The 54,667-nt window shown below is 66.8% G+C and carries 47 protein-coding genes, 2 tRNA genes and 1 pseudogene; 27 read left to right on the top strand and 23 right to left on the bottom strand.

Annotation, left to right across the window (positions count from 1 at the left end):
* On the bottom strand, window positions 1-2,566 hold a 2,566-nt coding region (locus D0D37_RS24260), incomplete at its 3' end, for a PQQ-dependent sugar dehydrogenase (RefSeq protein WP_116202863.1).
* A 106-nt stretch (window positions 2,567-2,672) separates the two neighbouring features.
* Window positions 2,673-2,945, bottom strand: coding sequence for a L,D-transpeptidase family protein (locus D0D37_RS48110; RefSeq protein ID WP_244223649.1), 273 nt, complete (start codon window positions 2,943-2,945; stop codon window positions 2,673-2,675).
* Window positions 2,946-2,982: 37 nt separating this feature from the next.
* Between D0D37_RS48110 and D0D37_RS48105 the strand changes: the two genes are divergently transcribed.
* A complete protein-coding gene (locus D0D37_RS48105) occupies window positions 2,983-3,348 on the top strand; it encodes a hypothetical protein (protein ID WP_244223648.1) in 366 nt (121 codons plus the stop codon).
* 222 nt (window positions 3,349-3,570) lie between these two features.
* Window positions 3,571-4,089: a hypothetical protein gene (locus D0D37_RS24250; protein ID WP_116202861.1), complete on the top strand. Its 519-nt coding sequence runs from the start codon at window positions 3,571-3,573 to the stop codon at window positions 4,087-4,089.
* Here D0D37_RS24250 and D0D37_RS24245 read toward each other — a convergent pair.
* Together D0D37_RS24245 and D0D37_RS24240 are read right to left on the bottom strand one after the other, a co-directional pair.
* Window positions 4,073-4,966, bottom strand: a complete 894-nt coding sequence (locus D0D37_RS24245) for a serine/threonine-protein kinase (protein WP_116202860.1) — start codon at window positions 4,964-4,966, stop codon at window positions 4,073-4,075. The genes D0D37_RS24250 and D0D37_RS24245 overlap by 17 nt on opposite strands.
* 17 nt (window positions 4,967-4,983) lie before the next feature.
* Window positions 4,984-6,726: an HsdM family class I SAM-dependent methyltransferase gene (locus D0D37_RS24240; protein WP_116202859.1), complete on the bottom strand. Its 1,743-nt coding sequence runs from the start codon at window positions 6,724-6,726 to the stop codon at window positions 4,984-4,986.
* A 77-nt stretch (window positions 6,727-6,803) separates the two neighbouring features.
* On the opposite strand from D0D37_RS24240, the gene D0D37_RS24235 reads away from it, so the two are divergent.
* A complete protein-coding gene (locus tag D0D37_RS24235; protein ID WP_116202858.1) occupies window positions 6,804-7,553 on the top strand; it encodes a PP2C family protein-serine/threonine phosphatase in 750 nt (249 codons plus the stop codon).
* Window positions 7,554-7,616: 63 nt separating this feature from the next.
* Window positions 7,617-7,701, top strand: a tRNA-Ser gene (locus D0D37_RS24230).
* A 51-nt stretch (window positions 7,702-7,752) separates the two neighbouring features.
* Here the strand turns inward: D0D37_RS24230 and D0D37_RS24225 are convergent.
* The gene (locus D0D37_RS24225; protein WP_116202857.1) at window positions 7,753-9,195 is read right to left on the bottom strand and encodes an MFS transporter; all 1,443 of its coding nucleotides are present in this window, start codon (window positions 9,193-9,195) and stop codon (window positions 7,753-7,755) included.
* A 128-nt stretch (window positions 9,196-9,323) separates the two neighbouring features.
* Here D0D37_RS24225 and D0D37_RS24220 point away from each other — a divergent pair, with 128 nt between their 5' ends.
* The 7 genes from D0D37_RS24220 (at window position 9,324) to D0D37_RS46815 (ending at window position 15,064) form a co-directional block, all read left to right on the top strand.
* Window positions 9,324-10,082 (top strand): TetR/AcrR family transcriptional regulator, encoded by a 759-nt coding sequence (locus tag D0D37_RS24220; RefSeq protein WP_208720117.1) that lies wholly within the window; start codon window positions 9,324-9,326, stop codon window positions 10,080-10,082.
* Window positions 10,083-10,124: 42 nt separating this feature from the next.
* The gene (locus D0D37_RS24215) at window positions 10,125-10,502 is read left to right on the top strand and encodes a YybH family protein (protein ID WP_116202855.1); all 378 of its coding nucleotides are present in this window, start codon (window positions 10,125-10,127) and stop codon (window positions 10,500-10,502) included.
* A 371-nt stretch (window positions 10,503-10,873) separates the two neighbouring features.
* A complete protein-coding gene (locus D0D37_RS24210; protein ID WP_009084635.1) occupies window positions 10,874-11,134 on the top strand; it encodes a hypothetical protein in 261 nt (86 codons plus the stop codon).
* 5 nt (window positions 11,135-11,139) lie between these two features.
* Window positions 11,140-11,388 (top strand): hypothetical protein, encoded by a 249-nt coding sequence (locus tag D0D37_RS24205; RefSeq protein WP_116202854.1) that lies wholly within the window; start codon window positions 11,140-11,142, stop codon window positions 11,386-11,388.
* A gap of 7 nt (window positions 11,389-11,395) precedes the next feature.
* Window positions 11,396-14,146: an FtsK/SpoIIIE domain-containing protein gene (locus D0D37_RS24200; RefSeq protein WP_116202853.1), complete on the top strand. Its 2,751-nt coding sequence runs from the start codon at window positions 11,396-11,398 to the stop codon at window positions 14,144-14,146.
* Window positions 14,143-14,514 (top strand): hypothetical protein, encoded by a 372-nt coding sequence (locus D0D37_RS24195; protein ID WP_116202852.1) that lies wholly within the window; start codon window positions 14,143-14,145, stop codon window positions 14,512-14,514. The genes D0D37_RS24200 and D0D37_RS24195 overlap by 4 nt, the downstream gene beginning before the upstream one ends.
* A 343-nt stretch (window positions 14,515-14,857) precedes the next feature.
* Entirely contained in the window at window positions 14,858-15,064 is a 207-nt protein-coding gene (locus tag D0D37_RS46815; protein ID WP_162834447.1) for a hypothetical protein, read from the top strand.
* 53 nt (window positions 15,065-15,117) lie between these two features.
* Here the strand turns inward: D0D37_RS46815 and D0D37_RS24190 are convergent, their stop codons facing one another.
* A complete protein-coding gene (locus tag D0D37_RS24190) occupies window positions 15,118-17,529 on the bottom strand; it encodes an endonuclease/exonuclease/phosphatase family protein (protein WP_341867994.1) in 2,412 nt (803 codons plus the stop codon).
* A gap of 215 nt (window positions 17,530-17,744) precedes the next feature.
* On the opposite strand from D0D37_RS24190, the gene D0D37_RS24185 reads away from it, so the two are divergent.
* Window positions 17,745-18,761, top strand: coding sequence for a CapA family protein (locus D0D37_RS24185; RefSeq protein ID WP_116202851.1), 1,017 nt, complete (start codon window positions 17,745-17,747; stop codon window positions 18,759-18,761).
* Between the two features lie 376 nt (window positions 18,762-19,137).
* On the opposite strand, the gene D0D37_RS24180 is transcribed toward D0D37_RS24185, so the two are convergent.
* The gene (locus D0D37_RS24180) at window positions 19,138-19,878 is read right to left on the bottom strand and encodes an alpha/beta fold hydrolase (protein ID WP_208720115.1); all 741 of its coding nucleotides are present in this window, start codon (window positions 19,876-19,878) and stop codon (window positions 19,138-19,140) included.
* A gap of 107 nt (window positions 19,879-19,985) precedes the next feature.
* Between D0D37_RS24180 and D0D37_RS24175 the strand changes: the two genes are divergently transcribed.
* Window positions 19,986-20,549: a TetR/AcrR family transcriptional regulator gene (locus tag D0D37_RS24175; RefSeq protein WP_116202850.1), complete on the top strand. Its 564-nt coding sequence runs from the start codon at window positions 19,986-19,988 to the stop codon at window positions 20,547-20,549.
* A gap of 40 nt (window positions 20,550-20,589) precedes the next feature.
* Here D0D37_RS24175 and D0D37_RS24170 read toward each other — a convergent pair whose 3' ends face one another.
* Window positions 20,590-21,516, bottom strand: coding sequence for a TauD/TfdA dioxygenase family protein (locus D0D37_RS24170; protein ID WP_116202849.1), 927 nt, complete (start codon window positions 21,514-21,516; stop codon window positions 20,590-20,592).
* 326 nt (window positions 21,517-21,842) lie between these two features.
* Here D0D37_RS24170 and D0D37_RS24165 point away from each other — a divergent pair, with 326 nt between their 5' ends.
* Together D0D37_RS24165 and D0D37_RS24160 are read left to right on the top strand one after the other, a co-directional pair.
* Complete coding sequence (locus D0D37_RS24165) at window positions 21,843-22,136, top strand: hypothetical protein (protein WP_208720114.1); 294 nt, start codon at window positions 21,843-21,845, stop codon at window positions 22,134-22,136.
* A complete protein-coding gene (locus D0D37_RS24160) occupies window positions 22,136-22,705 on the top strand; it encodes a hypothetical protein (RefSeq protein ID WP_116202847.1) in 570 nt (189 codons plus the stop codon). The genes D0D37_RS24165 and D0D37_RS24160 overlap by 1 nt, the downstream gene beginning before the upstream one ends.
* On the opposite strand, the gene D0D37_RS24155 is transcribed toward D0D37_RS24160, so the two are convergent.
* Together D0D37_RS24155 and D0D37_RS24150 are read right to left on the bottom strand one after the other, a co-directional pair.
* Window positions 22,702-23,496 (bottom strand): SAM-dependent methyltransferase, encoded by a 795-nt coding sequence (locus D0D37_RS24155; RefSeq protein ID WP_116202846.1) that lies wholly within the window; start codon window positions 23,494-23,496, stop codon window positions 22,702-22,704. The genes D0D37_RS24160 and D0D37_RS24155 overlap by 4 nt on opposite strands.
* Window positions 23,497-23,517: 21 nt before the next feature.
* The gene (locus tag D0D37_RS24150) at window positions 23,518-23,841 is read right to left on the bottom strand and encodes a hypothetical protein (protein WP_116202845.1); all 324 of its coding nucleotides are present in this window, start codon (window positions 23,839-23,841) and stop codon (window positions 23,518-23,520) included.
* A 217-nt stretch (window positions 23,842-24,058) separates the two neighbouring features.
* On the opposite strand from D0D37_RS24150, the gene D0D37_RS24145 reads away from it, so the two are divergent.
* Window positions 24,059-24,565, top strand: coding sequence for a recombinase family protein (locus D0D37_RS24145; RefSeq protein ID WP_116202844.1), 507 nt, complete (start codon window positions 24,059-24,061; stop codon window positions 24,563-24,565).
* A gap of 463 nt (window positions 24,566-25,028) precedes the next feature.
* On the opposite strand, the gene D0D37_RS24140 is transcribed toward D0D37_RS24145, so the two are convergent.
* The 5 genes from D0D37_RS24140 to D0D37_RS24110 form a co-directional block, all read right to left on the bottom strand.
* Complete coding sequence (locus D0D37_RS24140) at window positions 25,029-28,706, bottom strand: S1 family peptidase (RefSeq protein WP_162834445.1); 3,678 nt, start codon at window positions 28,704-28,706, stop codon at window positions 25,029-25,031.
* Window positions 28,703-29,050 carry a CU044_2847 family protein gene (locus D0D37_RS46810; protein ID WP_162834444.1) on the bottom strand — a complete coding sequence of 116 codons (348 nt, stop codon included), beginning with the start codon at window positions 29,048-29,050 and terminating at the stop codon, window positions 28,703-28,705. The genes D0D37_RS24140 and D0D37_RS46810 overlap by 4 nt, the downstream gene beginning before the upstream one ends.
* Window positions 29,051-29,708: 658 nt before the next feature.
* A tRNA-Ser gene (locus tag D0D37_RS24120) sits at window positions 29,709-29,795 on the bottom strand.
* A gap of 43 nt (window positions 29,796-29,838) precedes the next feature.
* Window positions 29,839-30,279: a nucleoside deaminase gene (locus D0D37_RS24115; RefSeq protein ID WP_116202842.1), complete on the bottom strand. Its 441-nt coding sequence runs from the start codon at window positions 30,277-30,279 to the stop codon at window positions 29,839-29,841.
* Window positions 30,280-30,302: 23 nt separating this feature from the next.
* The gene (locus D0D37_RS24110) at window positions 30,303-30,785 is read right to left on the bottom strand and encodes a tRNA adenosine deaminase-associated protein (RefSeq protein ID WP_116202841.1); all 483 of its coding nucleotides are present in this window, start codon (window positions 30,783-30,785) and stop codon (window positions 30,303-30,305) included.
* A gap of 76 nt (window positions 30,786-30,861) precedes the next feature.
* On the opposite strand from D0D37_RS24110, the gene D0D37_RS24105 reads away from it, so the two are divergent.
* The gene (locus tag D0D37_RS24105) at window positions 30,862-32,091 is read left to right on the top strand and encodes a M20 metallopeptidase family protein (RefSeq protein ID WP_116202840.1); all 1,230 of its coding nucleotides are present in this window, start codon (window positions 30,862-30,864) and stop codon (window positions 32,089-32,091) included.
* A gap of 51 nt (window positions 32,092-32,142) precedes the next feature.
* Here the strand turns inward: D0D37_RS24105 and D0D37_RS24100 are convergent, their stop codons facing one another.
* On the bottom strand, window positions 32,143-32,856 hold the full coding sequence (locus D0D37_RS24100) for a class I SAM-dependent DNA methyltransferase (RefSeq protein ID WP_116202839.1): 714 nt from the start codon (window positions 32,854-32,856) through the stop codon (window positions 32,143-32,145).
* A gap of 169 nt (window positions 32,857-33,025) precedes the next feature.
* On the opposite strand from D0D37_RS24100, the gene D0D37_RS24095 reads away from it, so the two are divergent.
* Window positions 33,026-33,928: a dihydrodipicolinate synthase family protein gene (locus tag D0D37_RS24095; RefSeq protein ID WP_116202838.1), complete on the top strand. Its 903-nt coding sequence runs from the start codon at window positions 33,026-33,028 to the stop codon at window positions 33,926-33,928.
* Window positions 33,929-33,932: 4 nt separating this feature from the next.
* Here the strand turns inward: D0D37_RS24095 and D0D37_RS24090 are convergent, their stop codons facing one another.
* A complete protein-coding gene (locus tag D0D37_RS24090) occupies window positions 33,933-34,898 on the bottom strand; it encodes an RNA polymerase subunit sigma-70 (RefSeq protein ID WP_244223647.1) in 966 nt (321 codons plus the stop codon).
* A 210-nt stretch (window positions 34,899-35,108) separates the two neighbouring features.
* Here D0D37_RS24090 and lysA point away from each other — a divergent pair, with 210 nt between their 5' ends.
* Window positions 35,109-36,443 carry a diaminopimelate decarboxylase gene (lysA, locus tag D0D37_RS24085; RefSeq protein WP_116202836.1) on the top strand — a complete coding sequence of 445 codons (1,335 nt, stop codon included), beginning with the start codon at window positions 35,109-35,111 and terminating at the stop codon, window positions 36,441-36,443.
* On the opposite strand, the gene D0D37_RS24080 is transcribed toward lysA, so the two are convergent.
* Window positions 36,440-37,966 (bottom strand): APC family permease, encoded by a 1,527-nt coding sequence (locus D0D37_RS24080; protein WP_116202835.1) that lies wholly within the window; start codon window positions 37,964-37,966, stop codon window positions 36,440-36,442. The two genes, lysA and D0D37_RS24080, sit on opposite strands and share 4 nt — an antisense overlap.
* Before the next feature lie 191 nt (window positions 37,967-38,157).
* On the opposite strand from D0D37_RS24080, the gene D0D37_RS24075 reads away from it, so the two are divergent.
* Window positions 38,158-38,655, top strand: a complete 498-nt coding sequence (locus D0D37_RS24075) for an Lrp/AsnC family transcriptional regulator (protein WP_116202834.1) — start codon at window positions 38,158-38,160, stop codon at window positions 38,653-38,655.
* 1,846 nt (window positions 38,656-40,501) lie between these two features.
* Here D0D37_RS24075 and D0D37_RS24070 read toward each other — a convergent pair.
* Complete coding sequence (locus D0D37_RS24070) at window positions 40,502-42,331, bottom strand: LamG-like jellyroll fold domain-containing protein (protein WP_116202833.1); 1,830 nt, start codon at window positions 42,329-42,331, stop codon at window positions 40,502-40,504.
* A 124-nt stretch (window positions 42,332-42,455) separates the two neighbouring features.
* Window positions 42,456-42,989 carry a DUF6328 family protein gene (locus D0D37_RS24065; protein ID WP_279630334.1) on the bottom strand — a complete coding sequence of 178 codons (534 nt, stop codon included), beginning with the start codon at window positions 42,987-42,989 and terminating at the stop codon, window positions 42,456-42,458.
* 1,118 nt (window positions 42,990-44,107) lie between these two features.
* On the opposite strand from D0D37_RS24065, the gene D0D37_RS24060 reads away from it, so the two are divergent.
* Window positions 44,108-44,695 carry a superoxide dismutase family protein gene (locus D0D37_RS24060; RefSeq protein WP_116202832.1) on the top strand — a complete coding sequence of 196 codons (588 nt, stop codon included), beginning with the start codon at window positions 44,108-44,110 and terminating at the stop codon, window positions 44,693-44,695.
* 42 nt (window positions 44,696-44,737) lie between these two features.
* On the opposite strand, the pseudogene D0D37_RS24055 reads toward D0D37_RS24060, so the two are convergent.
* Both D0D37_RS24055 and D0D37_RS24050 read right to left on the bottom strand, forming a co-directional pair.
* A pseudogene (locus D0D37_RS24055) lies at window positions 44,738-45,112 on the bottom strand (TIGR03667 family PPOX class F420-dependent oxidoreductase); the annotation flags it as partial.
* Window positions 45,113-45,305: 193 nt separating this feature from the next.
* Window positions 45,306-47,621: a DUF2339 domain-containing protein gene (locus tag D0D37_RS24050; protein WP_167493563.1), complete on the bottom strand. Its 2,316-nt coding sequence runs from the start codon at window positions 47,619-47,621 to the stop codon at window positions 45,306-45,308.
* Between the two features lie 95 nt (window positions 47,622-47,716).
* Here D0D37_RS24050 and dusB point away from each other — a divergent pair, with 95 nt between their 5' ends.
* Together dusB and D0D37_RS24040 are read left to right on the top strand one after the other, a co-directional pair.
* Window positions 47,717-48,889, top strand: coding sequence for a tRNA dihydrouridine synthase DusB (dusB, locus tag D0D37_RS24045; protein WP_116202831.1), 1,173 nt, complete (start codon window positions 47,717-47,719; stop codon window positions 48,887-48,889).
* 47 nt (window positions 48,890-48,936) lie between these two features.
* Window positions 48,937-49,794 carry a DUF2306 domain-containing protein gene (locus D0D37_RS24040; RefSeq protein ID WP_162834442.1) on the top strand — a complete coding sequence of 286 codons (858 nt, stop codon included), beginning with the start codon at window positions 48,937-48,939 and terminating at the stop codon, window positions 49,792-49,794.
* Between the two features lie 77 nt (window positions 49,795-49,871).
* Here D0D37_RS24040 and D0D37_RS24035 read toward each other — a convergent pair whose 3' ends face one another.
* On the bottom strand, window positions 49,872-50,291 hold the full coding sequence (locus tag D0D37_RS24035) for an Hsp20/alpha crystallin family protein (RefSeq protein WP_116202830.1): 420 nt from the start codon (window positions 50,289-50,291) through the stop codon (window positions 49,872-49,874).
* 165 nt (window positions 50,292-50,456) lie between these two features.
* On the opposite strand from D0D37_RS24035, the gene D0D37_RS24030 reads away from it, so the two are divergent.
* The 4 genes from D0D37_RS24030 to D0D37_RS47485 all read left to right on the top strand — a co-directional run.
* Entirely contained in the window at window positions 50,457-51,290 is an 834-nt protein-coding gene (locus D0D37_RS24030; RefSeq protein WP_116202864.1) for an alpha/beta fold hydrolase, read from the top strand.
* Between the two features lie 148 nt (window positions 51,291-51,438).
* A complete protein-coding gene (gene idi / locus D0D37_RS24025; RefSeq protein ID WP_116202829.1) occupies window positions 51,439-52,002 on the top strand; it encodes an isopentenyl-diphosphate Delta-isomerase in 564 nt (187 codons plus the stop codon).
* 115 nt (window positions 52,003-52,117) lie between these two features.
* On the top strand, window positions 52,118-52,777 hold the full coding sequence (locus tag D0D37_RS24020) for a GGDEF domain-containing protein (RefSeq protein ID WP_162834441.1): 660 nt from the start codon (window positions 52,118-52,120) through the stop codon (window positions 52,775-52,777).
* Window positions 52,778-54,446: 1,669 nt separating this feature from the next.
* A partial coding sequence (locus tag D0D37_RS47485) for a hypothetical protein (RefSeq protein WP_208720113.1) occupies window positions 54,447-54,667 on the top strand: 221 nt, incomplete at its 3' end.

Genomic DNA, 54,667 nt, shown 5'->3' with positions numbered 1-54,667 from the left:
CATCCGTAGTCGGATACCCAAGCCCCCGCTCCCACCCCAACGCAGCCCACTTATCCCGAATAGCCCCACCAATCTGATGCGCCCCAAGGGAAGGAGTCCAATAAACCGACCCACCAGTAAAGTGATTGAACCGCCCAACCCCATCAGGAGTCCCGGACTCGTCAGTAGTCGGATACCCAACCCCACGCTCCCACCCGAGCGCAGCCCACTTGACCCGAATCTGCCCCTGCACCGAATGCGCCCCGGTAGCCGCAGTCCAGTAGATCGAAGCAGCCTGACTCCCCGGCGTGCCAATCAAATGGTTGTACCGCCCCACCCCATCCGGAGTCGAAGTCTCATCGGTAACCGGCGGCCCGTAAACCTGATGCCCGCCAATAGCGAGATACCGGTCCAGAATCCGGCCCCCGATCTCATGCACCCCGGTAGCCGCGGACCAGTACAAGCGCCCATTCGCATAAGCCCGATACCGCACCGGCCCGTCGACAACCTCAGGCCCCGCAGCCGCACCAAGCAAACTCCGCAACCCAGGCTCAGCCGCATACCGCTGATCGATCGCCGTCACATAGTTGGCGGTAAGCGTCGTATCACCAGCGCCAACAGTGATCGACCACGAAGACGTAGCCGGACCCCCTTGCCAGCCAGCGAACTTCGACACCCCATCGGTGCCGACCGACGCCGCAGTCACGTCAAATGTCGCACCCTCAGTGACCATCGCGCTGCTGACGCCGCCCTCGCTAGGGATGCTCAACGCGGCAGGCTGCGTCCCCACCAACGTCAACCGATGCTGGCGCGGGTAAGCCACATACGTCTTACTGGCCTGCACCCCCGCGCTATCGGTAACAGTCGCGGTGAACTCCATCCGAGAGTCAGTGTGATCAGTAAACGGAACCGTCAACGTCGGCCCAGTCGCCCCATCCCCAGGGTGCACATGGCACGCCCCAAGATCCGGACAGTGCCGAATCAACGACGTCCACGTAACCGGAAGCGACCCGTCCTCAACGTCAGTAGCCGTGGCAGACAACGAAACCGGCTCACCGACCGCAAAGTCCTTGTTCGGCGCGGACAACGTCAACACCGGCGAGTGGTTTCCCGGCGCGACAGCAATCTTCGCGGTCCCGACACCGCCAAGCGGATCCTTGACAGTCAACGTCGCAGTGAACGAAGCATCGTCCCCATACTGATGGCTGGCCTGAACCCCGGCTCCGGTAGTGCCATCGCCGAAGTCCCATGAATAGGTGAGCGGATCACCATCAGCGTCAGTAGAACCGCTGGCATCAAAGGAAACCGTACGAGTATCCGGATCCGTCGACGACGTCGCCTTAGCCACCGGCGGAGCGTTGTTCGTCGAGTAGCTCAACCGCCGCAGGACCCCGGAGTTGAGGTCAGTGAAGACGATGTCCCCGTTGGGCGCAGCGGAAATCCGAGTAACCCCACCGACATTCTGGAACGGCGCGGGACTCGAAGGCGCCTGCGTGAGCTTGCCCTGCGTGTCGTAGCGCAGCGTCCAGATCTTCTGCCCCGCATAGTCCCCGAAGAAGTACGCGCCCTGGTAAGCAGCGGGATAAGTGCTTCCCCCGTACACAATCCCGCCAGTGACACTGTTGCCCTGCGAGGGGCCAGTCCCGTGCTGGTAGTCCCACAACGGCGGAGTATTCACCGCCGTTGCGCACCGCGCGTCGGTCGAATAGCCCGGCGTCAGGTGGTTCCCCTCGTAGCAAGGCCAAGCGAGATTCGCGCCCGGCTGCACGACATCCAGCTCTTCCCAGGTGTACCAGCCGACGTCGCCGACCACCGGCAGGCCGCTCTTCGGGTCCAGACTGAACCGGAAGGGGTTGCGGAACCCGCTCGCGAACACCTTGCTGCGGGCGGAATCCGGCGCGGCGGCGTTGTAGTACGGATTGCTCGGGACGCCCTTGCCGTCTGCAGTGAGGTGCAGGATCTTGCCGAACGGTGAATCGAGGTCCTGCGCGACGAAGGCGACCGGGTTGGTCTTGCCCGCGTCGCCGTTGTCGCCGACGGAGTACCAGAGCGTGCCGTCCGGCGCGGGGTAAACCGTGTCGAGGCCGTGGATGTAATACGGGCTGCCGGGCAGGTCGAAAATCACCTGCTCGCCGGTCAGTCCGGACGGATGTCCCGCTCCGTCGAGCCGCACGGTGAACTTGGCGGCGCGCAGCGTGTACTGGCCGTTGCCCAGCGACACCGAGCGGTTCAGGTAGATCTGGTGCGAGGTGGCGTAGTCCGGCGCGAGCGCGATGCTCGTAAGGCCCATGTCGCCCTGCGTCTCGACCGGGAAGGTCGCGATCCGCTGCGGCGCGCCGCCGCCCGCGGCCGGGACCCAGTTGACGACGCCGGACTTGCCGAGCGCCAGCACGCTGTCGTCGGGCAGCCAGGCGAAGTCGGTGAACTCGTACTGTCCGAGTCCGGTCGGCAGGTCCCGCAAGACGAACCCCGGCGGCAGCGCCGGAGTATCGGCTGCTGCCGCCGGGGCGACCGCGGTGACCGCGACAGGGACGGCGACGACCGCGAGTGCGGCCACGAGAAGGGAACGGAGCTTGCGCCAGGCCATCCAGGCCCCCTTTCTGAGCCTTCGGTAATCGCTCAGAAAGGGGAGGAAGTTGCCTCTAACGGGTGATTTTTACTCGACCGTGACACTCTGGGTCTGACGCTCTGGGTCAGGGCACGACCTGAACCACATCACCGACGTGCAAGGTGTTGAAGAACCGCAGCGACGAGGTCGCCGACAGGTGGACGCAGCCGTGCGAGTACACCTTCAGGCTGCCGGTGTGGAACGCGTCGCCCGGGTAGAAGAAGACCGAGTTCGGCATCGGCGCGTTGTCGAACTCCTTGCTCAGGTGCATCTTTTCCTTGGACGTCACGTGGAACGTGCCGGTCGGGGTCGCGTGCCCCTTGCGCCCGGGCAGCATCGAGACGGGGCCGTAAATCACCTTGCCGTCCTGCAGCAGCCAGGCGTGATGCCCGGAGATGTCGACGCAGGCGCTGGTGCCCGAAGCCGCGGCAGCCGCCGCGCATGGGACGTCGGCGGTGCTCGCATCCGAATCGGCCTTCGGCTGCGGCTTGGGCGCGGGCTTCGGAGTGGGCTTCGGCGTCGGAGTCGCGCTGGTGCTTGCCGGGCTGCTGCTGCTCGCCGGGGCAGAACTGCTGGTCGGCGCACTGGAAGACGAGCTGGGCACGCTCACCGCGGCAGGGACCGCCCCACTGCCGGAAGCCGACCCGGCCGCGCCGCCGGAGCACGCCACGAGCCCGAAAGCCGCGGCCAGCGCCGCCATCCCCACCAGAACCCTTTTCACGATCCGGTACCCCCGTATTCGGTCGGGTCACCATCAGTAGGACCCGTATCACCCGAATAGACGACCATCACCCCCACAGGGTTGCTCGGCAATGGTCACGATCCGGCGTATCCACCCTCGGGTTGAACCGCGGATCCACCCGGCACCAGCCCGCACGCCGACGAAAACCGCACTGATTCCGGCGAGGCTGGAAGCACGCCGGGCAGCCTCCCGGCACCCGCCGCCGGCCGGGCGAAGCCGACCACCTCCGCGAAGGAGCACCGTGAACCTCGGCCCGCTCACCATCGTTCTCTACGTCGCGATCGCGGCGCTCGTCCTCTACCGGGTCGTCTACCGGCAGTGGCGCGGCACGCTGCTCAGCCGCAAGCGGTTGCTGACGCTGCCGTTCATCCTGACCGCGATCGGCGCGTTCTCCTCCGCCACCGCGTTGCAAAGCGCGACCGTGACGGAATACACGCTGCTGGCTGGCGATGTCATAGTCCTTGGCCTGCTGGGCGTCCTGCGCAGCTCCACTTCGGTCCTCAGCGCTCGCGAAGGCACGACGTTCGTGAAGGGCACTCCGCTCACGCTGGTGCTGTGGTTCGCGACCATTGGCGTACGCGTCGGCTTCTCCTTCATCGGAGCCGCGCTCGGCGTCAGCAACACCGTGACGTCTTCGACGATCATGCTCACGATCGGCGTCAGTATCGGCGTGCAGAACCTCTTCACCTACTACCGCATCCAGAAGCTTGGGCTGCCGCTGTCGGAGCAGACGCCGACGAGCATCAACGCTCGCCGCTAAGCCCCACCATGCGCGCGTACATCCGCGAAGGGCTCAGCACCGTTGCCGGGTGCAGGAATCCCGGCAACGGCGGCAAGTCCCGCGCGAAAGGCACGAGATGCGCGTACAGCACTTCCGCCCCAGAAGGTCGCACCGAAGGATCCTTCGCGAGCGTCGCGGCGAGAAGCGCGTTCAACTCCCGCGGTACGCCGGGAACGACCGGCGCTGTTTCCTTCACCTGCTTGTCGAAGACCGCGTACGCCGTAGGCCCGGTGAAGACCGGACGGCCAGTCAGCATCTCGTGCAGTACGCAACCAAGCGCGTACAGATCGCTTCGCGGCTCCGCGTGCCCCCGTTGGATCTGCTCCGGAGCCATGTACGACGGCGTACCCAGCAGCTGTCCCGCGCGCGTGAAGCGAGCGGTGTCGGCTTCGCGTAACACAGCGAGCCCGAAGTCCATTACCTTCACACTGCCGTCCGGGCAGAGCATCAGGTTGCCTGGCTTGAGGTCACGGTGACAGACCGCGCGAGCGTGCGCCGCCGACAGCACCGCGGCCGCCTGCGCCGCGATCGCCGCCGCCCACGGCACCGGCAGCGGACCGTGCTCGGCGAGCAGATCGTCCAGCGTCACGCCTTCGACGAACTGCATGACCTGGAACAACCGGTCGTCATGAGCGCCGAAGTCGTACAGCGTGGGCGCGCCGGGATGGTCGAGCGTCGCGAGGATGCGCGCTTCGCGGGCGAAGCGTTCCTCCAGCTCTTCGTCACCGCCAGGCAATCGCAGCAGCTTGATCGCGACGCGCCGGCCGAGCCGCTGGTCGAGTCCGCGGTGCACCGAACCCATGCCGCCCCGCCCGAGCGGCAGATCGTCGACCTCGTAGCGGTCCGCGATCAGCATGGGCCCCCTCACAGCGCTCACCCGCCACCGGGCTTCAGCCGTCCTTCGGCGAGTGCGGCAAAGCCTAGCCGCACCAGGTCGCGGCCGATTTCCGCGGTTTGCCGCAGTGCCCGGTCGAAGTCGGCGAGCGCGCGGAACGCGACGCCGTACGCACGCTGCGTTTCGAGCGGATGCCGCAGCACCTTCAGCCGGCGCGCGTCGATCCGAGTCGACGCGCTGTGCACCGGGAAGTCGGCGGCGCGCAGGCACCCGGCGAGGAACTGCGCGTCAAGCAGCTCCGGATCCACGCGATAACGGGAAAGCGCTGGCCCGAGCCGCACCGGCGCTCCACTGTGGACGATCACCGCGCCGGTGACCGACGCGACCACATCGCCTTCCTGCGCGAACACCGCCGCCGGGTCCGGCGCGGCATGGCCGGTCGGCGGGCCGCCGAGGAGGACGTCGTCAGTGGTCAGCACGGGTTCGTCGCCGCCAGCGGTACGCGGCGACGCGTGCGTGATCCGCAGCGCGCCCGCCTTCACCAGCTCGCCGACGGTGGTGTGCGCCGTTTCGCCGGAAGCCGGCTCCAGCTTGGGCAGCTCGATCCCGATCTGCCCGAAGAGCCGTTGTGCGGCAAGGAAAGCCTCGCCCGAGTCGCTTTCTCCAGGGCGTCCCGACGGCGTGAGGTCGACGTCGTCGTCGAGCACGTCGATGATGCGTTCGCCGGTATCCGGATCGGCCAGAAAGTCCTGCCACACCTGCTCGACGTCATCCGCAGTGGTGTCGGCGATCAACACGGTCGCCGGCGCGCGCTGCTCCGGCTCCGGTCGTGTGAGCAGCCAGAGATCGGTGCCGGCCGCGAGCGTGCACACCGCGCGCAACGCGCCGGCGCGAAGCAAGTTCGCCCGGATGCGTTTTCCGCTCCGCCGTCCGGCCGCCGCTCCCGGCATCAACACCGCCACCGCGCCGCCAGGCTTCACGTGCGCCAGGCAGTGCTGCACCCACGCCAGCTCCGACTCGCCGCGCGGCGGCAAACCGTACTCCCACCGCGCGTCGCCGACGAGTTCCTCGTGCCCCCAGCCGCGCTCGTTGAACGGCGGATCGCACAGCACGACGTCCGCCAGCCGATCGGCAAAAGCGTCCGCGCGCAACGCATCCGCCGCGTGCACCTCGGTGTCCGCGCCGTGCAGCCGCAACCGGATGCCAGCGATCCGCGCGGTATCCGGGTCGACGTCCTGGCCCCGTGCCCGCGTGGCCGCCGCAGCCAGCAGCAGCGACCCGAACCCGCATGCCGGGTCAAGCACCGTGGCCCCCTTCGCGCCGGTCAGCCGCACCATCAGGTCGGCGTACGCGGTCGGCGTCGTGGAGAGCCGACGGGCGTGCGCTTCGAAGAAGCGGTCGCAGAGCTGCTCGAACGTCTCCGCCGCACCTTCGCTCGCGGCAAGCTGGGAGATCAGCACCAGCAACTCCGGATCGTCCGGGCCCTCGGCATCGTCCGCGAGATACTCGCCGACCGCCGCCAGCCGCGCCCCGAGGTCGAGGTCGTCGCCGAGCGCGCGCAGCCGTTGCCACGCCTCGTCAATCGGAGCGAGTTCGAACGGACGACCGCGCCCGCGCAGCCACTCCTGGACCTCCGGCAACGAAAACAGCGGGCTGGACGCCGTGCCGCCTACCGGTTTGGGAAAATCATCGTGGCGCCGCCGCCAGTTGCTCACCGCCGCCCGGCGCACGCCCGCCAGGCGCGCGATGTCGGCCGCACTCACCGCCGCGTCGTCTGCCATGACGAGCACGATAGCCGACGACAGCGGTTTCCATCGTTTTGCTTGTTAACTCAGTCAACCAATGGTTTTATGGGGACATGGCCACCGAGCAGACCCGGTTCGCCCTGCGCTACTCCGCAGGCTCAGACCAAGGGCGACGACGCACCAACAACGAGGACTCCGTGTACGCCAGCGGGCGGATGCTCGTGGTGGCCGACGGCATCGGCGGCCAGCCGCACGGCGAAGTCGCCAGCTCGACCGCGGTCAGCGTGCTCGCCTCGCTCGACGCGGAGCTGCGCACGCTGGACCTCACCGCGCACAACCTGTCGAACCTGCTCTCCGACGGCGTCCGCCGGATCGCCGGACAGCTCGCCCAGGTGGCCGAGGAAACCCCCGCCACCCAAGGCATGGGCACCACCCTCACCACGCTGCTATTCGACGGCACCCACTTCGCCGCGGCCCACGTCGGCGATTCCCGCGGCTACCTCCTGCGCGACGGCGAACTGCAGCGCATCACGCGCGACCACACGCTGGCCCAGGCCCTGGTCGAAGACGGCACCATCAGCGCCGCCGACGCCGACCACCACCCGCGCGGCTCGATGCTGATGAAGGCGCTCCTGAGCACCGGCTCGGCCGAACCGGACGTCTGGGAGTTCGTCCCGCAGGCCGGCGACCGCTACCTGCTCTGCTCCGACGGCCTCACCGCGGGCGCCAGCGAACCGGCCATCCTGGACGTCCTCGCCTACGGCGCCCCGGAGGAAATCGTCCCGCGGCTCATCGCACTGGCCAACGAGGGCGGCGGCCCGGACAACATCACCATCGTGGTCGCCGACGTCGTCCCGGCCTGAACCGGTTCGCGCAGGTCGGACCACCTGCGGAAGCCCGGAGGGCCATCCGGTATTCTTCCCCACGGAGGATTGGCCGAGCGGCCTAAGGCGCACGCTTGGAAAGCGTGTTGGGTTCACGCCCTCGCAGGTTCGAATCCTGTATCCTCCGCTGCAACACGACGAAGGTCCCGATCGCAGTGCGGTCGGGACCTTCGTCGTTTCAGCGAGTGCGAGCGATCACCACCGCCGCGCCAAGAGTCAGCACCGCGCACACCGCCGCCGCCACTCGGGTTTCCATTCCGAAGGCCGCGAAAGCCGCCTCGCGCAACGCATCCCCGGGCGGAAGCTTCGCTGCGGACTCCAAGGTTTTCCCGGCATCCGACGGCATCGCCGAGCGGTATACAGCCGCGCCGATGCTTCCCAGCAGCGCGATACCCATCGCGCCGCCGAACTCCGCTGACGTCTCCGCCATCGCCGACGCCATTCCGGCTCGCTCCGGGGGCGCGGCGGAAAGGATCACGTCCGTCACCACCGCCGCGACTCCGGCGATGCCGAGCGACACGACCGTGAGCGCGGCGATGAAGTACGTGACTCCGGGCGGCTGCAGCGTCAGCAGTCCGAACCCCGCCGCGGCCACGAGCAGGCCGATCGCCATCACCCGCGGTTTGCCGATCCGGGCGGCCAGTGTGGCGGCGATCGCGATTCCGACCGGCATCACGACGAACGTCGGCAACGACCACACTGCCGACTCCAGCGGGCTCATTCCCAGCACGACCTGCAGGTATTGCCAGGTGAACAGGTTGAATCCGACCAGCGCGAACGTCGCCAGCAGGTCGATCAGCAACGGCACCGCGAAGGCGCGCGACCGCACCAGCGCGAGGTCGATCAGCGGGTGCGCGGCGCTGCGCTGGCGGCGCACGAAAGCCACACCGACCGCGAGACCCGCGACGCAGCTCACGACCGCCAACCAGTCGAACCCGTGCGCGGCGATCTGCTTGATGCCGTAGACGATTCCCAGCACGGACACGATCGACAGCACCGCGCCGAGCAGGTCGAACCGCCCTGTCGCGGGGGTCCGGTGTTCCGGCAGCACCAGCGGGCCGAGCGCCAGCAGGAGAACCATCACCGGAACGTTGATCAGGAACACCGAGCCCCAGCTGAAGTGCTGGAGCAGCAGGCCGCCGATGATCGGGCCCAGGACGGCACCGCCCGCGAAGCCCGCCGTCCACAGGCCGACCGCGGTCGCGCGCTGCCGGGCGTCGTGGAACATGTTGCGGATCAACGCGAGCGTGGACGGCGCGAGCGTCGCACCGGCGATGCCGAGCAGCATCCGGGCGGCGATGAGCATCGTCGGCGTGGCGGCGAAAGCGGCGACGATCGACGCTCCGCCGAACGCCGCCGCCCCGGCGAGCAGCAATCGGCGGCGGCCGATCCGATCGCCGAGCGTGCCCATGGTGATGAGCAGCCCGGCGAGCAGGAAGCCGTACGAGTCCATGATCCACAGCAGCTGCGAATTGCTCGGCTCCAGATCGGCGGTCAGCGACGGCATGGCCACGAACATCACCGACATGTCCATCGACGCCAGCACGCACGGCAGCAGCAGGACCGCCAGTCCGATCCATTCCCGTGGACCGGCTTTCGCGGAGGTAGTTTCTTCGAACATGCGTACAAAGTACGCACACCCGCCATCGATACTCAAAACCTTTTAAACACCACAATCATCCAGCTTCTTCCGGGCGAGTTAGACTTTTCGCACGGTCTTTCGATGTGTGACGAAAAGAGGTGCCTCGAGTGAAGTGCGGGTCCTGCGGAAAGCCGCTCGCCGCTCCGGATCGAGGGCGGCCGCGGCAGTACTGCTCAAGGGCTTGCCAGGCGAAGGCGTACCGGGCGCGCAAGGCGGAGTCCGAGGAGGACCGCAGTCACCTGACCGTCGACCGAGTCGTGCAGGCGGGAATCGCGGTCGCGGACGCAGAGGGGCTCGAAGCGCTGTCGATGCGCCGGGTGGCGGCCGAACTAGGCGCGGGGACTATGGCGCTTTACCGACATGTCGCGTCCAAAGACGACCTGGTGGCACTGATGGTCGAAGCGGCGCTCACCGAGGTCCCGCCGCCGGAAACCCCGCCGCGCGACTGGCGCGACGGACTGGAGCGCGCCGCCTACCGCGACTGGGACCTCTACCACCGCCACCCGTGGATCCTGGCGAAAGTGCTGGTGACGACCCGAACCCACGACAGCCCCGCGCTTTCCGCGGACAGCGAGCACGCCTTCGCTTCCTTCGACGGTCTCGATCTCGACCCGGCGGACGCGTTCCGGTACATGTTCCTGTTCGCCTCGTACGTGCAAGGCGTGGCGCTCACCTACGTCAGCGACGTGGAGGCCGAACGCCGCGGCGCACCGGCGCACAATCCGAGCTTCGACGCGTACCCACGACTCGGCAGCGCGATGCGGGCGATGGCCGATCCGTGGAATCTCGACGAGCTGTTCGCGTCCGGGCTTTCCGGTGTCCTGGACGGGATCGCGGCCGATCTGGCGCGCCAGGGAGTGCTCTGACGACGCACAATCCCACCCCTCGGACGCTGGCAGAATTGGTTCATGGACCACAGCGCAGCTCAAGAGTTCGCCGACCGCTGGGCAAAGGCTTGGAACGCCCACGATCTCGACGCACTGATGACCCACTTCGCCGACGACGTGACGTTCCGGTCCCCGGTCGCCATCCAGGTGATCGGCGGCGACGGAGTGCTCCGCGGCAAAGCGGCGCTGCGCGCGTACTGGGCCGAGGGGCTGCGCCGGATTCCCGATCTGCGCTTCGAGGTCGTCGGCGTCTACGTCGGACTCGACGCGCTCGTCATCAACTACCGCAACCAGAAGGGCGGACTGGTCAACGAGGTCCTGGTCTTCGACGGTCCGCTCGTCGTCGAGGGTTACGGCACCTACCTCGGAGACGACCCGAATCCGGCCGGGGCTCGCTGAGCCGGGGCACGGGCCGTCGCTGTCCGCAACCGCGGCAGGGGCTGGGATCGGCCGAACGGTCCTACCCGCTAGGCTTCGCCGCAGACTTCATCGCAGCCGTCCGGAGAGGTTCGCCGGTGTCACGAATACCGTTTTGACCTGGGCGTTGGCCGTCGCGCACGCCGTGAAATCCCGCAGGTCAGAAGGCTGAAACGCGGGTTTCGGGCTCCCCGTGCGCACCCTCGGAGCCGACGCCCGACAGGCCCCGGACTGCCGACCGCGTCCGGGGCTTTGTCGATTCTCCCGTTCTCACTTACTTACCGAAGACACCTGATCACGCTAAGTTTGTATGTGGTCGTTTCAGCCCACGACGCACCGAGGAGCCCGCCCCCATGGCCGGAGTGGAAGAGATCCGCGCTGGTATCGCGCTCGCGAACGAGAAGGCGTCCGCGAGCATCGCCGCGCTGCAGCAGGCAGCGCAGGCACTCGAAGAAGCACAGCTGTCGCTGTCCCAAGCCACCCAGGGCAGCAGCCAGCACGAGGTGAACCAGGCGCACGGCCTGCTCGCCGAAGCGCTGCAAGGGATCACCGGCATGCAGAGCACCATCCAGGCCGGCATCTCGTCGGCCGATTCCTACTCGGCGCGGCTTTAACGCCGATGTCGGGGCTCGCCGAAATCCACCAGTTGCTCACCGCCGCGCGAGCGGGGGTCGGCGACGGACGGGCGCACGCCGAGCGGGCGAGGACTCTGCTCGGCGACGCCCGGCGCGCACTCGTCGACGCGCAGGCCAAGGCAGATCCGTGGCTGCCGGGCCAATGGGCGCAGGCCGACGAGGCGCTCGAGCACCTCCTCACCCGTTTAGCCGCCGCCGACGATTTGGTGGGCGGATACCAGTCACGCCTGTAGGGATGAGATGGCCAGCAAGGCAGCCGAGCAACGCAACCGTGTGCAAACCGCTCTCGACCGGGTCCGGCACCAGATCGGGCTCGTGCTCGGGGCCGCGGCCGGCGCGCGCGAAATGGCCGAGGCCGAGGTGGCCCGGCTGACGCTGGAACAGGAGATCGTCCGGGTCGGCATGGACCACGCCGATCCGGCGCGGCAGACGGAATGGGCGCGGCATCCGGCGGCGCACGAGGTGTTCGCCTCGCTCAGCGGCACCCGCACCGCCTTCTACCAAGACTGGAGCGCCGGTCCCGGCGAGTTGCGCGACCTCGTCGCCGCGCACGCGCCGGGACCGGCCGGACGGCCGCCGAGCGAATGGCTCGGCCGCGTCGGCACGAACCCCGGCGTCACCGCGCCCGGGTTGTGGCGAGTCGGTTCGGCCACCACGGCCGGACGCGACATCTCGCGCACGTTCGACGTCGCCGTGCCGTTGCTGGACGAATCGCACCTGGCCATCACGTCCGCGCCGAAAACCCGGCCGGTGGTGGACGGAATCGTGCAGGGCCTGCTGATGCGCGTGCTGTCGGCGTTCGAGCCCGGCGCGGTGAAAATCCACCTGTGGGACGTCGGCCAGCTCACCGCGATCCTGCCGGACCTGTACCCGCTCAGCCGCACGAGCGCGCTGTCGCTGTACGACCCGACGCGGCTGGAGGATCTGCTCGACGAACTCGCCGGGCACATCCGCCGGATCCACGCCACCGGCATGCAAGCGGGCCACACTTCGTTGCGGGAAGTGCGAAAAGCCACCAACCAGCGCTTGGAGCCGTACCGGATCGCGGTGCTGTACGGCAACGGCGAAACCCTCGACGCGGAACGCGCGCGCGACCTCAAACGCGTGGCCAGCGGTGCGCTCGCGGCCGGGATCTGCCTGATCCTGGTGGACGTGCCCACCGCGGTGAGCGCGTCGATCGAAACGCTGAGCCTGCTGGACGAACGCCGCGCGGTCAGCAGCATGACCGGCAGCGACCTGGTCGTGGACCTGGATCCGCCGATGCCGTCCGGGCAGGTCATCCGGGCGGCGAACCGCATCGCCGAAGCGCTGATCTCTCGCCAAGGCGGGCCTAGGTCGTTCGCCGACCTGATGCCAACCGAGATCGGCCAGGAAAGTTCCGCACGAGAACTGCGTGCGCCGATCGGATTCCACGAGGGCGAAGCCGTCGAAGTGGTGATCGGCGACGCGAGCCCGCACGCGCTCATCGGCGGCCCTAGCGGTTCCGGGAAAACGAACTTCCTGTACGCGTTGCTGGGAAGTCTCGCCGCGCGCTACACGCCGGACGAGCTGGCGTTGTACCTGCTGGACTTCAAGGAAGGCGTCTCGTTCGCCGGTCTCGCGCCCGGTCGCAAGGACTCCAGCTGGCTGCCGCACGCGAAACTGGTCGGGGTCAATGTCAACACCGACCGCGAATTCGGGTTGGCACTGCTGCGTTTTCTCGCCGACGAACTACGTCGCCGCTCTGCCGCCGCCAAGGAGCACGAGGTCACCAACCTGGCTGACCTGCGCGAACAGGATCCGGGCGGACACTGGCCGCGGATCGTCGCGGTGATCGACGAATTCCAGTACCTCTTCGCCGGTCGTGATCAGGTGACCGCGCAAGCGACGCAGTTACTCGAAGACATCGCGCGACGCGGTCGTTCGCAAGGCATTCACCTGGTCCTTGCCAGCCAAGACGTCGCAGGCATCGAAGCCTTTTGGGGCAAGCCCGCAGTATTCGAGCAGTGCACGCTGCGGATCGCGATGCCGAAGGCGCGCCGGGTACTCGCCGAGACGAACAACGCGGCTGTCTCCGCACCTAAGTGGCATGCGGTGATCAACCACGATTCCGGTGTCGCACACGGGAATCAGCTCGCGCACGTACCGGATGCCAGCACCCGCAACGTTTTCGTGAACCTGCAGCAAAAGCTGTGGGAACTCTATGCTGGCCGATTCTCGCGGCCACGCCTGTTCGACGGTGCGCATTCACCGGTGCTCGAACAGTTCCCTGCGTTCGTGGAACTCAAGCCGAGCCCCCAGCCGCGCGCGATTCTGGGTCAGTCGATCGACGTCACCGAAGCCGCTTGTGGTGTCGAACTGCCTCGGGTACCCGGCCGGAACATCGCAGTACTCGGCGGCGCGACCGCAGAGGCTTTGTCCATTATGGACTCTGCCGCCCGATCGCTCTCCCGACAACTGGAACTCGGGCAGGTCGAATTCCTGCTCCACTGCCCGATCGTGGCCAGCTCGCCAGCGGTCTTGGACTTGAAGAGCCGCCTGGAAGCCGAGGGCCATATTGCGACGCTCACCGAAGACCTTTCCACCGAGCTGGAATCGATCGTCGAGTCGCTATCCACGACGACGCCGCGCATCCTGCTGCTGTACGGAGTGGACGCTGCGCTGCCTTCGTTGGAGGCAAAAGCCGTCGGGCAGTTGAAGAGCGGCCTCGATCACCTGCGTACGTTGCTGAAAAACGGTCCCGCGCACGGCGTGCACACCATCGGCTGGTGGCGCAGCATCGCGCGACTCAAGGACACGCTCGGGTTCGGCGGCACAGACGACATCGGCACTTGGGCTGCCCTAGACGTCCAGGGCAACGAACTGTCGCCGTTCGCCGCAGGGCAGGTCGTGCATTGGTCGCCGCGACCAGGCCGGGCATTGTTCTTTGACCGCACCACGCACGGGGCTCCGGAAGTCATCATCCCGTTCCAGCGCCCAGAAACCGAGCCGACCGCGGGAGGCACGCCGTGACCGAGGGAACCACCAGCCCCGCCATGCGGTACAAGGAAATCGTCGGCCTGGCCCGCGGTTCGGCGGACAGCCTGCGCGCTTGGGAACTGGCGCGGGCGGACGAGATCGAACGCCAGCTGGCGGACGCGCACGCTGCAGTTGCTGCTGCGCAGGATCGGGAAGAGAAGACCCGCGAACGCGCGAGCCGATGGTGGAAAATGGCGCTGCACAACGTTTCGCGACTGAACTTCGTGGAGGCGCTGGACGACCCGCAGCCGGTTACTACGGCGCGGCCGCAGTATTTGGATCGGTATCTGGAAGAGGTCAAGCCGAGCTATCAGGAGCTGGTCCAGGCGGTGCTGGGGCTTGGCTGGCGCGCGAAACGTTAGCTACGAATGGAATCTCGCCGGAACTTGGTGCACTTGGCTGGCGAAAACGCTTCAGAAAGTGGCTCAACCTGCCCGAACGACGTGAGAGTCGCGCAAATCGCGGGACCATATCACCAGGTCAGCAACCCCTTGGCGAGTCTGCTCTTAAAGTCACGGCACCCGCCTGGGAGCCACGCGCCAGCCCCAGCGTGGATCTGCCCACGTCGTCATGATTCACCCGTTCGTGTGGTTATGCATGCAAATGCATACAGGTTTATTCGATGTAGGTACCGCCCGGTTCTCGCCGGTGACATCACACCTGGCCCGCAGCTCGGGGCGATCTACGTAGGGAAAGGCGTACGTCGTGACGGCAACGGTGGCGGAAGTCGCGGCAATTGTTGCCGCGTCCGGCACGCTGATAGGAAGTATTGCTCGGCCGCTCTTTAAGTGGCTGACGGCGAGGACCTTCGCGGCGAAGGCTCTGCCTCAAGATCTTCCCAAGATCGCCGAAGCCCTCCACGATCCAGACAATCGCGGACAGGTGGATCGGCCAAGACAGCAGCATCCGTGAGGGGAACCCTGACGGAATCAGAGTCCCTCAGGGTTCCCCTCACGGACAACTAGCTACGCCGTACGGTGCAGAAAGCGGTCCAGCTGGTCGAGCACATCGTTGGCGAAGTCCGCGAACGGATTCCCCGCCGAAGGACGGAATCGCACCACCTGCGGGTCATGGTCACTCGCCTGGTCTGCGAACTCAGCGTTGACATGCACCACGTCGTAGTCCACCCCACGCGGAGCGGCAGAAGCCAGAATGTGGTCCAGCACCTGCGACTGCCCCTCGAACACATAGCTGTACCGCTCAGCAGGCGGCAGCGTCGAGATCAGATCCTTCAACAACCCACCCGACGTAAGCTTCGCCAGCGCGGGCGAGAACTGGTAATCGTTCAGGTCACCAGCCACCACAACGTTCGCCCGCGGGTCCGCTCCGAGCAGTTGCGACACAAACCCCTGCAGCACCGTCGCCTGCTTCTGCCGCTGGATCTCGGAACTGCGCGTCGGCGGCTGGTAGCGGCCGTGCGTCGGCTGGTCGCCGCCCTTTGAGTTGAAGTGGTTGGCCAGCACGAAAACCGTGCGCCCGCGGAACACGAACTCTCCCGCCAACGGCTTCCGGCTGTCCTCCCACGCCTCGTTACCCGGGTCGACCCGACCGGGCGACTGCGTCAGGTGTGCCTTGCCATGGTCGGAAGTCACTCCCACTGACGAAGTCGGGCTGCCACCCGGCCGATCCACAAAGGACACCCGTGATGGGTTGAACAGGAAGCCGACGCGGATGTTCCCACCAGGCTGTCCGCCGTCCTGGTCGTTCACCGGGTCGATCTGCCGCCACTGGTATTGCGGGCCACCGGCGGCGACGATCGCGTCGGTGAACTTCTTCAGCGTCGCGTCCGCGTCGACAGTACCGTCGTCGGTCGCGCCGCTGTTGTCCTGGATTTCCTCCAGGGTAACGATGTCCGGGGTCGCGAGGTTGTCGACGATGCCGTGCGCGAGCTGCGCGTACTTGGTGTCCGAATCGGACGGTGCGAGGTTCTCGACGTTGTACGTCGCCACCGCAAGCTCGCCCGGACGCTGCTTGCGCGTGGTTTCCCGCTGCAGCTTGTTGTCCTTCGCCGCACCCAGCTTCGACGCGAACAGCGTGTACCCGCCGAAGTTGCTGTACTCCACCGGGCCGGAGGTGACGCCGGTGAGCACGTCACCGGTGTTGACCTTCGGAGCCGCCTGCTGTGAGGACGGAATGATCGACTGGACCTTCAGCACACCAGTGTTGATCTTGTCGTAGCCAAGGTAAACCGTCCCGCCGCGCGGCGTCGGGTTCTGCTGCGGCTTCGTGGTCACATACAGCTCGCCGTACTTGTTGCTCGGGCCGACCACCCGCGCATCAGAAACCTGGACGATCTCGCTTTCGTGCGATTCCCAGAAGTCCAGCGCGTACTTCGACGGCTCAAGCGGCAGCGATTCGATGTTGCCGCCCGCGTTCGGAGCCAGCATGTCCGGCACCTGGTCGGCCGTCAGCACAGTGGGAGCAGGCAACGGGTTGCCCGAAGAGCCGACCGTCCACTGTGCACTGGTCAGCTCGGTCAGCGACTGGTAGTTCGAGGTCGCGGGCGCATCCGGGTAGTACTCCTTGACCTTGCCCTGCGCAGTGATCGCGTCGCCGACCGCCACGTCCGGCGTGGTCGATCCGGTGAAGACGAACAGGCCCTCACTGGTGCGCGGGTCGCTGTCCGGATGCGGGTCGGTCATCCAGAACCCGCGCGCCGAGCCGAAGCCGCGCACCGCGGTGACGACGCCGGTGACGTCGTCGACCTGCTTGTCCTTGAACGGCGAAATCCGCGTGGTGCCCTGGATGTCGTGGATCTTCGCCGGGACACCGGGTTCGCCGGGCTGGGTGCCGGTGGTCTCGCCCTTGGTGTTGGTGGGCGTCGGGTCGCCGACGGCGAAGTCCGAGCTGTTGTTGTCGGTATCGGCGAGCGTCGCCGCGCGTGCGACCGAGGTCGTGTTGGACGGCGCGGCGGCCGGATCTCCTTCGCGGACAACGGCATCGCCGAAGCCGACGAGATCCTTGACCCGGCTGTCAGCCGCGCAATCAGCGGCGGTCTTGCAGGTCAGGGGCGCGCTGTCGGACACGAGCGCGACGGTTCCGGAGGTCGCGGACATCGCGATGCCCCCGGTCGCGTCGGGCGTCGGCAGCGCGACAGTGCCGCCGTTCCCCTTTCCCTCCGCGACGAGGTAGCGGCCCTTCGGCGCGACGGACCCGGCCAGCGGCGTGACCTGCCACTTGCTCGACGCGCTCGCCGAACCAGGCAGGTACTGGACGCTGTAACCATCAAGTGCGACGGGCGCGCCGCCGTGGTTGGCCAATTCGATGAAGTCGTTGGTCAGCGTGGCGCCGGAATTGCCGCCACCGCCGTAGACCTCGGCGATCAGGGCGTCCGCGCTCGGCGCCGCCGAAGCGGGCGCGGCCAGTCCGCCAAGCACGAGAGCAGCGGCGGAGACGGCAACCGCGCCTCTGGTCAGTCTTGCCCCACCGGCGCTGCGGCCCCCGGCGGGACGACGGGATATGGTCACCCTGAGTCCCCTCTGCATGTCAACGGTCGAGGCATCGTCCCCCGAACAAGCGAAGCAGAGGAAGACGAAAGGGCAACGATTCGTAACGAGCTGGAGGGAATTCCTCCTTTGGACGGGTTGACGCAATGATCACGCTCGTACTCGGCGGAGACGTCAACCTGCAGGGCCGCGCGAACCCGGAAACGGCGTTCCACCCGTTGACCTCGCTGCTCACCGGCGCCGATGTGCGGTTCGTGAATCTCGAAGGACCGCTGTCCGGCTCGACCGGCATGGACATCCCGCACAAGCCGAACTGGCGGCACTCGCCGCCGGAGATGGTCGCCGCGCTGACCGCCGCCGAGATCGACGTCGTTTCGGTGGCCAACAACGTCACTTACCCACCAGCCGCGGCGATGGCGAGCCTCGCCGTGCTGGACCGCGCCGGAATCGCGCATTGCGGCGCGGGCTCGAACCTCGCCGAAGCGCACGCGCCGGCGATCCTCGAACGGCCCGGCGGCCGGATCGCGTTCCTCGCCTACACGTCACTGTGCTGGCCGGTCGGCCAGGAAGCGACGGAAGACTCCCCGGGCGTCGCAGTGGCGGGTGCTTACACGTCGTACCAACCGGATCCGCGCGTCCTCGACGTCCCCGGCCGCCCGCCGATCGTGCACACCACGCCGGTCCGCCGTGACCTGGAGCTCCTGCTCACCGACATCCGGCGGGCGCGCGCCGAAGCCGACCACGTTGTGGTGTCAATGCATTGGGGCCTCCCCGGCGAAGAACTGACCGAGTACCAGGTGACCTACGCGCACGCGATCATCGACGCCGGTGCCGACCTGGTCGTCGGCCACGGACCGCACACCGTGCAGCCAGTCGAGGTCTACCGCGGCTGCCCGATCCTCTACAGCCTGGGCAACCTCGTCTTCGACTGGCCCGCCATGCGCGACCGGCATCGCGACGGCCTGCTCGCCGGCTGCGTCGTCGGCGAGCAGATGCGGGTGGAATTGGTGCCGATCCGCCGCGACGAAGACAACGAATGCGTACCGTTGACGGGAACCGACGCCGACGACGCGCTCCGGCGGTTTGTGGAGATGTCCGCACGGCGCGGCACGAGCGTGACGGTCAGTGATGGCTTCGCGACAGTCGAAGGACTTCGCGGCTGACCCGCCCTCCCGCCGTCACCCGGACGGCGCATCTGCCTTAAATGCAGCTCAAGCCTGGGGTCGACCGGTACCGGGCGGGAGTACCTTACCGATGAGCGCGGAAACTGTGGCCCAGAACACTTTCAGGCCGCACCGCCGCTCACGGGTAGCACCTCGCGGGGGAGGCGACACGGTCACGTGGGGGTTGACCGTCGTCGAGGGCGCGGGTGCCACCACCCGGGAAAACAGCCGCGGGCGCGGGACTTTCCGCTTCGCCCGCGACCGCGGCTCCATGGATTTGCCCCGGGGAAGCCTCGCGAGTGGCGAGGCGCCGCCTTGACCGCGCGGGGGAGCGCGGGAAGGGGAGGAAGGCGGCCGGCCTCGCCACTCGTGAGCACTATCCGTTCGGCCTCGTGAGTGGCAATCGCGGTTCTAACCGGGATTGCCACTCACGAGCCCTCTCCACCACCCGCGCACACATTTCTCCGTGCGTGAGCGGCAGATAGTGCCCCGCTCCCCGCACTACCTGCAGCGCTCCGTCCCGGCAGGCAGCCAAAAAGCGCCGCTCGCCAAGCCGGAAGTGGTCGTGGCGGCCATTCAGCAGAAGTACCCTCCCCGGGTACCGTCCGAGGTCAGCGAGCGGATCCATCCCGGCAGCTGCTTCCATCACGTCGGGAATGACCTCGGACGCGATTCCCGCGGCGATGACCGGCTCGGCGACTTCGGCCGGAAGAACCCGGCGGAGCAGCCACGCGCTGAAGGACGCGCCGTCGTCAGCTGCCGTCGCCAAGCCGCGCCGCGCGAACCGGAAACCGCCGCGCAACACCGAACTCGGCACGAGCGAACATCCGGCTCCCACCAGGGATGCGACCCGATCCGGATGGCGGGCGGCGGTCGCGATCGAGACGTAACCGCCGAGGGAATGCCCGACCAGGACTGCCCGGCCGCCGACCTCGTCGATGGCCTCGGCGACCGCATCGACCGCGCCGTCGAGGGTGAACCGCTCCCCGCGTCGCGTCCCGTGTCCAGGCAGGTCCGGCGCGGCGACTCGACCGCGTGCCAGGCGTTTCTGCTGCTGCCAACACGTCCCGGACAGCCGGATGCCGTGCACGAAAACCACCGGCAGTGCGTCGCTCATGTCTCCACCTTCCCGCCGATATGCAACGGTGCGTTGCATTCGCAGGTGTACCACGGGGTCGAGACCAAATGCAACGCACCGTTGCAAACCTGGGTTAGGATCGAGCCATGGACCGGACCGCCTCCCGCCCGCGCAAGGCGGACGCCATCTTCTCCGCGACCCTCGCGCTGCTGGCCGAACGCGGTTACGACGCACTGACGATCGAAGCGGTGGCGGCGCAGGCCGGGGTGCACAAGACGACCATCTACCGCACGTGGGCGACCAAAGACGAGGTCCTCGCCGACGCCCTGGTGCAGGCCCCGGAGCTGACCTTCGCGATCCCCGACACCGGCTCCCTGCGCGGAGATCTCCTCGAACTGGCGAAGCAGATCCACCGCCTGCTGTCCGAACCGGCGAACCGGCGCGTCATCACGGCCGTCGTTTCCGCGCTGCCGGACCGTCCCGCCACCGCCGAGGCAGCCGGACGCTTCTTCGCCGACCGCCTCGGCCGCGAGCAGGCCGTCTTCGACCGCGCTCACGACCGAGGGGAGCTAGCCGACGCCGCGGATTCGGAGATGATCATGGATCTGCTCGGCGGGAACCTGTGGTTCCACACCCTGATCCGAGCGAAATCCGCCGACGACGCCTACCTCGGACGACTTGTCGACACCGTCCTGACCGGGGTGTCGTGAGTGTTTATGCCGGTTAGAACCGGCACAAACACTCCCGAGGTCAGTAGGGCCGATCCCCGACGATCGCGACACGCTCCGCGATCCGGACGTGCGGGTGGTAGTCGTTGACCGCGTAGTGCTGGGTCGCGCGGTTGTCCCAAAACGCGACCGAATCCGGCTCCCAGCGGAACCGCACCTGGAACTCCGGCGTGTGCGCCTGCAGGAACAGATACCGCAGCAGCCGGTCGCTTTCGGCGCGGTCGAGGCCGACGAGGTGCGTGGTGAACGCCTGGTTCACGAACAACGTCCGCCGTCCGGTCTCCGGATGGGTCCGCACCACCGGGTGTTCGACCGGCGGGTACGCGTCCTGCCACTGGGCCAGCAGGTCCGGGTCGGTGAACCGGTCGAAGCCGGGGACGAAGTCGTGCACCGCGGTGAGGCCGTCGATCCGCTCGCGGACGTCGGCGGGCAGGTTGTCGTAGGCGGCGGCCATGTCGGCCCACATCGTGTCGCCGCCGATCGGCGGGACCTCGACCAGCCGCAGCACCGAACCGAGCGCCGGATTCGGCCGCCAGGTGACGTCGGTGTGCCAGATGTTCTCGTACCCGGGCATCCCGGCGGTGCGGGTGAAGCGCACGACCTGGTCGGAATCTCCCCGCGGAATGAACGGGTTGGTCTCCAGCTCGCCCCAGTTCGCGGCGAACGCGCGCTGCTGCTCAGCCGTGATGCGCTGGTCGCGGAAGAACAGCACCTTCCACTCCAGCAGCGCGCGGTTCAGCTCCGCGCGCAGCCGCGGCGTCACCGGCGCGGCGAGGTCCACTCCGGAGAGTTCCGCGCCGATCACCCGACCGAGCGGGCGAAGGGTGAAAAGCTCGTAGGGACGTTCTTCAACGCCGTCCGGAAGGCGGCGCAGGACGCGCGGGCCTTCGAGGATTCCGTCGTCCGGCGTACTGGACGAGCGCAGGCGGGCAGGCAGGTCTACAGACATGGCGGCACTCCCGAAGAATAGGCGAATTCGGCTGTGAGAGAGCGGAAAATCGCCTACGCGGGAGGAGAACCGAGACGACCGCGACGCCTCAGGAGGGCAGCGACGCCCTCGCCGTCCGTCCGTGCCGGGGCACGGCCGGCTAGCGGCACTTCCCGGTTCTCTGGCATGACTCCAATTCTGGTGGTGCACGCAACCCCCGGTCAAGGATCCCCACAATGTGGAATCGTCGCACGCCCGGCCGAGTGACCCGGGCCGCCTCGATGGGGTTAGATCTCTTCAGAGGGTGGCGGGCCGCGGTTCGCGCTCTCCCGGAAGCGGAGGTCCCGATGGCAGGTTCGACGAGCGAGCGGCTCAACGCCGCCGCGGACGCGCTCGATCGAGCGGCTGCCGACGCGGACCGCGCGGCGGGCCGGTTCTCCGAAGCCCGCCTCGAATCGACGCCGTGGGGCATTTCCGCCCCTGCACGGGAAATCGCCGCCCGATGGGAAGCCGCTCTCGCCGCGAGGGACGTCGACGCGCGCATCCTCGGCGACGCGACGTCCGACCTCGCCGGCCAGCTGCGGATGGCCGCCCGCGGCCACCACCACCGTCCGACGATCGCGACGGCGCTGCTGAGTTGATGCCGTTCCTCCACCCGGCGCTGGACAACGCGGCCGCCGGACTTGCTTCCTTGGGCGCCGCGGCCGCCGCGATCGGCGCACCCGACCCCGTCACCGCGCTCAGGCAGATCGACTGTTCCCCGCAGACGATCCGCGAATCGGCACGCACGCTTTCCAGCGGCCGCGACGTGCTGGTCATGGCCCGCCTGGAATTCGAACGCGGCGCGCACAGCGCGGAACGCAAATGGGGCGGCGAACCGGCCGCGCGATTCCGGGGCAGCGCCGACGAACTGGACGCGCACTACCGGCAGGCCGCCGAAGCCGCCGCGCGCACCGCGTCGGTCGGCTTGGATCTGGCGGATTTGCTTGACCGGCTGGCAGATCAGACCGCGGCGCGGGTCAGGCTGATCGCGGAAGGCGCGTCCCCGGCGGCCGTCGCGCTGCTGGCGGGCGACCGATCCGCGGAGCCGGCGGTTCGCGAGGCATGCGGGACCATCGCGGAAGCAGTGGCTCGCGGGGTCGCAACCATAGGAGAGGCAACGACTTTCCTCGACACCTTCGGAACACCCGTGCTGCAGGACGAGAATTAACGGGTCGCGGTCACGAATCCGCCGCGCGTGACGTCGAGCGGCTCACGTCCGTATTGGACGGCAAGATCCGCAACGGTAAAGGTTTCCGGCCGCCAGCCGTGCTCGGCAAGCCACTCCGGAGCGTCTCCCCCGAGACCGCCGTGCCAGAGCGACGTGACCTCGCCGCCGACGTTGCGAGCCTTTTCCAGCAGCCCGTCCCGCTCGCCGTCCGGCCGGTGCTCGAACGAAATCCGGCTGCCTGGCGCGGACAACTCGGTGACGTCCGTGAGCAGCCGCTCCGCCTCGTCCCGGCGGAGGTAGACGAGCAGGCCCTCGGCGAGCCAGACCGTCGGCTGTCCCGGGTCGAATCCCTCGTTTTTCAAGGCAGCGGCCCAATTGTCGCGCAGATCCACGGGGACGGCCGTGCGCTCGCACTTGGGCCGCGCGCCTTGTTCGGCCAGCACGGCTTCCTTGAACGCGAGCACGTCCGGCAGGTCGACCTCGAACACCCGCGCGCCGTCCGGCCAGTCGAGCCGGAACGCGCGAGCGTCGAGACCGGCCGCGAGCAATACCGTCTGTGTCCCGCCGGAAACGAAGTCGTCAAAGAACCTGGTGCGGATCGCGACCTGCTGCGCGAACACCATCCCCAGCTCGCGGTGGCTCTCCCGGCCCTCGAAGATCGCGCGCCCGGCATGGAAGAACGCACCCGCGTACGGATCCTCGAACAGCCGGTCCGGCCGCCCGCTCTCCAACGCACGAAGCCCAGCCACCCCAACCGCGGTCTTCCCCACCGGCGGAAGCTCTTCGCTCATGAGCCCAGCGTACGGACGAAGCTACTTCGGCATCAGGGCTTTGATCTCCTCGACCAGCTGCCGCACCTTCTTTTTGTCGGATGAACTGTAGTAAAAGGTGCACAGATCGGCTTTGTCTCCGCCCGAAGCCGGGTTCTCGATGACCGCCGTCGACGCCCCGGTCACCTTGAACTTGAGACACCCCGGGCTGAACGCACCCGGCTCGGTGTTGCTGACGCCGCTGATCCTGCTGACCGTGAAACTGTGTCTCTTGTCCGCGCCGAACAGGCCGTCTTTGATCGCGGCCTTGATCGTCACCTGCTTGCCGATGAACGTGAGCGAACGACGCCGGGCATAGATGTACAAAGCGCCACCTCCGGTACGGGGACCAGCTACCGAAGGTCAAACGAACGAACCCCAACCGAAGTGCCCGCAAGATTGGTTCGCGATGACCGAGACACCCTTCAATCCCAAGGTGACGAACCCTCTCAGGGCCTCGGGGGGGGGCGAATCCCCTCCGGGCGGGGTCTGGGTTGGTTAAGACGCATTCACAAAGTCTCCCAGGCTGTCTACCTCGGGTTTTATGGATACCACGGATGGTCTTCGGACGTCGTCGGCGGTGCGGTTGTCGACCTTGACGAATGAGATGTCGTCGCCGGAGCGGCGGCGTGCGATGACGGCCGAGTACGCACAGCGTCGGGGCTGGACGGTGGTTGACGTGACCGAGGACCTGGACCTGTCGGCCTCGACGGTGCTGCCCTTCGACCGCCCCGGCTGGCGCCGTGGCTGGCCGAACCGCAGTGCCATGAGTGGGACGTGCTGGTTGTTCTGGCGGGCGGACCGGGCGGTGCAGCCGATGACGTACATGTTCGCGTTGACCCGCTGGGCGCAGCAGCGCCGCAAGGCCATCGTCTTCGTCTCCGTCCCGCTCGGTGGTGACCCGCTGACCCTGGACCTGCAGCAAGACAAGGCGGACCTGCCCGTCAACCTGATCTTGGCGATCATTGCGTTCGCCGCCGAAATCGAGTCCCGGGCGACCAGGGAGCGGATCAACGCCGCCCGCGCATTCCTGCTGCCCACCGACCGGTGAGCAGGCGGCACCTGCCGCCACCTTCCAAGCCGGAGACCCCAAATCGGAACCACACCTGTCCACGGACGATTTCGCCTACATCGGCGGAGACACCGGAACGACGGTGGACATCGAATTCACCGAGGACGAATCCGCGCCACCCGCGTCAGCGTGAGCGTCGGTCGGTGACACGGCTCCCTTTGTCTGCTGGTACCGGTCCCGCCCGGGCGGTGACGGGTCCCCGGGGGAGTATCCCTGATGAAACGCTCGCCGGGCATGACTTTGGACGAGCAGTGAGTTCGTGCGCCTGTTCATCGAGCGCGTAACGGTACATCCAACGGTAGTTCGAGGAGGTAAGAAGTTCGAGCCTGACCGCATCAACATCGACTGGTGGAGGCTATGACGGTACACGGCTCAAGCCATGCTAGCTCATTCGGCGCTTCACGCCCCGGAACTCAGAAGTGCCAGCGCAGGAACTGAGTCGCTAGGCAAGCAGCTTCTTTACGATTTCGTCGATCTGGTCAGCTACGCCGTCTCTGATAAGTGCTTCGCGAACTCTTCGACGTAACGCCTCAAATCGAATCGACACCAATGGAGTATCGCGAGCCACCAATTCTGCCCGCTTGGCTAGATCTACAAGCCGGAGATGATCGGGCTTTTTGGGATTATACAGCGGGATTGGCAGCTGAAATATTGTTTTCGCAAAGTCGCGCGGATTATGCTCGCCCCGAGCCTGCAAGGGGCGAACCATCAATGTTAGTGTGTTTGAATTTAATATTGAAGTCAGGAAAAGGGCCTCGTTTCGGTCTTCGATCGCAGCCCAGTATAGCTGCTGATCAATAATCGCAGTGTCATCGGTTACTATGGCAGCCGCCAGGTATGCTCCGCTCTTGTTGTAGACAACTCGCTGTCTCGAAATCGGTAGCTGTTGCGAGATCTTATTTCGGTAGTTAAAATGATTGAGCAGGCTGATCCCCTCATTTGATCCATACGTGCGCCAGACCTTCTCCGCGGATCGCCACCATTTGGCAAGCCCAGGATACGTGTCGAGCCTCTCGTCACTGCCATCTAGAAGCCTTTGCCCATCCCAAGGAACAATCATCTTGTTCGGGGCAAGGCAACGAAATGGCAGGATAGTGTTTCCCTGATATATCGATCGTATGAATTCTCGCTCCACACTTCCCTGAAGCCCAGGAAGCGTCTTCCAAGGTGGCTTCTCAAATGAACTGCGACTGCTACGGACCCTCTGGCGGTTTCCTCCTGATCCGAGCGGGCCGACCATGCTCTCGTCGATCAAGAAAAGGAACCTTGGCACAACAGCGGCGCCTTGGGTAAATATATTCTTGTACTGAGATTCTTGACTAGCCCTGAATTTTTCTCCTATCGTGCGCGAAATGCAGAGGCGTGCCTCAGTGAGGCCCGCAGTTTTGGTAGCAAATTTTCCGCTCCAAATTTCGGCCTGCTTGTGCAAGGAAGTACTACCTGAGGAATTCTTGCTGCGTTTTCCAAATACGACGCCCACTGACTGCGGAAAGAAAGCTGGCTTAATCTGGTGAAGATCCCAGGGCGAGTCGAAACCGACGCCGACAACATCGGAGCTTGTTGAGAAGTTTCCAGTACGGAAGCCCGCGTATTGCTGTCGCGAAAGTACGCCGAGTGGCATAACGTAGCCAAAACGACCTTCGACGCGGAGATACTGCTCGATACAACGTGCGACAAAGAGCCCGGACAGATCTTGACTGGTTGCAACGGATGCGCCCGACCATAGGCCGCGCTCCGAAGACATCGACCTAAACGACGCCTTCTGCATCTTTGTCATGTACCGGTATGCAAGCCAGGGAGGATTGCCAATCAGGACATCAACTCTGTTTTCAGGGCGGCACAGCCAGACAGGGCGCGCAAGGTTTCGGACGTAGTATCCCCATATATGATTTCGCTCATCGTCGTGCAGTCGGCACATGGATTTGAAAGTTTCCCAGATAACCGACTGGTCGACTTTTTCCTTAATTTCGAAACGTTTGAAGATGGCGTAGAGCGAAGGTGTCGCGCTCTTACGCGGTCTATCCGTAGCCAAATCCGCGAGTTCATTCACTAGGCGATCGAATCGATCCGCATGGGCAACAATCGCGTCAGGAAATGTCAGATGTGGCGTACCGCTAGTGCTTTCGAGTAGGTCTGGGTCATTGAGGAAAGTTTGATGGTCAAGCGCCGTTGGAACGCTTAGGCCATTGTTCGACCACAAAGTGGACTCCTGTCCCCAATGAAGCGAATCACCAAGATACACGGGAATGGCAAAAGCTGGGCGATCACGTGCCCGGAGACGTTGCATTCCAATGGCTAGAAGATACGTCACTCGTGCCAGCGTGACCGCAACTGGATGCACGTCGAACCCAATTACGTGCTCGCCCACCTGTCGAATGATATCTGAATCCGACATTCCAGCTTCCATGGCAGCGGCTGCATACTTCCGAACTGCATGGAAGAGGAATGCTCCACTTCCGCAACTTGCGTCTAGTATTCGGTCCGCAAGCGGGGCAGAAACGCAGTGATCAACGATTTCTTCGGCGAGCCAGTCTGGCGTGTAGTACTCTCCCAATTGATGCCGCACTTCTTGAGGGATAATTGATTCATATAAGACTTTCAACACATCGTGCTCAACTTTGTCCCACGCGAAGCGAGCGATCCGTTGGGCGAGATTCTTTACGAACCGCTCGCCGCCAGGCACCTGGGCTATCCAATCAAAGAAGTCCGCCTCGACGACTCCATTAATTTGCGCTTCACTAAAGAGCGCGCCGGAAACAATTGTTCCTGCACTAATTTCCGGGTCTTCGGGCCTGAGTCCTACGACAGAATGGCCAATAATCTCGGCAATTACAACGAGAAACGTATGATCAACAAAAAGAACGTCGTCATCGGTAAAGTTGGTCCCCGCTGCGGTTGTAAGCAGGTTGGCCCACATGGCTCGCTTTACCTTGACGGCAGGCGTCTTTTTGCTTCTTTGATAGATTGCGTTTAGTTCGGTTTTGTCCAGTGCATAGGATGGACTCGTGGCACCTAGTTTGCGTACAATTTCGACAGGAGTCGGCGCAAGCCGGTTTCCGGTTGAGAATAACGCTTCAAGCCATGACCGTAACTGTTCAGGAGTCGACGTCGTGGGATCTACGATCAGAGTTGCATCTTCGACTCGTCGAAGCCTGCCGTCGAAACGATGGTAGAGGTACCATATCGCACCGTCAGTGAGCAATCCGATGTGGCGGCGCTCGCTCGATCGAGAACGTGCCGCGAGTTGGCGACTTAACTGCCACTCGCCAGATTTGATATCTTCTTCGTTTCGAAGGTCTACACTCAGTTCTATAACTGATGCACTCTGTTCAATTTCTATTCTGCAATTCTGCCTCTTCGTGTCCACCCTGATGCTCAGATCATCTGCCGCGAGTCCAATCTCGCATCCCACTAAGAATTTGACCAAATTCTCCGAAATTGCGGCCAGGCTTCTTGCCTTGTTTCGCCTAACTAGACCCTGAAGAATATGCTTGAGGTCGAGTTGATCTACTCCTGTGATTGGGTCGAGCTTCGGCCAATGATCCAGAATTACCCCGGCAGGAGCAGCAAAAATTGCCGCTCCTGCCGCGAGGGTTGGTTCGTTGACGCGTCGAGGATTCCAGCGGACAATGCCTACAGCCTTCTGCGGGTGTCCGACGAGCACGGGCGCACCACTTAATCCGTGAAGCGAAAGTCCCGCTACCGAATCCACGCTGGAAAGTTGGATTACGGACGCACCGTCCTCGGTGCGTCGAGCGCCAACTCGCGTGATCGAGCCTGATGCAGCATAGGTGAAGACACCTTCGATATCTGCAGGTGCACCTGGCGCGATGAATCTGGCGTGCTCATTCACCTCTCGAGATAGGGATATTGCCTCCAAGCCTGAGGGAAGCGCGCGATCGAGGAGAAGTACGGCCACATCATTAATGACATCGAATTCTTCAACTACTGCTCTACTTTGGCCGACATCCCAGGTGCAAATTAGGCGTCGTGATACCACTTTTCCGCTTGTACGATCGCCGACACAGTGGAACGCTGTTAGCGCTCGCCGATCGGATACGGCAAATACGGTTCCAAGTTCTTTTTTGGTGTTAGAAAGTCTACCGATCGCGAAAGTCACGGCAGTGCCACGGAAGCCTTGAATGTCAACTTGGCCGAGAAGGTCGTACCAGCGGACGCTTTGGCGATAAGGATTCCCGTCTCCGCTTGAACTGTGATACCGAACGCGATCTCGATTGCATCAACGTTCCAGCTCTTGTCGGGAGACTTGTCCATCAGGTCGCCTAGATTTGATCGGAATTCGTCCGCAACCTCACCGACACTTGCGGCGATTTCGGAAGCACGCTTCCTGAAGTCTTCGGGTCCAGATTTTTGGGGAGCCAAGTCGCCGGAACCTTGCTGGGGGTTAACTTCCAACAAGACCCCAGTATGGGATTTTTTCTCTCGCCTTGCGGGTTCGCCCATCGTCCCCTCGCAGAACTCGACCTGTTACTCGGGATATCGCGTCCAACGATCAAGTGTGACAAATGCCATTGCACTGCGTAAGAGCAACTGCCTGGTTACAGCCAAATGCTGACACTGTGGCTACCCTACGTGAAGCGCGGTGGCGCAGACTCTGCTCGATTGGCGCAATTATGTTCCAATCGGCGTAGCGCTGCAGTGGTCGGAGGAGGTTTTCGGGAAGCACCTCTGGTGCATTTCGTACAACCAGGCATCGCCAGGGCTCCGGCGTTTCAAGATCGACCGTTCTGTCGTCGGCTCGCAAGGGCGGCTCGCATGTTGAGGGCTGCTCTTCCGAGAGTGGCGGGTCCTGGGTCCGGCTAACGCCCGAGGGCTGCGAACGGCTCGTGAGCCACCTCGAAGCGCTACAAACCGTGGTGCCCCGCGCCGCCGAACTGGTCGCGGCTGGCACTGCGGCCCACGACCGTCCGTCACCGGACGATGACTTGTGATGGATTGCTGGCGCGTCTTGAACGTGGCTTCAGACGGCAGGTTTGGGACGGGTCACGCACCGACGCCACCCAGGTTCGTGACTCTGTCTTAAGCAACGGGGGTGTCCCCAGAAACACAGTGGGCGAGGTGTGCCGACGTTTTTCGTCGGCACACCTCGCCCACTCGCACGCGGTGGCGGTGGGATTTGAACCCACGGACGGGATCAACCGTCACACGATTTCGAGTCGTGCTCCTTCGGCCGCTCGGACACGCCACCGCCGAGAACAATACCGGACCTTCTCCAGGGGGTGCGGCGGGGGTTACTCGGCCCCCAGCCGGCGGTCCGCGAAGTACGCCTCAAGCAGGGCGGCACAGTCGTTTTCGAGCACTCCGCCGTGGACTTCCGGCCGGTGGTTGAGGCGGCGGTCGCGCACGACGTCCCACAGCGACGACACCGCGCCCGTCTTGGGCTCCCAGGCTCCGAACACCAGCCGGGAGATACGGGCGAGCACGAGAGCGCCCGCGCACATCGTGCAGGGCTCCAGCGTGACCGCGAGCGTGCAGCCTTCGAGCCGCCAGCCGTCGCCGAACTCGCGGGCCGCCGCGCGCAGCGCGAGGATCTCCGCGTGCGCGGTGGGGTCAGCCAGCTCGACGCGCGCGTTGCGGGCCGCGGCCAGCGGATGCCCGTCGGGGTCGAAGACGACCGCGCCGATGGGCACGTCGGCACCAGGAGCGCGGGCCGCGTCCAGGGCGGCCCGCACGGCCTCGGTGTCGTCCGGCCGTCTCAGAGCTGGTCCAGCAGTTTCGAGAACTCGGCCTCGAAGCCGCACCGCTGGGCGATCATCTGAAGCTGCTCGTCGGGGTAGAGGTCGACCTCGCCGACGATCACCTCCAGCTCGCCGCCGGGCAGGCCGAGGTCGGCGAGTATTTCGAGATCGCCCTCGGGCCAGACCGCGTCGTCGTCCTCGTCGGGCGGGTCGACGCGCAGCACGTCGAGGACGTCCGCCGCGATGTCGTAGTCGAGCGCCGCGGCGGCGTCCGACAGCAGCAGCGACGGTCCCCTCGGGCTCGGCCGGACGATCACGAAGAACTCGTCGTCGACGGCCAGCAGGCCGAACGCCGCCCCGGTCGACCGGAGCTTGCTCAGCTCGGTGATCGCCGCGTCCAACTCTGTGAGCGCCGAAGAATCGAGCGCACTGCACCGCCACCGACCGTCTTCACGGACCACAGCTATCGCGAAGCCCGTGACCGGCTCTTGCACCGCCATGCGCACACCGTATTCCGCCTCGCTGACGAACGCACGCACGGTGCGCCCGAAGCGTGCGAGGTGCCACTATCGAGCCATGACCGGACCCACCGACCTCCCCACCCTGCCCGGCAATCGGCACGCCGGGCTGCTCGACGCCGCCCGGCAGCTGCAGGACCGCACTGTCGAGCTTCGCCGCGCTGTGCACCGGCACCCCGAACAGGGCTTGCAGCTGCCGCGCACCCAGGCGGCGATCCGCGCCGCACTGGCCGACCTTCCGATCGAACTCACCGACGGCCGCTCCACGACGTCGCTCACCGGCGTGCTGCGCGGGGCCCGTCCCGGACCGGCCATCCTGCTGCGGGCCGACATGGACGCGCTCCCGCTGACCGAGGACACCGGCCTGGAGTTCTCGTCCGAGATCGATGGTTCGATGCACGCCTGCGGACACGACACGCACGTCGCGATGCTCGCCTCCGCGGCGCGGCTGCTGTCGGAGCGCGTCGACGACCTGGCCGGCTCGGTGGTGTTCATGTTCCAGCCGGGCGAGGAGGGCCTCCACGGCGCGCGGCACATGATCCACGAAGGCGTGCTCGACGCGGCCGGCACGCGCGTCACGCGAGCCTTCGGCCTGCACACGATCGCTAACAGCCCGAGCGGCGTCCTGCAGGTGCGCGGCGGGCCGATGATGGCGTCGGCCGACACGTTCAGCGTCGAGGTCACCGGCCGCGGCGGCCACGGTTCGGCTCCGCACGACGCCATCGACCCGGTCCCTGCCGCGGCGGCGATGGTCGGCGCGCTGCAGACGATGGTCACGCGCCGCATCAGCGTCTTCGACCCGGCGGTGGTCTCGGTGACCCGCATCGTGGCCGGAACGACGACGAACATCATCCCCGAGACAGCGGTGCTCGAGGGGACCATTCGCACCCTGTCGGAGACGACGCGTTCCTTTGTCCGCGAGGAACTGCCGAAGGTGTGCGAGGCGGTCGGAGCGGCTCACGGCTGTCGCGTGTCGGCCGGAGTTGACCCGGGCTACCCGACGACGGTCAACGACCCGTCGGTGGCGGCTGAGGTGTTGTCGCTGGGTGCTGAGGTGCTGGGCGCGGAGAATGTCGAGGAGCTGACCACGCCGATCATGGGCGCGGAGGACTTCTCGTATGTGCTGCAACGGGTTCCGGGCACGTTCGCGTTCATCGGAGCCCGGGAGCCGGGAGCGGATCCGGCGACTACCGAGGACAACCACTCGAACCGGGTGCGGTTCCACGAACCGGCGATGGCCGCCGGGGTGGCTATGTACACCGCGTTCGCGCTGGACGCTCTGCGCTGAGTTCCGGCCCGCCCTTGACCGGGGCGGGCCGGTTCACGCGGTTCACCCGGCTCACTCTGCTTGCGCGAGGAAGACGAATTCACGGTCCGGGCGGTCGGGTGCCTGCCGGATGTCGGTGACTCGGTAACCCTGCTCGCGCAGGCTTGTCTCGACCTCGTCCTGGCTGCGGAACCTGAGGGTCGAGTCCGAGGTGAGGACGCTGCCGTCGGCCAGGAACGTGTAGGTCATGCGGAACGAGACCAGCGGCAGCCGGATTTCGGTGACCTCGACTCGTTGCTCCACCGCACCGATCCCCGGCACTTCTCGGGTGTGCGGCGGCACGTCCCAGGTTTCCCACGCGCGGTATTCCGGCCGCCGGGTCTCGAACACCAGGTGCCCGCCGGGCCGCAGCGCCGTCCGGATTCCGCGGAGCGTCGCGGCCCAGTCGTCGTCGGTCAGGAAGACCTGCGCGACGTTTCCCGTCATTACCGCGAGGTCCGCGTCGAGCGCGGGCAGAGTGGTCGCGTCTCCGTGCCGCCAATCGACCCGGCTGTCCTTCGCCCGCGCGATGTCTAGCGACGCCTCAGCCGGATCGACGCCGATGACCGTGCGTCCCGTTTCGGCGAGCAGGACCGCCAGGCAGCCCGTCCCGCAGCCGACGTCCAGCACCCGGCGAGCGTTCACCTCGTCGGCGATGCGGACGTACGCGGGCAGGTCGACCCGGTCGCCGTCGAACGTGTCGTAGATCGGCGCGAGGCGGGGATCGGCGAAAATCGCATCGGGCACCTGATCACGGTACTCAGCGACTCGCCTTCGGCCATCCGGTTTTTCACCAGGTCCGGCGGCTTGTGGGCCTTGCCTGGGACGCTCATCCCAAAGATCAGGACGCTTGTCCGGCAGGCTCGCATGTTACCCTCCGAGTGTCGAGACATCATATATCAGATCGGATCTGCTCGTGGCGTTCGAGAAACAGCGACAGCGGCTCGCCGGCGTGGTGGCGATCCCGGTGACCCCGTTCACCGCGGCCGGGGACGTGGACGCCGAGACGTACGAGCGGTTAGTCGAACGGCTCGTACTGAGCGGCGTCGAGGTCGTCACGCCGAACGGCAACACCGGCGAGTTCTACGCGCTCGACGAGCAAGAAACGCGACAGTGTCTCGAAGTCACCGCGAAGGCCGCGCGCGAGGCGAGTGTGCTCGCTGGCGTCGGCCATGACGTGCGTACAGCCGTGAAGGCCGCGAAGCACGCGCGCGCTTCCGGAGCGGACATGGTGATGATCCATCAGCCCGTGCACCCGTACGTCTCGCGCGCGGGCTGGATCGACTACCACTGCGCTATCGCGAACGAAGTGCCCGAGCTTGGGGTTGTCCTGTACGTGCGCAACCCCGCCATCGAAGGTTCAGACCTGGCGCAGCTCGCCGACGCCGCGCCGAACGTGCTCGGCGTGAAGTACGCGGTGCCGGACCCGGTGCGCTTCCGCACTGTCGCGCGCGACGCGGGGTACGAGCGCTTCGTGTGGATCGCCGGTCTCGCCGAGCTGTCCGCCCCCGGATACTTCGCGGTCGGCGCGACAGGCTTCACGTCCGGCCTGGTGAACGTCGCCCCGCAGATCTCCCTCGACCTGTTCCGCCGCCTGCGCAACCACGATTTCGCCGGGGCGATGGAGATCTGGGACCGCATCCGCCCGTTCGAGCAGATGCGCGCCGCGGACGGCAACGCCAACAACGTCAGCGTGGTCAAGGACGCCCTCTCCCAGCTCGGCCTGTGCCGCCCCGACGTGCGGCCGCCGAGCAGGCTGCTGACGGCCGCCGAACGGGACCAGCTGTTCGAAATCCTGTCCTCGTGGGGGCTTGCGTAGCGCGTCAGGTGAGCACCGGCGGGAGGTCGAATGCCGGGAACACTTCCGGACCGAAGGTGGTCACCTCCGCGACGCGGCCTCCGTCCAGACGCAGCGTCACCAGTCCGAAGGCTAGGAACTCGCCGCCCCTGTCCACGTACGTGGCGAGTGCGGGCAGGCCGTTCGCGCGCGTCTCCACAACACAGAACTCGGCAGCATAGGCACCGTGTAGCGCCGGTGCCCAGCCTTCGAGCACCGCAGCCCGCCCCGCGTACCAGGTCGGTTCCGACCCCGAATGCCCGCCAGCGCCGGGAGCGTGACTGCAACGCACGTCTTCGCGCAACAGTTCAGCGAAGGCCGCTTCGTCGTGCTCTACGAGCGCCTTCACGTACTTCGCGACGACAGCGCGTTCTTCGTCGCTTGCGGACGCCGACGCCCACGCCGTACGTCGCGTAGGCAAGTGCTCCTGCAGTTCGGCCCGCGCGCGCAACACATTGCTGTTCACCGACGCAGGCGTCGCACCGAGCGCTGAAGCCGTTTCGCGCGCAGACCAGCCGAGTACGTCGCGAAGCACCAGCGCAGCCCGCTGTCGCGGCGAAAGATGCTGGATGGCCGCGAGGAAGGCCAACTCCACCGTCTCGAGCGCGACGACAACAGCGTCCGGCTGAAGCGCGCTGTCGGGTGCAGGCTGCAACCACGGCACCGCGACGTCGGGACGCGGCGCGAGGTCGGAGTCGCGCGTAATTGGAAGAGCGAGCGTCGGCAGTTCGCGCGGGTGCGCTTCGAGGTGGTCGAGACACGCGTTGGTCGCGATCCGGTACAGCCACGCCCGCAGGCTCGCGCGGCCCGCGTACGTCGAACGGCCGCGCCACGCGCGCAGCAGCGTCTCCCGGACCAGGTCTTCCGCTTCGTCGAACGAGCCCAGCATCCGGTAGCAGTGCACCCGCAGCTCGTGCCGGTACGGCTCGGTCTCGCTCGCGAAGTCCGTCATCTGTTCAACCATGTCCGATAAGACGGCCGATCCCCGGAAAACTCGGCAAAGCCCAGCTCAGCCGGGGTGTGGCGGAGGTTACTCGCGCGTTAAGAACGCGTCAGCACGACCGCCCGGGCCGTCAGGGGCTCGTTTCCGGGACGTCCCGGGCCGGGTTCGGCGCAGTGTGCTGGCGATGTTCGCCGCGATCGACATCGACCGGAGGTAACCGTGACGCTCAGCGAGCTGCTCCCGAGTCTCGGCTGCGAGGCCGCCGACCATCTAGAACCGGGACTCTGGCCGCGAAGCACGAGGCTCGGCGAAGGCGGTGAGCTGCTCTTCGCTGGCGCGCCGGTCAGTCACCTGGCCGCGCGCTTCGGTACGCCCGCTTATCTTCTCGACGAGGAACAGGTGCGCGAAACAGCCCGCGCGTACCGCCGTGCGCTGCCGGAGGCCGACGTCGCCTTCGCGAGCAAGGCGCTTTGTACGCGAGCAGTGTTGCGTTGGGTCGCCGAAGAAGGACTGTCGCTCGACACGTGCTCCGCCGGTGAGATCGCAGTTGCGCGCGCTGTCGGTTTCCCCGCAGAGCGCATTCTGTTGCACGGCAATGCGAAGACGCCCGAAGACCTGAAAGCCGCGCTGCAGTACGGCGTCGGCCGCATCGTCCTCGACTCCCTCGACGAAGTCGAGCAGCTCGGTTCCCTCGCGCACGGCGCGCAACGTGTCCTCATCCGCGTCACGCCGGGCGTCAGCGGCGATACGCACGCTGCGATCACGACAGGCACCGAAGGACAGAAGTTCGGCTTCTCGCTGCGCGCCGACGTACGCGACAACGTCGATCGTGCTGTCGCAGCAGTGCTTTCGCAGCCGAGCCTGCAGTTGACGGGACTGCACTGCCACATCGGCTCACAAGTGTCCCGTGTGGACCGTTACGAAGAAGCCGCGCGAAAGATGGTCGAAGTCCTCATCCGCATCCGCGACCAGTACGGAATCACCTTGCGCGACCTAGATCTCGGCGGTGGCCACGCAGTGCCGTACGCCGACCGTGAAGCGTCCTTCGACCTTGAAGGGTACGCACGCCGCCTCCGCGTCGCGCTGGGCTACGAATGCTCGTCACGCGACTTCCCATTGCCACGCCTGACAATCGAGCCCGGCCGCGCGATCGTCGGACCGGCGGGCATCACCGTTTACCGCGTGTGCGCCGTGAAACGTGGCGCGCGCACCTTCGTCGCTGTCGACGGCGGGATGAGCGACAACCCGCGCCCCGCGCTGTACGGCGCGCGCTACACCGCCCGTCTCGTCGGCCGTCGCACGAAGGCCGCGCGTACGCCGATGACTGTCGTCGGACGACACTGCGAGTCCGGCGACGTGCTGGCGGACGTCTGCCTGCCCGACGACATCCACGTCGGCGACCTGCTGGCCGTACCGTGCACCGGCGCGTACCACCACTCGCTGGCGTCGAACTACAACCTCGTCGGCCGCCCACCGCTCGTCGGCGTCCGCGACGGGCACGCGACGCTCCTCGTACGCCGCGAAACCGAAGAAGACCTGCTTCGCCGCTGTTAGCTCTCGATGGTCTGACCGTCGCGGGCAACGGCACCGCGCGTCAGACGTCGTCCAGCGAAGAAGTCACGGCAGGCACGTTGCACGGCAAACATCAACGGGAAGCCCACAAGGATCGCCACGACGCCAATCACCGCGACGCCGCCGACACCGAACACAGTGGTCTCTCCGGCGTCAGGCTTCGCGTACGCGATCGCCGCGAGCACGAGTACCGCCAGGAAGAACACTCCGCCGACGAACGGCAGTAGGCCGCGAAGGAGGAAATTGCGCACGCTCGTCAACAGCGTCCGGCGAAACACCCACACGCAAGCAAGCGCCGTCACCGTGAACTCGATCGCGATCGTGAGCCCGACCGCGTCGACCGAATTCGCGAGCACGTTCCGGCTCCACAACGCGAGCAGCACGTACAAGGCGAGCGACACCAACCCGAACGCCCAGGTGGTCACCGAAGGCGTCTGGTATTTCGGATGCACGCGGCCGAACACCTTGGGCAGCGCGCCATGGCTGGCCATCGACAACGTCGTGCGCGCGGCAGGCATGATCGTCGCCTGGCTCGTGGCCGCACCGCTGGTCAGCACGGACACGATCAGCAGCACGCCCATGACCTTGCCGAACCCGGACGTGCCGAACACCGCTCCGCCCAACCCGGCGAGCACGTCCTCGGCGTTCGCCTCGTTGGCCAGTCCGATCCCATGCTCGCCGACGCCCGCGAAAGCCAGCGCGGCGACGGTCACCAGCAGGTAGTTGAGCACCAGCAGCACGGTGGACAGGATCGCCGCCCGGCCCGGCGCGTGCCGCGGATCCGCCGATTCCTCGTTCACCGAAAGCGAACTCTCCCAGCCCCAGTAGATGAAGACCGCGAGCAGCACCGCCGACACCGCCGTCCCGACGCTGACCCCGTTCGGCCACAGCCAGTCCCACTGCGGCGTTGTCGCTTGCGGGCCCGCAGTGCCGCTGTAGACGCGCGTAAGCGCTACGACGGAAAAGATCACCAGGACGGCGAGTTCGATGCCGAGGAGGATCCACTGCGCCCGCGCGGACACCTCGATGCCGCGGTAGCACAGCCAGCACAGCGCGAGCAGCCACGCGCAGCCGATCGCAGTCGTCACCGCGCGGTTGTCGGCGAGGTCGTCTAGACCAAACAGCAGCAGCGTGTACCGGCCGGTCAGCGCGGACTGACTGCTCATCACCAGCAACTGCTCCACCAGGACGACCCAGCCGGTCATCCAGCCCACGCGGCTGCCGAACGCACGGGTCGCCCAGGTGAAATTGGTGCCGCAATCGGGTTCGGCCGCGTTAAGCTCCCGGAAGGCAAAAGCGACGAACAGCACCGGAACGAACGACAGCACCACGAACGCGGCGGCCTTGAATCCCGTGCCCGCGAGCACGATGAATCCGAGCGTCGCCGCGATCGAATAAGCCGGGGCGGTCGAAGACATCCCGATCACCGTCGAAGACACCATGCCCAGCGCGTTCGAACGGAGCCCCTTGGCCGGCACCACAGGCGCGGCGACGGCTTCGGTCATTGGAATATTCCTCCTCAAGATCGGCGGTCCGCGACCGTACCCGGTGTTTGCCCGCGCCAGAACGGCGGTGTGCGGGGGCGCGCATGTCCGCCATCTGGAGAAGAAAACGGGAAAGGGTCTCCTGCTCTCCGGCTCCGGCCGATACGCTGCGCGTCTGAAGAATCACATGCCGAAACACAGGGAGGGACGGCATGGGTGACGAAAACCGTACGAAAATCGAGGAACCGCGTGCTCCGAGAGCGCTAGACGGGACCGACCGGACGCTCATCACGCTGTTACAGGAAGACGGCAGGGCGTCGTTCACCGCGCTGGCCAAGGCGGTGGGTCTTTCCGAGGGCGCGGTGCGGCAGCGAGTGCAACGGCTGCTGCGAGAGGAAATGGTGCAGATAGTCGCCGTGACCTCGCCAGAACACGTCGACCTGACCCGAAGGGCCATGGTCGGCATCACGGTGGACGGAGACGCCCGCGAAGTGGCCCAGCAACTGGCCAAGGTCGCCGACGTACACCAGGTGGCGCTCTGCTCAGGCCGCTTCGACCTGCTGGCGGAACTGCTGTGCCGCGACGACGACCACCTGCTGTCCGTACTCGGCGACGAGGTACGGCCAATAGCGGGAGTCGTCGCGACGGAGCTGTTCGTGTACCTGAAGCTCGCGAAACAGGACTATTCGTGGGGACGGCTGACTGCCTGATCCACGGATTCGGTCCGCGGCCGGTTTCACGGCTGGGCTCACCGGCTGGCGTGCTCGGACTGGGTTCTCGGTGGGGTGCTCGGTCTGAGATACGCGGCTGCGGCTGGTCGGCTGGGTTTCGGCGCGGCGTGGCTGGAGTGGGTGCTTGGCCGGGTCCCTTGAGCTGGGCTGGGTCCTTGAGCTGGGCTTTTGGTCTTGGATCTTGAGCTGGGCTTTTGGTCTTGGATCTTGGGCTGGCGTGTTTTGGCTCAGGTCCCTGGACTGGAGCTTTCGGTTCTGGTTCGGGGACTGGCGCGCACGGTTTGGGATCTTGGGCTGGCTCTTACGGGCTCGGTTCTCGGACGGGCGTGGTCGCCTTGGGTTCTCGGGCCTGGCTCTTTCGGCCTCGGTTCTCCGGACTGGCGTGGTCGGCTTGGGTCCCCGCGGCTGGAGCTTTCGGTCCGGAGCGGGACGGTGCCCAGTTGGGTCGGCTTGGCTCCGCGGACAGGATCGGGCTGGTTCGGCTGGTTCTCGACTGGACTGGACCACCGGGCTCCGCGGGCGCTCCCGACGCGGATCGGCTGCCCGTCGGGCCAGCTCAAGCTGGCACGGTCCTCGGACTGCCAATCCCAGCTGTCGTCACCGGGCCGGGTCAGCCGAGTTCAGGGCTGGACCAGACGGGAGCCGGTACAAGCCCGGTTCCGGCTTCGGAGTTCCGATCGAGCATCAGCGCTGGTCCCGGTGTCGGGAATCCGGCACAGGCGCTGGTCCCGGCGTCGGGAGTCCGGCACGGGCGCGGGTTCCGGCAGCGAGTTCCGGCCCACGCGTCCGTTCTGACCGCAGGTTCCGGTCCCAACGCCAGTTCCGGCGCAGATCCCAGCGCCACTGCTGGCCCAGCAATGGCGCTGGCCAGCACCGGCTTCCAACCTGCCCACCATTCTCAGCAATGACGCTGGCGCGACACCCGGCTCCGTCTTGACGGCTGGCTCCAGCAACGACGCTGACCAGCAGCCAAGCAGCTAAGTCGCCAGTTTCAGCAACGACGCTGGACCGGCGACAAACCAGGCTCAGCCGCCAATCCCAGCAATGACGCTGACCAAGCGGCTAAGTCGCCAGTCCCAGCAACGACGCTGGGCCAGCGGCGAAGCAGGATCAGCCAGTTCCGGCCACGACGCCGGTCCCGGCGACAGGCCCGGCTCGACCACCGGTTCCAGCACCCGTGCTGGCCCCGGCAACGAGCCCCACCCCAGCCATCGGCATCGGCGCTGACCCGGCGACAGGCACCAGCCCGAGCCACCAGCATCGGCGCTGTCCCGGCAACGGGCACCGGCCGAGCCACCGGCACCAGTGCTGGCCAGGCAATGGACTGCGGCCCAAACACCGGTTCCAGCAAGGCACCGGCCCCGGAATCTCAGCCCCAGGCTCGGTCCAGCATCGCCGCTGACCCGCCTTCGGTCGCACACCGACGTTCCCTGCCCCAGTCCCCGGCAAGGGAACGCTCGCCACAATTCCGACGCGTCAGCACCGCGCAAGCCCGTCCCGCTCATCGGCACAGTGCTGACGTCGAAAAAATCACCGCGGAAGGCACTCATCCGGACCGAATTCGCGGACGAGTCGCTCCGAAGCTGCTGCCAGGATGACTATTACCGTCCCTTGCCGATTAGACCGACTGGCCGAAGCCATCAGTTACGCCAATACCTCCGAACGGCCGCACTAGTCGATTTTGCCTGCTGCGCAATCGCAATAGCGGCCCCTGGATTCCGTATCGACCTTCCGCCAACAAGTCGCCAATCCCTCACGGTCGCGCCCGCCTTCCGCGAACCGCGCTCGCGGTCGCAATTGCCGAGCAGCCAATCGGGACCGCTTATCAACCCAGCAGAAATTCCCGCGGGGCCAGCGCCCGGTCGACCACGCGGGCCTCGCCGATCTCGCCGTAGAAGCTGCGTTCTACTTTGCCCCGATACGACGACGCGCCGACCAGCCAGCCGCCACTCGGATTTGCCAGGCCGATCGCCGGCGTCTTGGGATTGCGCAGCAGCGGGCAGCCGTCGACGTACAGCGTGCTGCGCCGTCCGTCGTTGACGACCGCGACGTGCCACCACTTCGCCAGCGGCAGTTCGTGGCCCCAGTTGGTCGAGATTCCGTTCTGGTTCAACGGGAACACGGCCCACTGCAGCTCCGCGCCGTCCGAGACGCTGAACGTCGCGGCCGATTCGTTCGGGTCGTCGCCGGATTTCCCAGCCGCCCCGCCGTTGCCGAGGCGCGCGAAGATGCCGCACCAGCCGTGGGTGCCGTCGCGAAAGTCCTCGGGCAGGCGAACGAACGCTTCGACCGTGTAGCCGCGCTGGAAGGTCAAGCTGTTCATCGGTGCGCTGTCGACGGTCTGGAGGTAAGCGCCGCGCCCAGGGTTGCGCGCGCCGTCGAACCGAAGGCTCGCCCGCGATGGTTGGCGGGGCGCGAAATCCGCCGAGTAGGTCAACGCGGCAGGCCCGCTGCCCGGCACGGTCATGCGGCGCAAATCGTTGCCGCGGCCGGTGAGGTCTTTGATCAGCGCGTTGTCCGGAACGGGCGCGCCCGCGCGACCGCCCTCGAACCGCCAGTAGGCGACGGTGCCAGGCACGAGCTGCGGCTTCACCGGCCGGGCCGGTGGCACCGGAACGGGCGCGAAACCGGCGAACCGCTTGTCGAAGTCGATGTCGATGCTGAAGTAGTCGACGTTGGTGCTGCGCTCGGCTTCGATGCGCTCAAGCTCGGTGAGGTCGCGACGGCCGTCAAGCCACGGCGAGAAGGTGCGGACGTCGATGACCCCGCGGGCGACGTCGAACTGGTACAGCCGGATCATGCCGCTGCCGCCGTAGTAGCGGTCCTGGTAGTTCGTGAGGTGCAGGTGCACGTCGTGGCCGGCAGCGTTTCGCTTCACCAGACGGCTCGGCGGCCAGTAGTGACCGTTGAGGGTCAGGAAGATCTGGTCGCTTTCGTTGACGAACTCGTCCCAGACCTGCTTGCCGAAGTCCGACAGGAACGCCTTGCCCTGTTCGTCGGAGTTGACCAGCTCGTGGATGGTCAGGATGGCGGGCATCCGCGGATGCTGGGCGAGAACCTGCTTCGCCCACGCGAACCCGCCCGCCGACGGACGCCAGTCCATCGCGAGCACCAGCCACTCCCGACCAGCGGCCCGGAACACGTGGTACGTGTTGTAGCCGTCCTTCGAGGAGCCGCGGAAAGTCGGCGAGTTCCGCTGCCGCTGCGGTCCGAACGCGTCGAGGTACGGCGTCCGGCCGCGTTGGTCGTCAGTGGAACCGTCGATGTCGTGGTTGCCCGCGAGCGTGCTGTACGGGAACCGGAACCGGTCGAGCGCCTGGAACGACCGGCTGATGCCGGCGAACTCCCGGGCTTGCCCGTTCTGCGTGAGGTCGCCGAGGTGCGCGAGGAAGACAACGTTGTCGTCGTGTGCGTGACGCAGCACGTACGACAACGACGCGTCCACCGGTGTCGAGTCGCCCCGGTCCTCGTCGAAGAGGTACTGGGTGTCCGGCATGACCGCGATCGTGAACCGCGGACTGTCACCGTCCGGCCGACGAGCGACGCTGGGATCAGCCGCGGCGATCCCGTTCAGGCCGGGAAGCGCGGACACCGCCGCACCGGCACCGAGGATTCCGGCACCGCGCAGGAAGTTCCGCCGTGAAGAGTCAGTCACGAGCAGGAAGCTACGGGGCCAGCCCCAACCGCAGCGGCAACAATTGCCGACGGCTCGATGAACAGCTGCGCGTTTACGACGTTCTGTCCTGCACAGGACAAACTGCAGCACGCATCGACGCCGCTCAGTGACCGTCGCGTCGCCTTTGGTCGCCGACAAGCATGCCCGGCACCGCAAACCACAGCAGCCCGAACAGCAACACCGCCAGCCCGCCGACGAGTCCCATCGCAACCGGTCCGAAGGAGACCTTCGCGATCAGTGCCACGGTCACCGTGATCGCCGCGGCAAGGCACCCGAAGCCAACCAGCATGACCCGGTTGCCGACCCGCAGGATCTGCTCCCGCCGCCCAGTTCGGAACAGCATCCGATGCCATGCCGCAGGTGCGATCAGCAACGCCGTTGCCGTCACGGTGAGGAGCACCGCGAGCAGATGCAGCGTCTTCTCGAACCCGCTGGCATCGTGGAAGCGGGCGGTGAAGACCACCGACAGCAGGAAGCCGAAGAGGATCTGCACGCCCGCCTGCGCGACCCGAAGCTCCTGCAACAGCTCGCCGACGTTCCGCTGCAGCATCTGGTTCCGCGTCTCGCCAGTGTGCTCGACGTCGTCGTCGACTTCTGCCGACCTGGTGCTCTGCGCCGTCCCGCCGACGTCAGCCAACCCGCTGTCCTCCGACGTCCCGGTGGCCCACGCCGACCCGCTGGCTTCCGACGATCCGGTGCCTCGCGCCGATCCGCCGACCTCCGGCGGGCCAGCAGCCCGCGTCGACCCACCGGTCTCAGCCGACCTGCTGTCCTCCGACGGACCAGCGACCTGCGCCGATCCGCCGGCCCGCACCGGTTCGCCGGATTGCACCGGTCCACCGGCCTGTGCCGATCCGCCGGCCCGCGCCGGTTCGCGGGACTGCACCGGTCCACCGGCCTGTCCCCGTTCGCCGGATCGCGCCGGTCCACCGGCCTGTGCCGATCCACCGGATCGCGCCGGTTCGCCACCGCCCGCCAGCCCGCCGTCGGTCGATCCGCCACTGCTGGCCTGCCTGCGGGCGTCGGTCGGCCCGCCCCTGCGGGCCTGCTCGCTGGCGTCGTCCGGTCCGCCACTCTCCGGCGGCCCACCGGCCTCACCTGACCCGCTGGCACCCGCCGGTCCGTGGTCGTCCGCGCGACGGCCGTCAAACCCCCTGGCACTTTTCGGGTCGTCAGGCATCTCAGGCTCCACCAGTACTCGAGCATCGCCGGGCAAGTCCGACGCTGCCACGCTGCCAAGTACCCAACGCGTCAACGCCCGAAAACTCACCCAGGCCAGCCGAGCGACCTCCACGTCCGCCATAGCTGCCGCCCGAGCCGCCTCCAGCCTGCCAAGCCCGCTCTCATCCGCGGAAGCGTGCTTCGAAACGCACCAGCACGAGCACCCTCGCGGCCGCTCCACGGCCAGCATCGCACGAGCAGCGGCCGTGGCCTCACGCCCTGCAGCCGGACACGACCCACGCGGCGCTTGCGCACAGACCCGCACCGAGACCCAGCCCGACTCCAGCCCAGCAATCGCACCTAGACGAGACGTCGCCCGCGGTTGAGTCCGAGCCGCGCTCAGACCTATCCGGCAGCTCTCTCCCGCCCACGGCTCAATCTGGCCCACGCCTGAATCTGGCTGATCCCGACGCCGTCGCCATCGGGCGGCCCAACGCACCTCACACACGCAAGGCCATCCCGAGATCCGGGCGGCTTCCACACGTTCGAGTGGAGAACATGGCATGCCACGCGCCGACTGGTTAGAGAAGTTTCATGCGTTTCCTCCCTAAGCTCCTTTCCGCGGCCCTCGCCGCCGGTCTTTCCGTCACGAGCCTCTCGGCCACCTCCGCCGCAGCAGCTCCGACCAAGGTCTCACCACTGCACTTCACCGCCGCCCACGGCACATTCGCGGCATACGCACCAGGCAGCCAAGCCGTCACCTACCGCCCGGATCTCGTACCGACCGGAGCCAGGGCGCACGTCTCCGCCCTTTCTGCCAGTCGCGTCGGCACCACGACCGTGCTGGTGATCAGCGGCCTCCTGCCGCAGCACGAATACGGTGCACACGCGCACGTGAACTCCTGCGGCGCCACCGGTGACGCCGCGGGCGGACACTTCCAGCACGTGCCGGACCCGATGAAGCCTTCGGTCGATCCGGCCTACGCCAACCCCCGCAACGAGATTTGGCTCGACTTCACCACCGACCGATCAGGCATCGGTCATGCAACCTCCATTGTGGACTGGACATTCGACGGACGACGGGCGAGGTCCGTGGTGATCCACGAAACCCGCACCCACACCAACCCTGGGCACGCCGGAACCGCGGGTGGACGGCTGGCCTGCCTGGACGTCGGCTTCTGAATCCGGAGCGGCCCTCAGAACCCCCCAGGACTTCTCCGGCACGATCCGGATCCGAACCGAGTAGTCGGCGTCGAACGCGGCCGGATCGGCGAACCCGATACCGGCGTAATGCCGTTGGTACTTCCCTAGATAGCCGGGCGCTTCAGAGGCTTTCGCCTCGTCGATGTGCGCGCGGCCGCTGACGACGATGATGCTCCCGCCGTATTCGTCGCTGTTCAGGTGGAAACTCACCTCCGGGTTGGCCGCGAGGTGCCGGAGTTTGGCCGTACCAGGCCGGCTGAAAACCACGATGTCTTCGCCGTCGAGCACGAACCAGACCGGCCGCGGCGCGGGGCGGCCGCTCGGGGTCACGGTGGTGAGCCATGCGACGGATTCTCCTGCGCGTTCAACGAGTTTCCGGTCGTGGGTGTAGGTCATGGTCGGATACCTCCTCGGTAGGTTTCCCAGGTAACCACGAGCCACCGACAGTTCCGTCCCAGCAGCCCGATCCGAGGCCTTCGCGAGCCGCCGCCGACCGACGCACAGACAACTAATTTTTGTTGCCGCAAAAGGAAAATCCCCCGATCCGAGATATTTCTCGATTCCCCGGATCGGGGGACTTCTCGCAAGTTCAGCGCGACGCGACGACCCGGGCGTACCGCGCCCCCGCCACGAGCAGGATCACCCCGGCTCCGAGGAACGCGCCAACGCGCGCCAAACCGTCCAGCGCGGAAAGGTCGAACAACACGAGCTTCGCCACTGCGGCGGCCACCAGCACCAGCCCGGCGATCCGCAACGCGACCACCTCGATCCCGCGCAGGAGAAGGACGAACGCGACCACCGTCCAGGAAACCGTGACGAGGGTGTGGCCGACCAGGAAACCGCCGCGGCCAGGGGATACGAGCATAGCCGCGGCCAGCACCAGCCCAGCGGCGCCGTAGAGCGCACACAAACCGGCAGGCAACCAAGGCGCAAGGCGGGCCGATTTCACCACGTTGAGCCGAATTGCCGCCCACGGCAACGCGATCGCCGCAGCGAGCAGAAGCGCGGCAGTGGCCAGTGCGGAAAGGAGAAGATCGCGCGGATGCCAGTGCGGGAGCAGCAGCAAGGCCGGGGTGATCTCCGAGCCGAGCGCGAACAGTCCGCCGATCACCGCGAAGGCAAGAGAACCGCCTAGCGCGAACCGGTTTCGAGTGAACTTCGCCGCGAAGGCGAGCACGACCGCTTCGCCAAGGAGGACCGCTCCGCCGTCGAACTGCGTGACGGTCGCTTGCATTCCGGCGACGAGACCAGCGATTCCCGCGACCGTACCGGAATTCCCCCGCACGATGGTCCAGGTCGCGATGAGCACGACTGCCGTTCCACCCGCCAGGAGCACGGATTCCGGCCGGTGCAGAAGCAGTGCGGCCACCAGGATCGGCAGCGGGGCGACAGCGAGCACGGCCAGCGCGTAGGGCTCGTTATCGTTGCGCCGCAACGTGATCAGTGCAGTCGCCGCGCTGACGACGCCGGCGACAATCACTGCCCACACCGGCATGGTGTGCAGTCCGATACCGATCAGTGCCGTTGTCAAGGGCGGAACGGCTGCAGTAAACGAAAGGGGTGACCATGACCGTCGAAGCTGGACAGGAACGGTCGCGATCTGGATCATGAGAAGGAACGTCACGAGTTCGTAGGTGAAGCCCCAAGTGATCAGGGGCGCGCACACTCCGCAACCTCCCACCACGGCATTCGCCAGGAGAGAGGAATCCCATTTGACCGCAAGCAAAAGCCCGCCCACCGCGATCGCCAAGCCGACCGCGAGCCCGGCGGGAACCGGCAGGAAATCGTACAAGGAGGTGGCAGCAACGGTGTCGAGGTAGAGCGTCGCGATCCCAGTGGCGGCAAGGGCGAACGCTCCGGTGCGCGCAGCCGGTTTGCGGTGCAGCCACGCACCCGCGCCGACCAGGGTCCCACCGAACGCAGCGCCGACCGCCACCCGCGGCAGCGGAGCGAGCCAGCCCCGCTGAATGGCCAGAATCAGCAGCAGGACGACCCCGAGCAACGTCACCGCACCTCCGATCCACGCCAGCAGTCGCGAACCGGCGCCTTCGCGGCCGAGCCGCTCACGGAGCGTCGGAGATGGGGTGTACCGCGGCGGGGCGTAGGGCGGCTGGCCATAAGGCGATTGAGCGAAGGGCGGCTGGCCGTACGGCGGGTGTTGGGCAGTTGCCTGCGGGTGTTCTTGGGCTGACTGTCCGGCGGCGAACTGGTCGGCGGCGGGTTGTCCGTGGCCCGGCTGGGCGGTGGCGGACTGTCCGGCTGCGGCATCGTCAGCGACGGACTGGCCGGTCCCGGCTTGTGGCGTTGACGGGTGGGTCGCGCTGGCCATGGATTGGGCGGAATACGGTGCTGCGTAAGGGTTGTACGGGTGGTAGCCCGGGTGGGGGTGGAACGCTGCACCGTGCGCGGCCGAGTAGGCCGGGTACAGGTACGGACCCGTGCCCTGCGCAGCTGGGTAGCCCGGGGCGGGCGAGTGGCCTGGAGCGGTCGGATAGCCCTGTGCGGCAGGGTGGCCAGGTTCGTCCGATCCGACAGGCTGGCCTGACTCGGCGAGGCGACCGGCCTCGGCTGGCTGGCCCGGCGCGTCGGGAGAGCCCACCACATTGGCAGAGCCCTGCGCGGCGGCCGAGTGGTCAGAGCTGGCGGGCTGAGCGACGCCAGGTGGGTAGGCCGTCTGCGACGTCTCCCAGGTCGACGCTGCTGGCTCGGCTTGACTGCTCCGGTCGTCCGGCGTCGCCTGGGAGTCCGCGGATGAGTCCGGGACGGATGCCTCGTCGGGCCGGTCGGCGGCCGGCTCGGGCTGGAGGCGCACCGCGCGGAGTTCGGTGCCTACGTGCGTCAGGCGGCGGCCGAGGTCGTCCAGTTCGCCGGCCAAGCGGTGGAGCGTTGCAGCTTCCGTGGTCATACCGGACATCGTCGGCGAAACGGCACGGTGATCGGATCCGTAGCACTACTCAAGACTGGACACGAGATGGTCTCGCGAGCGTCCGAGCTGCCCGGATGCGAGTGCTGTACGTCACGGGCGACAATGGAAGCGTGACTGCCACGTTGAGCGTGCCCACGTTGAAGATCGGCCCCTACCAGGTCGATCCTCCCGTCGTGCTCGCTCCGATGGCAGGGATCACCAACGTCGCTTTCCGGCAGCTCTGCCAGGAGTACGGTGCCGGCATCTACGTGTGCGAGATGATCACCGCCCGCGCCGTCGTCGAGCGGCACCCCGGCACCATGCACATGATGACCTTCGGCGAGCACGAAAAGCCCAGGTCCATGCAGCTCTACGGAGTCGACCCGAAGACGATGGCCGAAGCCGTCCGGATCATCGTCGGCGAAGGCCTCGCCGACCACGTGGACAGCAACTTCGGTTGTCCTGTCGCGAAAGTGACGCGGAAGGGCGGCGGCGCGGCGCTGCCGTTCAAGCGGCGGCTGTTCGCGGACATCGTGCGCGAGTCGGCGAAAGCGGCTGCTGAGGGCGGCGTTCCGTTCACCGTGAAGTTCCGCGTCGGCATCGACGATGACCACCAGACGTTCCTCGACGCCGGACGCATCGCCGAGGCCGAGGGTGCGGCCGCCGTCAGCCTGCACGCGCGCACGGCTGCGCAGCGCTACTCGGGTCAGGCCGACTGGTCGAAGATCGCGGCGCTGAAGGAAGCGGTCACCAGCATCCCGGTACTGGGCAACGGCGACATCTTCACCGCGGACGACGCGCTCCGCATGGTCGCCGAGACCGGCTGCGACGGCGTCGTCGTCGGGCGCGGCTGCCTCGGTCGGCCGTGGCTGTTCGGCGAGCTGGAAGCCGCCTTCCAGGGGCGGGAGATCCCGGCGGGGCCGAACCTCGGCGAAGTCGCGCGCGTCCTGCGCCGCCACACCGAACTGCTCATCGAGCACGACGGCCACGACAAGGCGATGCGCGACATTCGCAAGCACATGGCCTGGTACCTGATGGGCTTCCCGGTCGGCTCCGAGCTGCGGCGCGGCTTCGCGATGCTCTCGTCGATGGACCAGCTCGACGACCTGATCGTCCAACTCGACCACGACGCCCCCTTCCCCGAAGCCGCCACCGGCCCGCGCGGACGCCAGGGCTCGCCGGGCAAGGTGACGCTCCCGCACGGCTGGCTCGACGACCCGGACGACGATTGCGTCCCCGAGGCCGAAGACATGCACTCCGGCGGCTGACCAGCAAGGCTCGCCACACGGGTCGAGCCGATCTGGAAACTCCGTCGTTGCGGGGCAAACTCCACCGCGCGCTGCGGAGGTCACAGCACAACAGCGACCGCAGCCTCGGCACGGCGAGCGCATTGCGTACCGCCCGCTCTACGCAATTCTCACCGACGCAGCCACCCCACCGCCACGCGACGCTCACTGCACAGATCCAGTCCGAGCAGGAGTTTCGTGATGCCTTTCGCCGTTTCCCGTCGCAGCCGTCGACGGATCGCCTGGCCGCGGTCGCAGTGTCCGCCGTCGGCGTCGCCCTGTTCTCCGCCGCGACCTACCTGACCGGCGACCCGTCCCTGAGCCGGATCCCGCTCAACCGGGCAATCGCCCTGCATCACTTGACGATCGTGCTGCACGCCCTGCCCGCGAGCCTGGTGCTGCTGATCGGGCCGTTCCAGTTCGCCACGGCATTGCGCGCTCGACAGCCGAAGCTGCACCGCGTGCTCGGGCGGATCTACGTGGTGAGCATGATCTTCGCCGCGGTGGCCGCAGTCGTGGCGGCGACGTTCTCGGTCGACGGCATCTCGACGCAAATCGCCTTCTACCTGCTATCCCGCGCATGGCTCTACACGCTCTACCGCGGCTACACCTTCATCCGGCAAGGCCAGATCCAGCTCCACCGCATCTCGATGATCCGCAACTACGCGCTGAGCTTCGCCGCAGTCGTGCTCCGCGGATTCCTCGGCATCGGCGCGGCGATGCAGGGTATCTTCCCGACGCTGACCTTCGCCGACCTCTATGCGACGAGCGCGTGGGGTTCGATCACGGTCTGCGTGGTGGTTGCGGAGTACTTCGTCCTCAACCGCACCGTCGCGCCTCTCGTACGCAAGCGGCAGCCAGCTGAGCGGCCGGAAGTACACAGCTGACCTGCGTAGATACAGGTTGTCTCCAGGTTATCCACAACCCACTGTGGACAACCTGGGGACAACTTCGGTTCACGACCTCAGGCGTCGATCTCCTGCGGCGCGCCGCCGACGGTGATCTTGCGCGGCTGGGCCTTCTCGGCGACCGGAATGCGCAGCGTCAGCACTCCGTCGACGTAGTCCGCGGCAATGCGCGTGGTGTCGAGCGTGTCGCCGAGGAACAGCTGGCGCGAGAACTTGCCGCGCGGCCGCTCGGACACCTGGACCTGCGCGTCCTCAACCGCGACCGGCGCGCGCTCGGCGCGGACGGTGAGCACGTTGCGCTCGACGCTCACGTCAATGGAGTCGCGCGCGATGCCCGGGAGGTCGAACTGGATGACGTACTCGTCGCCGGCGCGGTAGGCGTCCATCGGAACGGAGCGCGGCACGGTGCCCTGACCACCGAAGAACTGCTGGGTCAGGCGGTCGAACTGGGCGAACGGGTCGGTGCGGATCAGCATTGTCGAATCCCCTTTCGGACAACTGCGGCCAGCTGCTGAGGCGCTGACCAAGCCTTGCAAAGTTGCCAACGTAGGACTCAACTTAGTTGTTCCCGAATAGCGCAGATCACAGTGACAGCGTGAGACCGGACGAAACTGTCGGTGGCGGTCCGTAGAGTGCGTCTCGTGATCGACCAGCTGACGATCCCGACCGACGCGGGATCCTTCGACGCAATCGCCGCCGGCCCCGAAGACGGCCGCCCGGTACTGCTGCTGCACGGCTTTCCCCAGGCGGCCGTGGAGTGGGAACACCAGGTGGCGACGCTCGGCGTGCTCGGTTACCGCGCGATCGCGCCGGATCAGCGCGGCTATTCGCCGGACGTGCGGCCCGAGCGCCCGGCCGAATACGGCATCACGACGCTGGTGTCCGACGTCGTGGCGATGGCCGACGTGCTCGGCTGGAGCAAGTTCGACCTGGTCGGCCACGACTGGGGCGGTGCGGTCGCTTGGTGGACGGCCGACGAGCACCCGGAGCGGCTGCGCAGCCTCACCGTGGTGTCCACGCCGCACCCCGGAGCGCTCGCCGAGGCGATGCGGACCGACGAGGACCAGCACCTCCGGTCGGCCTATATGACGGAGTGGCGGCAGACGCCCGCGACCGAACGGCGCATGCTGGCCGACAACGCCCAGGCGCTGCGCGACATCTTCGATCGGCGAATCCCGCCGAGCAAGATCGACGAGTACGTGCAGCGGCTGTCCGAACCAGGCGCGCTGACCGCCGCGCTGAACTGGTACCGAGCCGGACGGCCGGGCGGGAAGATCGGCAAGATCTCGGTGCCGGCGATGTACGTGTGGTCCACAGAGGACGTCGCCTTCGGCTCCGCCGCCGCGCTCGATACCGCGAATTGGTGCACCGGGCCGTACCGGTTCGAGATGCTGGAGGAGGTGTCGCACTGGGTAGCGGAGGAAGCGCCGGAGGCATTGACCTCCTTGATCGTCGAGCATCTCGGCAGCCGGTGACGCCAGGTCCGGCCTGCGGCGTCGTTCGGTCGGGTGTCCGGCGGGATGGGGATTCGAGCGTTGCGTGAAGGCCCGACACTCGAATCGGGCGAAACGGCCACCCGGCTCGCGGTATCGGCCGGTAGCCGCGTGGTGTTCAGTATCCGGAGTGGACACCAGCACTGAAGCCGAAACCGAACGCGTCGTCTTCGTGACCGAGGACGGCGTGCCGACCGGGGAGACCGGGCCGAAGCTCGCCAGTCATCACGCGGAGACGCGACTGCATCTCGCGTTCTCCTGCTACGTCCTGCGCCGTTCGGACAACGCCCTGCTGATCACCCAGCGCGCGCTGCACAAGAAGGTGTGGCCGGGGGTGTGGACCAACAGCGTGTGCGGTCATCCCGCTCCCGCTGAGGCGTTGGAGACCGCCGTGCGCCGTCGGGCCGCATACGAACTCGGGCTGCCCGAACTCGACGAACTTGAGTGCGTGCTGCCCACGTACCGCTACCGCACGCCGCCCTTCCAGGGGATCGTGGAGAACGAGTTCTGCCCGGTGTTCGCCGCGTGGACGGACGTCGATCCGCAGTCGAATCCCGAAGAAGTAGGTGGCTGGCGATGGATTTCCTGGGCTGATTACACACGGTGGATCACAGATCCGGGGACTGACGCGAGTTACTGGGCCCGTGATCAATTCGCGCAGCTCAAGGACAAAAAGCCCTTCTCCGCGCTCTGAGGCGAAGAACTGCGCTGCGTGACATCAGCGGAAGTACGTCGTCCACTTGAGCGAAATTCACCTTCGAACGTACCGATGACTCAAGCCGCCGCTCCTTTACGACGAAAACGATGGAGTGGCGGAGGTCAGAGTGGCGACGGACGACGAGCTCGGAACGGGGGATACCGCACCCGACTTGCTCACGCTGCACGAGTCCATCGCGGACCTGTTCGCGACGCGCGGCGACTGGCGGCGGGCCTACCGGCACCTGCGCTCCGCGCTGGACATCGCACGAGCGGGCAGTCTGCGCGATCCGCTCACCTCCAGCTACAACCGTCGCTACCTGGATCAGCGGCTGCCTGAACTGCCGGCCGCGGTGGCCGTTGCCCTGGTCGACCTGGACCGGTTCAAGTCCGTGAACGATACGTACGGTCACCTTCTCGGCGACCGCGTCCTCTGCCGGGTGGCCGATCTCCTGCAGGAGGGGCTGCCTGCCGATGCGTTCTGCGCACGGTACGGCGGCGAGGAATTCGCACTCGTCCTGCCGGGAATCGATCACCGGGGCGCCGTCCGGGTCGCCGACGCGGCGCGCCTGCGAGTCGCCCGTCACCCCTGGTCAGAACTGCAGCCGGGCCTGCGGGTTACGATCAGCGTCGGCCTCGCGCACGGCACCGGGTCCGGGCCGCGCCAGCTCCACCGAGCCGACAATCTCCTTTACGCCGCGAAGCGGGCCGGGCGCAACAAGGTCGCTTTCCACGACCGCGAGACCGCACGGGTAATTACGCACTCTGAGTAACGCACGTCTGCGATTACTCCATTCACTGAACCCGATCTTCACCTGTTCGTCCGCTTCAGTGCGCCTTAGGGCGACGCATGGTGAAGAAATTCCCGGGAGGGTGTCGTCACGAACGGCGGGTATCCGTACGATAACGAAAAGCTCCCCCGGTACGACGAGTCCTGGGAGACCCGGCGAAGCCGCCGGGTGTTCAAAGGTAAGCCGCCCCAGTCAGGCGCCTGACGTGCGAGAGGAGACCGAGTGCCCGACGAGCGCAACACCCCCGGCACCGGTCGCCATTCCGACACTCCGGCACGCCCCCGCGGCGGACGCCGCCGTTCGATGGACACTCACGGCGGCATCAGCGTGTCCGACGTCGTCGCTCGGCACACCGGAGAACGCCCTGCCTTCGCCGACGAGCCCGGGACGCAGCACGCGGAGCCGGTGAGCAGGCTCGCGGAACCCGGCACCCGCCGGACAGAGCCAGGCCGCCGCCGCGCGGACGCCGAGCGCCCCGAGCCGGGCCGCCCTGAGCCAGGGCGACGGCGAGCGGAGCCGGACGCTGGTTACCCAGGAGCGAACGGTCGCGCGGGTTTGCCCGCCGAGCCGGGCCGACGGCGGGCGAACGGGCACGCCAACGGAGTCGGCAGTCGGCACGCTGGGCCGGGGGATGCCTCGGATCTGGGCGGCGACCGGGCGAACGGGCAGGTCAACGGGCTCGGCGGGCGGCACGGCGAGGCGGCAGAAGACGACGCCGCACCCACTGCTGGATGGGTGGGCGGGGGCGTCAACGGCGCTGGCAACGAGCCAGCCGGAGGCGGCATCGGTTCGGCTGGCAGGCGGGCCAATGGGTTCGGCAGTCGGCACGGCGAGTCTGCCGAAGATGACGCCGCGCTAGCTGGCGGACCGGCGAACGGGCAGGTCAACGGGGTTGGCAGCCGACACGGCGAGCCGACCGGAGACACCGGCTCAACTGGCAGACGGGCTACTCGGCTCGGCAATCGACATGGCGAACCTGCGGCCGACGACGCGCTAGGCGACGGGCGCAGCGATGGGGTTGGCGGTCGGCACGGCGAGCCAGCGGACGACGTTGCACCAGCTGCCGGACGCGGCAACCGGCACGGCGAACCCGCCGGAGACGACACCGCACTAGCTGGCGGACCGACGAACGGGCACGCCAACGGGGTTGGCAGCCGACACGGCGAACCCGCCGGAGACGACGGCGCACTAGCTGGCGGGTCTGCGAACGGGCACGTCAACGGAGTGGGTTCCCGGCACGGCGAGCCAGCCGACGACGACTCGACCGGCAGACGGGCCAAAGGGCGCGGCAACCGATACCTCGAGGTCGTGGAAGACGACGCGGCCTCGAACTCTGGCCTGGCGAATGGGCGAGTCAATGGCGTCGGCAATCGGCACAGTCGAGAGGCTGCTGATAGTTCCGAGCGCAGGAACGGAGCCAGCGGGCTAGCGGAGGACGTCCCGGCGCCGGGGAGTCAGGTCAACGGCGTCGGCAACCGGCGCGGTGCTTCGGGCGACGACGATGGGCTGTCCGGAGGCCGTCGGGCGAATGGGGACCGCCGGGGTAGCGGTGCGGACGTTGATGGCGGGAATGGCTCGGGGGCTGCCCGGGTGGGCGGACGTGCGCTTTTCGGCGGCGCGGTGCCTGACGGCAATCGGCATGGTGCTCCGGATGCCGATTCGCTGGTGGATGGTGCCGCTGGAGATGCTCGGAGCGTCGAGCCTGGCACTCGACGTCGGGAGACTGGGGCTTATCGGGCGGAGCCTGGTGAAGCAGGTGGTCGTCGCAGGGACTCGGCTGGACAGCCTGGCGATGCAGCCGGAGGACGCCCTGGCGAGGTCGCAGGGCGAGCCGGACGTCGGGGAGAGCCGGGTGGGCGGGTCGCCGAGCCT

The sequence above is a fragment of the Amycolatopsis circi genome (assembly GCF_003385235.1).
In the GTDB taxonomy this organism is placed as follows: Bacteria; Actinomycetota; Actinomycetes; order Mycobacteriales; family Pseudonocardiaceae; genus Amycolatopsis; species Amycolatopsis circi.
The sequence above is the reverse complement of the archived record's forward strand: the minus strand, read 5'-3'. Positions and strand labels throughout refer to the sequence as shown.

Excerpts from the sequence above, each read along its gene's own strand:
- D0D37_RS24050 (WP_167493563.1), bottom strand. The coding sequence starts at position 47,621 with ATGACCACGGAAGCTGCAACGCTCCACCGCTTGGCCGGCGAACTGGAC.
- D0D37_RS24185 (WP_116202851.1), top strand. The coding sequence starts at position 17,745 with ATGATCACGCTCGTACTCGGCGGAGACGTCAACCTGCAGGGCCGCGCG.
- D0D37_RS24205 (WP_116202854.1), top strand. The coding sequence starts at position 11,140 with ATGTCGGGGCTCGCCGAAATCCACCAGTTGCTCACCGCCGCGCGAGCG.
- D0D37_RS24210 (WP_009084635.1), top strand. The coding sequence starts at position 10,874 with ATGGCCGGAGTGGAAGAGATCCGCGCTGGTATCGCGCTCGCGAACGAG.
- D0D37_RS24105 (WP_116202840.1), top strand. The coding sequence starts at position 30,862 with ATGACCGGACCCACCGACCTCCCCACCCTGCCCGGCAATCGGCACGCC.
- D0D37_RS24160 (WP_116202847.1), top strand. The coding sequence starts at position 22,136 with ATGCCGTTCCTCCACCCGGCGCTGGACAACGCGGCCGCCGGACTTGCT.
- D0D37_RS24180 (WP_208720115.1), bottom strand. The coding sequence starts at position 19,878 with ATGAGCGACGCACTGCCGGTGGTTTTCGTGCACGGCATCCGGCTGTCC.
- D0D37_RS24090 (WP_244223647.1), bottom strand. The coding sequence starts at position 34,898 with ATGACGGACTTCGCGAGCGAGACCGAGCCGTACCGGCACGAGCTGCGG.
- D0D37_RS46810 (WP_162834444.1), bottom strand. The coding sequence starts at position 29,050 with ATGGGCGAACCCGCAAGGCGAGAGAAAAAATCCCATACTGGGGTCTTG.
- D0D37_RS24235 (WP_116202858.1), top strand. The coding sequence starts at position 6,804 with ATGGCCACCGAGCAGACCCGGTTCGCCCTGCGCTACTCCGCAGGCTCA.
- D0D37_RS24225 (WP_116202857.1), bottom strand. The coding sequence starts at position 9,195 with ATGTTCGAAGAAACTACCTCCGCGAAAGCCGGTCCACGGGAATGGATC.
- D0D37_RS24200 (WP_116202853.1), top strand. The coding sequence starts at position 11,396 with ATGGCCAGCAAGGCAGCCGAGCAACGCAACCGTGTGCAAACCGCTCTC.
- D0D37_RS24075 (WP_116202834.1), top strand. The coding sequence starts at position 38,158 with ATGGGTGACGAAAACCGTACGAAAATCGAGGAACCGCGTGCTCCGAGA.
- D0D37_RS24155 (WP_116202846.1), bottom strand. The coding sequence starts at position 23,496 with ATGAGCGAAGAGCTTCCGCCGGTGGGGAAGACCGCGGTTGGGGTGGCT.
- D0D37_RS24080 (WP_116202835.1), bottom strand. The coding sequence starts at position 37,966 with ATGACCGAAGCCGTCGCCGCGCCTGTGGTGCCGGCCAAGGGGCTCCGT.
- D0D37_RS24245 (WP_116202860.1), bottom strand. The coding sequence starts at position 4,966 with ATGCTGATCGCGGACCGCTACGAGGTCGACGATCTGCCGCTCGGGCGG.
- D0D37_RS24110 (WP_116202841.1), bottom strand. The coding sequence starts at position 30,785 with ATGGCGGTGCAAGAGCCGGTCACGGGCTTCGCGATAGCTGTGGTCCGT.
- D0D37_RS24165 (WP_208720114.1), top strand. The coding sequence starts at position 21,843 with ATGGCAGGTTCGACGAGCGAGCGGCTCAACGCCGCCGCGGACGCGCTC.
- D0D37_RS24035 (WP_116202830.1), bottom strand. The coding sequence starts at position 50,291 with ATGCTGATCCGCACCGACCCGTTCGCCCAGTTCGACCGCCTGACCCAG.
- D0D37_RS48105 (WP_244223648.1), top strand. The coding sequence starts at position 2,983 with ATGTCGACGCAGGCGCTGGTGCCCGAAGCCGCGGCAGCCGCCGCGCAT.
- D0D37_RS24240 (WP_116202859.1), bottom strand. The coding sequence starts at position 6,726 with ATGGCAGACGACGCGGCGGTGAGTGCGGCCGACATCGCGCGCCTGGCG.
- D0D37_RS24215 (WP_116202855.1), top strand. The coding sequence starts at position 10,125 with ATGGACCACAGCGCAGCTCAAGAGTTCGCCGACCGCTGGGCAAAGGCT.
- D0D37_RS24175 (WP_116202850.1), top strand. The coding sequence starts at position 19,986 with ATGGACCGGACCGCCTCCCGCCCGCGCAAGGCGGACGCCATCTTCTCC.
- dusB (WP_116202831.1), top strand. The coding sequence starts at position 47,717 with ATGCGAGTGCTGTACGTCACGGGCGACAATGGAAGCGTGACTGCCACG.
- D0D37_RS24145 (WP_116202844.1), top strand. The coding sequence starts at position 24,059 with ATGGATACCACGGATGGTCTTCGGACGTCGTCGGCGGTGCGGTTGTCG.
- D0D37_RS24060 (WP_116202832.1), top strand. The coding sequence starts at position 44,108 with ATGCGTTTCCTCCCTAAGCTCCTTTCCGCGGCCCTCGCCGCCGGTCTT.
- D0D37_RS24170 (WP_116202849.1), bottom strand. The coding sequence starts at position 21,516 with ATGTCTGTAGACCTGCCTGCCCGCCTGCGCTCGTCCAGTACGCCGGAC.